The 57,671-nt window shown below is 64.1% G+C and carries 55 protein-coding genes (1 of these 55 running past the window's edge); 38 read left to right on the forward strand and 17 right to left on the reverse strand.

The features are described from left to right. The 4 genes from BUA41_RS04835 to BUA41_RS04850 all read left to right on the forward strand — a co-directional run. Positions 1–446 carry the 3' portion of a hypothetical protein gene (locus BUA41_RS04835; RefSeq protein ID WP_072820292.1) on the forward strand. The gene continues 7 nt to the left of window position 1, outside the view, so the window shows 446 of its 453 coding nt (coding positions 8–453); its start codon lies beyond the left edge, outside the window; its stop codon occupies positions 444–446. A 101-nt stretch (positions 447–547) separates the two neighbouring features. Continuing rightward, a complete protein-coding gene (locus tag BUA41_RS04840; RefSeq protein WP_072820294.1) occupies positions 548–1,624 on the forward strand; it encodes a hypothetical protein in 1,077 nt (358 codons plus the stop codon). A gap of 452 nt (positions 1,625–2,076) precedes the next feature. After that, positions 2,077–3,462, forward strand: coding sequence for a sigma-54 dependent transcriptional regulator (locus tag BUA41_RS04845; RefSeq protein ID WP_245791845.1), 1,386 nt, complete (start codon positions 2,077–2,079; stop codon positions 3,460–3,462). A 134-nt stretch (positions 3,463–3,596) separates the two neighbouring features. Further along, on the forward strand, positions 3,597–4,676 hold the full coding sequence (locus BUA41_RS04850) for a transporter (protein ID WP_072820298.1): 1,080 nt from the start codon (positions 3,597–3,599) through the stop codon (positions 4,674–4,676). Here BUA41_RS04850 and BUA41_RS04855 read toward each other — a convergent pair. The 9 genes from BUA41_RS04855 to BUA41_RS04895 all read right to left on the reverse strand — a co-directional run bounded on the left by BUA41_RS04855 (position 4,673) and on the right by BUA41_RS04895 (position 14,022). Beyond that, complete coding sequence (locus BUA41_RS04855; RefSeq protein WP_139249053.1) at positions 4,673–5,311, reverse strand: hypothetical protein; 639 nt, start codon at positions 5,309–5,311, stop codon at positions 4,673–4,675. The two genes, BUA41_RS04850 and BUA41_RS04855, sit on opposite strands and share 4 nt — an antisense overlap. A 68-nt stretch (positions 5,312–5,379) precedes the next feature. Continuing rightward, positions 5,380–6,081 carry a C39 family peptidase gene (locus BUA41_RS04860; RefSeq protein ID WP_072820302.1) on the reverse strand — a complete coding sequence of 234 codons (702 nt, stop codon included), beginning with the start codon at positions 6,079–6,081 and terminating at the stop codon, positions 5,380–5,382. 13 nt (positions 6,082–6,094) lie between these two features. After that, positions 6,095–6,538, reverse strand: coding sequence for a hypothetical protein (locus tag BUA41_RS04865; RefSeq protein WP_072820304.1), 444 nt, complete (start codon positions 6,536–6,538; stop codon positions 6,095–6,097). Positions 6,539–6,574: 36 nt separating this feature from the next. Beyond that, a complete protein-coding gene (locus BUA41_RS19575) occupies positions 6,575–7,582 on the reverse strand; it encodes a hypothetical protein (RefSeq protein ID WP_139249054.1) in 1,008 nt (335 codons plus the stop codon). A gap of 420 nt (positions 7,583–8,002) precedes the next feature. Beyond that, on the reverse strand, positions 8,003–9,571 hold the full coding sequence (locus BUA41_RS04875) for a bifunctional aminoglycoside phosphotransferase/ATP-binding protein (RefSeq protein WP_072820308.1): 1,569 nt from the start codon (positions 9,569–9,571) through the stop codon (positions 8,003–8,005). 50 nt (positions 9,572–9,621) lie between these two features. Continuing rightward, a complete protein-coding gene (hemL, locus tag BUA41_RS04880; protein WP_072820310.1) occupies positions 9,622–10,914 on the reverse strand; it encodes a glutamate-1-semialdehyde 2,1-aminomutase in 1,293 nt (430 codons plus the stop codon). 99 nt (positions 10,915–11,013) lie between these two features. Next, a complete protein-coding gene (gene thiD, locus BUA41_RS04885) occupies positions 11,014–11,811 on the reverse strand; it encodes a bifunctional hydroxymethylpyrimidine kinase/phosphomethylpyrimidine kinase (RefSeq protein ID WP_072820312.1) in 798 nt (265 codons plus the stop codon). Next, a complete protein-coding gene (gene hemJ, locus BUA41_RS04890) occupies positions 11,811–12,242 on the reverse strand; it encodes a protoporphyrinogen oxidase HemJ (protein ID WP_072820314.1) in 432 nt (143 codons plus the stop codon). The genes thiD and hemJ overlap by 1 nt, the downstream gene beginning before the upstream one ends. A 31-nt stretch (positions 12,243–12,273) precedes the next feature. Next, positions 12,274–14,022 (reverse strand): chloride channel protein, encoded by a 1,749-nt coding sequence (locus BUA41_RS04895; protein WP_072820316.1) that lies wholly within the window; start codon positions 14,020–14,022, stop codon positions 12,274–12,276. 210 nt (positions 14,023–14,232) lie between these two features. Between BUA41_RS04895 and argC the strand changes: the two genes are divergently transcribed. The 22 genes from argC to BUA41_RS05005 all read left to right on the forward strand — a co-directional run bounded on the left by argC (position 14,233) and on the right by BUA41_RS05005 (position 36,095). After that, positions 14,233–15,267 carry an N-acetyl-gamma-glutamyl-phosphate reductase gene (gene argC / locus BUA41_RS04900; protein WP_072820318.1) on the forward strand — a complete coding sequence of 345 codons (1,035 nt, stop codon included), beginning with the start codon at positions 14,233–14,235 and terminating at the stop codon, positions 15,265–15,267. A 96-nt stretch (positions 15,268–15,363) separates the two neighbouring features. Continuing rightward, positions 15,364–15,717 carry an iron-sulfur cluster insertion protein ErpA gene (gene erpA, locus BUA41_RS04905; protein WP_072820320.1) on the forward strand — a complete coding sequence of 118 codons (354 nt, stop codon included), beginning with the start codon at positions 15,364–15,366 and terminating at the stop codon, positions 15,715–15,717. An 85-nt stretch (positions 15,718–15,802) separates the two neighbouring features. Continuing rightward, complete coding sequence (locus BUA41_RS04910) at positions 15,803–16,570, forward strand: transporter substrate-binding domain-containing protein (RefSeq protein ID WP_072820322.1); 768 nt, start codon at positions 15,803–15,805, stop codon at positions 16,568–16,570. Between the two features lie 84 nt (positions 16,571–16,654). Beyond that, positions 16,655–17,326 carry an amino acid ABC transporter permease gene (locus BUA41_RS04915; protein ID WP_072820324.1) on the forward strand — a complete coding sequence of 224 codons (672 nt, stop codon included), beginning with the start codon at positions 16,655–16,657 and terminating at the stop codon, positions 17,324–17,326. A gap of 11 nt (positions 17,327–17,337) precedes the next feature. Beyond that, positions 17,338–18,108: an amino acid ABC transporter ATP-binding protein gene (locus tag BUA41_RS04920; RefSeq protein WP_072820326.1), complete on the forward strand. Its 771-nt coding sequence runs from the start codon at positions 17,338–17,340 to the stop codon at positions 18,106–18,108. 591 nt (positions 18,109–18,699) lie between these two features. Further along, positions 18,700–20,595, forward strand: coding sequence for a tRNA uridine-5-carboxymethylaminomethyl(34) synthesis enzyme MnmG (gene mnmG, locus BUA41_RS04925; protein ID WP_072820328.1), 1,896 nt, complete (start codon positions 18,700–18,702; stop codon positions 20,593–20,595). Next, on the forward strand, positions 20,592–21,221 hold the full coding sequence (gene rsmG / locus BUA41_RS04930; RefSeq protein WP_072820329.1) for a 16S rRNA (guanine(527)-N(7))-methyltransferase RsmG: 630 nt from the start codon (positions 20,592–20,594) through the stop codon (positions 21,219–21,221). Before mnmG ends, rsmG begins: the two co-directional genes overlap by 4 nt. A 43-nt stretch (positions 21,222–21,264) precedes the next feature. After that, complete coding sequence (locus BUA41_RS04935; protein ID WP_072820331.1) at positions 21,265–22,032, forward strand: ParA family protein; 768 nt, start codon at positions 21,265–21,267, stop codon at positions 22,030–22,032. A gap of 64 nt (positions 22,033–22,096) precedes the next feature. Next, the gene (locus BUA41_RS04940) at positions 22,097–23,020 is read left to right on the forward strand and encodes a ParB/RepB/Spo0J family partition protein (protein WP_072820333.1); all 924 of its coding nucleotides are present in this window, start codon (positions 22,097–22,099) and stop codon (positions 23,018–23,020) included. 196 nt (positions 23,021–23,216) lie between these two features. Beyond that, positions 23,217–23,615: a F0F1 ATP synthase subunit I gene (locus BUA41_RS04945; RefSeq protein ID WP_072820336.1), complete on the forward strand. Its 399-nt coding sequence runs from the start codon at positions 23,217–23,219 to the stop codon at positions 23,613–23,615. A 15-nt stretch (positions 23,616–23,630) separates the two neighbouring features. Further along, positions 23,631–24,455: a F0F1 ATP synthase subunit A gene (atpB, locus tag BUA41_RS04950; protein ID WP_072820338.1), complete on the forward strand. Its 825-nt coding sequence runs from the start codon at positions 23,631–23,633 to the stop codon at positions 24,453–24,455. Between the two features lie 73 nt (positions 24,456–24,528). Further along, entirely contained in the window at positions 24,529–24,756 is a 228-nt protein-coding gene (atpE, locus tag BUA41_RS04955; RefSeq protein ID WP_072820340.1) for a F0F1 ATP synthase subunit C, read from the forward strand. 75 nt (positions 24,757–24,831) lie between these two features. Continuing rightward, positions 24,832–25,302, forward strand: coding sequence for a F0F1 ATP synthase subunit B (locus tag BUA41_RS04960; protein WP_072820342.1), 471 nt, complete (start codon positions 24,832–24,834; stop codon positions 25,300–25,302). A gap of 11 nt (positions 25,303–25,313) precedes the next feature. Beyond that, positions 25,314–25,853, forward strand: coding sequence for a F0F1 ATP synthase subunit delta (locus tag BUA41_RS04965; protein ID WP_072820345.1), 540 nt, complete (start codon positions 25,314–25,316; stop codon positions 25,851–25,853). Between the two features lie 16 nt (positions 25,854–25,869). Beyond that, the gene (atpA, locus tag BUA41_RS04970) at positions 25,870–27,414 is read left to right on the forward strand and encodes a F0F1 ATP synthase subunit alpha (RefSeq protein ID WP_072820347.1); all 1,545 of its coding nucleotides are present in this window, start codon (positions 25,870–25,872) and stop codon (positions 27,412–27,414) included. A gap of 63 nt (positions 27,415–27,477) precedes the next feature. Next, positions 27,478–28,356: a F0F1 ATP synthase subunit gamma gene (gene atpG, locus BUA41_RS04975; protein WP_072820349.1), complete on the forward strand. Its 879-nt coding sequence runs from the start codon at positions 27,478–27,480 to the stop codon at positions 28,354–28,356. Positions 28,357–28,404: 48 nt separating this feature from the next. Continuing rightward, complete coding sequence (gene atpD, locus BUA41_RS04980; protein WP_072820351.1) at positions 28,405–29,781, forward strand: F0F1 ATP synthase subunit beta; 1,377 nt, start codon at positions 28,405–28,407, stop codon at positions 29,779–29,781. Between the two features lie 26 nt (positions 29,782–29,807). Continuing rightward, positions 29,808–30,236, forward strand: coding sequence for a F0F1 ATP synthase subunit epsilon (locus tag BUA41_RS04985; protein ID WP_072820353.1), 429 nt, complete (start codon positions 29,808–29,810; stop codon positions 30,234–30,236). 261 nt (positions 30,237–30,497) lie between these two features. Continuing rightward, positions 30,498–31,871, forward strand: coding sequence for a bifunctional UDP-N-acetylglucosamine diphosphorylase/glucosamine-1-phosphate N-acetyltransferase GlmU (gene glmU / locus BUA41_RS04990; RefSeq protein WP_072820355.1), 1,374 nt, complete (start codon positions 30,498–30,500; stop codon positions 31,869–31,871). 13 nt (positions 31,872–31,884) lie between these two features. Next, positions 31,885–33,720: a glutamine--fructose-6-phosphate transaminase (isomerizing) gene (glmS, locus tag BUA41_RS04995; RefSeq protein ID WP_072820357.1), complete on the forward strand. Its 1,836-nt coding sequence runs from the start codon at positions 31,885–31,887 to the stop codon at positions 33,718–33,720. A gap of 18 nt (positions 33,721–33,738) precedes the next feature. After that, positions 33,739–34,596 carry a DUF72 domain-containing protein gene (locus BUA41_RS05000; protein WP_072820359.1) on the forward strand — a complete coding sequence of 286 codons (858 nt, stop codon included), beginning with the start codon at positions 33,739–33,741 and terminating at the stop codon, positions 34,594–34,596. Between the two features lie 158 nt (positions 34,597–34,754). After that, positions 34,755–36,095 carry a sodium-dependent transporter gene (locus BUA41_RS05005; RefSeq protein WP_072820797.1) on the forward strand — a complete coding sequence of 447 codons (1,341 nt, stop codon included), beginning with the start codon at positions 34,755–34,757 and terminating at the stop codon, positions 36,093–36,095. Between the two features lie 97 nt (positions 36,096–36,192). On the opposite strand, the gene BUA41_RS05010 is transcribed toward BUA41_RS05005, so the two are convergent. After that, positions 36,193–36,390, reverse strand: coding sequence for a PA3496 family putative envelope integrity protein (locus BUA41_RS05010; RefSeq protein WP_072820361.1), 198 nt, complete (start codon positions 36,388–36,390; stop codon positions 36,193–36,195). A 181-nt stretch (positions 36,391–36,571) separates the two neighbouring features. Between BUA41_RS05010 and hexR the strand changes: the two genes are divergently transcribed. The 3 genes from hexR (at position 36,572) to BUA41_RS05025 (ending at position 41,076) form a co-directional block, all read left to right on the forward strand. After that, positions 36,572–37,426, forward strand: coding sequence for a transcriptional regulator HexR (gene hexR, locus BUA41_RS05015; protein WP_072820363.1), 855 nt, complete (start codon positions 36,572–36,574; stop codon positions 37,424–37,426). A gap of 209 nt (positions 37,427–37,635) precedes the next feature. After that, positions 37,636–39,858, forward strand: a complete 2,223-nt coding sequence (gene uvrD / locus BUA41_RS05020) for a DNA helicase II (protein WP_072820365.1) — start codon at positions 37,636–37,638, stop codon at positions 39,856–39,858. 126 nt (positions 39,859–39,984) lie between these two features. Further along, complete coding sequence (locus tag BUA41_RS05025; RefSeq protein WP_072820367.1) at positions 39,985–41,076, forward strand: TRAP transporter substrate-binding protein; 1,092 nt, start codon at positions 39,985–39,987, stop codon at positions 41,074–41,076. Between the two features lie 2 nt (positions 41,077–41,078). On the opposite strand, the gene BUA41_RS05030 is transcribed toward BUA41_RS05025, so the two are convergent. Further along, a complete protein-coding gene (locus BUA41_RS05030) occupies positions 41,079–41,483 on the reverse strand; it encodes an acyl-CoA thioesterase (RefSeq protein WP_072820369.1) in 405 nt (134 codons plus the stop codon). 146 nt (positions 41,484–41,629) lie between these two features. Here BUA41_RS05030 and BUA41_RS05035 point away from each other — a divergent pair, with 146 nt between their 5' ends. The 6 genes from BUA41_RS05035 (at position 41,630) to cysZ (ending at position 48,740) form a co-directional block, all read left to right on the forward strand. After that, positions 41,630–42,586 carry a PstS family phosphate ABC transporter substrate-binding protein gene (locus tag BUA41_RS05035; RefSeq protein WP_072820371.1) on the forward strand — a complete coding sequence of 319 codons (957 nt, stop codon included), beginning with the start codon at positions 41,630–41,632 and terminating at the stop codon, positions 42,584–42,586. Positions 42,587–42,659: 73 nt separating this feature from the next. Continuing rightward, entirely contained in the window at positions 42,660–44,825 is a 2,166-nt protein-coding gene (locus BUA41_RS05040; RefSeq protein ID WP_084671169.1) for an ABC transporter permease subunit, read from the forward strand. Beyond that, positions 44,825–46,381, forward strand: a complete 1,557-nt coding sequence (gene pstA, locus BUA41_RS05045) for a phosphate ABC transporter permease PstA (RefSeq protein WP_245791846.1) — start codon at positions 44,825–44,827, stop codon at positions 46,379–46,381. Before BUA41_RS05040 ends, pstA begins: the two co-directional genes overlap by 1 nt. A 65-nt stretch (positions 46,382–46,446) precedes the next feature. After that, a complete protein-coding gene (gene pstB / locus BUA41_RS05050; protein WP_175546938.1) occupies positions 46,447–47,220 on the forward strand; it encodes a phosphate ABC transporter ATP-binding protein PstB in 774 nt (257 codons plus the stop codon). Positions 47,221–47,258: 38 nt separating this feature from the next. Next, on the forward strand, positions 47,259–47,990 hold the full coding sequence (phoU, locus tag BUA41_RS05055) for a phosphate signaling complex protein PhoU (protein ID WP_072820375.1): 732 nt from the start codon (positions 47,259–47,261) through the stop codon (positions 47,988–47,990). 24 nt (positions 47,991–48,014) lie between these two features. Further along, positions 48,015–48,740, forward strand: a complete 726-nt coding sequence (gene cysZ / locus BUA41_RS05060) for a sulfate transporter CysZ (protein WP_072820377.1) — start codon at positions 48,015–48,017, stop codon at positions 48,738–48,740. Positions 48,741–48,765: 25 nt separating this feature from the next. Here the strand turns inward: cysZ and phoR are convergent, their stop codons facing one another. From phoR to BUA41_RS05080, 4 genes are all read right to left on the reverse strand, one after another. After that, on the reverse strand, positions 48,766–50,118 hold the full coding sequence (phoR, locus tag BUA41_RS05065; RefSeq protein WP_072820379.1) for a phosphate regulon sensor histidine kinase PhoR: 1,353 nt from the start codon (positions 50,116–50,118) through the stop codon (positions 48,766–48,768). 9 nt (positions 50,119–50,127) lie between these two features. Continuing rightward, positions 50,128–50,817 (reverse strand): phosphate regulon transcriptional regulator PhoB, encoded by a 690-nt coding sequence (phoB, locus tag BUA41_RS05070; RefSeq protein ID WP_072820381.1) that lies wholly within the window; start codon positions 50,815–50,817, stop codon positions 50,128–50,130. A 228-nt stretch (positions 50,818–51,045) separates the two neighbouring features. Then, complete coding sequence (gene ubiA / locus BUA41_RS05075; protein ID WP_072820383.1) at positions 51,046–51,927, reverse strand: 4-hydroxybenzoate octaprenyltransferase; 882 nt, start codon at positions 51,925–51,927, stop codon at positions 51,046–51,048. A 31-nt stretch (positions 51,928–51,958) separates the two neighbouring features. Beyond that, positions 51,959–52,504: a chorismate--pyruvate lyase family protein gene (locus BUA41_RS05080; protein WP_371829237.1), complete on the reverse strand. Its 546-nt coding sequence runs from the start codon at positions 52,502–52,504 to the stop codon at positions 51,959–51,961. A 70-nt stretch (positions 52,505–52,574) separates the two neighbouring features. Here BUA41_RS05080 and BUA41_RS05085 point away from each other — a divergent pair, with 70 nt between their 5' ends. From BUA41_RS05085 to BUA41_RS05095, 3 genes are all read left to right on the forward strand, one after another. Then, a complete protein-coding gene (locus BUA41_RS05085; protein WP_072820387.1) occupies positions 52,575–53,735 on the forward strand; it encodes an FAD-dependent oxidoreductase in 1,161 nt (386 codons plus the stop codon). Positions 53,736–53,859: 124 nt separating this feature from the next. Then, on the forward strand, positions 53,860–54,135 hold the full coding sequence (locus tag BUA41_RS05090; RefSeq protein WP_072820389.1) for an HU family DNA-binding protein: 276 nt from the start codon (positions 53,860–53,862) through the stop codon (positions 54,133–54,135). A gap of 104 nt (positions 54,136–54,239) precedes the next feature. Then, positions 54,240–54,599, forward strand: coding sequence for a hypothetical protein (locus BUA41_RS05095; RefSeq protein ID WP_072820391.1), 360 nt, complete (start codon positions 54,240–54,242; stop codon positions 54,597–54,599). 8 nt (positions 54,600–54,607) lie between these two features. On the opposite strand, the gene recG is transcribed toward BUA41_RS05095, so the two are convergent. Further along, positions 54,608–56,695, reverse strand: coding sequence for an ATP-dependent DNA helicase RecG (gene recG / locus BUA41_RS05100; protein WP_072820393.1), 2,088 nt, complete (start codon positions 56,693–56,695; stop codon positions 54,608–54,610). Next, a complete protein-coding gene (locus BUA41_RS05105) occupies positions 56,692–57,618 on the reverse strand; it encodes a hydrogen peroxide-inducible genes activator (protein WP_072820395.1) in 927 nt (308 codons plus the stop codon). Before BUA41_RS05105 ends, recG begins: the two co-directional genes overlap by 4 nt. Between the last annotated feature and the right edge of the window lie 53 nt (positions 57,619–57,671).

Below are 57,671 nucleotides of genomic sequence, written 5' to 3' on the forward strand. Positions count from 1 at the left end.
CGAAAGTCATTCTTCTGTTCGTCGGCTCCTGTCTGCTATCGCCTCTGGCCCTGGCGGAAGATCTGGCCATCGGCTCGGAACTGGCAGCGGGATACTACGCCAATCATGCCGGCAGCAATACCCTGCGTGCCGCTCAGATCGGTACCCACAACGATGCCGAGCTCGTGCAGCTGGGCCAGCGGAATACGGCCAGCGTGTACCAGCAAGGGTCGGGAAATGACGCAGCCATCCTGCAGGTCGGCGGCTACCACAGCGCGGACATTGCCCAGGCGGGGCTCGGCCACGATGCCCAGATCGTCCAGCGCGGCCACGGCAAGCAGGCCAGCATCGATCAACGAGGCAGTTACGCAAGCGCCGACATCCAGCAACTGGGTTCCAGCACTACACCGGTACACGTCACGCAGCTTTCCCGGGGGGGAACGAAAGTACAGGTGATTCAGCGCTGACAGCCGTTGGGATAAGGGTGTCAGCCCATGGCAGGACAATAACGACGCTGAAAAAGCGCAGAGCAAGTAAACGCAAAAACGCGAACAGAAGGGAACCAACCATGAAATTCAAAGTAGCGCTACTCGCAGCCGCCGTTGCATTCTCCGCCCAGGCCGTCGCTGGCGAAAACGAGGCACGGATCAACCAGAGCGGTCTCGGCAACACCGCCGACGCCTTCCAGACCGGCACCGGCAACGAACTGACAGCCCAGCAGTCGCACCTGCTCAACGATGCCAAGTCCGTCCAGAAAGGCCAGTACAACAAGGCCAAGGTGATGCAAAGCGGTATCCATGCCTCGGCGGACATCTACCAGGCCGGGTACAAGAATGAATCCCGCATGGACCAGAGCGGCTTCGACGATCGGGCCAAGTCCGTACAGAAGGGCCAGTACAACACGTCCGACATCGAGCAGGACGGCATGCTGGATGATGGTGTCAGGGCAGACGTCTACCAGGCCGGCTATGCCAACACCTCGCGCATCGAGCAGTCCGGTAGCGGCAACGACGCCGTCTCGGTGCAGAAGGGCCAGTACAACGAGTCCGACGTGACCCAGAGCGGCTATCGCAACACCGCGGACATCTACCAGGCCGGCTACGCCAACCTGTCCAAGGTGAAGCAGGGCGGCGGCTATGGCAACGACGTGGTTTCCGTGCAGAAGGGTCAGTACAACGAGTCCCGGGTCACCCAGAGCGGCATCAAGGCCTCCGCCGATGTCTACCAGGCCGGCTATGCCAACAAGTCACGCATCGAGCAGGCGAGCTACAAGAACAACGCCGACATCGTGCAGAAGGGTGAGTTCAACGAGTCCCGGCTCTCTCAGACCGGCAAGATGAACATGGCCGATATCTACCAGGCCGGCCACGGCAACGATTCGCTCATCGAGCAGTATCGCGAGAACAGCGCCACGGTCGTCCAGAAGGGGACCTACAACGAGTCCGACATCCTCCAGGATGGCCTGCACGATGTCGCCGATGTCTTCCAGGCCGGCTATGGCAACGAGGCCCGCATCGCCCAGAGCGCCAGCGGCCTGGGCAGTCTGATGACAAATACCGCCAGCATTGCCCAACATGGCTACAACAACAACGCCAGCATCCATCAGTCTGGCGGCGCCAACGGTGCTACCGTCTATCAATACTGATACGCGCGAGGCACCTGCCTTGGAAATCGAACCCCGCTCCGGCGGGGTTTTTTTCTTGGATGGCAGGGCGCCACCGGAAAGGTAACGAAACACAAGGAGGAAGACGTTGTTTCATGCCCTGCGCGGGCTCTGGTCGATAGGCACTTATTCTATAAGGGAAAAATAAACTTAATATAGGTTATGATTTGTTTATTCCCAAAGCATCTAAGTATCTTGGCTACTGTTGCTTTACATACATGAAAAAAAGAACAACTTTTAATATGTCGATGCGAGCTAGAGAGATGTCGACCCGATGTCACGATCGCTTTCCTCGGCATGAAGCGACTCGTGCAATACCCATTAGCAACCATGAAGAGATCCTGCCGTCAGGCTAAACGGGTTTTTTTTCGTCTAAAATCCGAGTTCAAGAATAAACAAATATAACTATCAACCTCGGTAAAAAAGCAATGGACATGTCAAAGGATGTGTTGATCGTCGGAAAGCCGCCGCCAGGCTCGTGCCAGCTGTCCCAGGCCATGAGGGCCTACGGCTGGTCGCCACTGCACGCCGATGACCTGGAACAGGCGGCGGCACTGATAGAGGATCATTCCCTGGCCGTGGGTCTGATCTATCTCGTGTCGGGAAACCTTCCCAAGCTGTCCAGCCTTGAAAACACCGTGGTCGACGATACCACGCAATGGATCGCGCTGGTCGATCAGGAGCCACGAGACGATACTGCTCTGAGTCGTCTCGTCAGCCATCTGTTCTTTGCCTACCATGTCCTGCCCATCGAGAACCGCCAGCTCGACTGCCTGCTCAACCACGCGCTCACCATGGCTCGCCTGTGCAGAAGGCAGGCGGATGACGCCCTCGTCGAAACCCAGCACCACGACGATGAGATCATTGGCGCCACGCCGAAGATCCGCGAGCTGTTCCGGATCATCGACAAGGTGGCCAATGTCGATGCCCCGATCTACATCAATGGCGAATCCGGGACCGGCAAGGAACTGACCGCGCGCGCCATCCACAAGCGTTCCACGCGCTCGAGGGGGCCTTTCATCGCCGTCAATTGTGGGGCGATCCCGAACAGCCTGATCCAGTCCGAGCTCTTCGGACACGAGAAGGGGGCATTCACCGGCGCCTGTCAGCGCCGGGCAGGACGCATCGAGGCCGCGGCGGGGGGCACCCTCTTCCTGGACGAAATCGGCGATCTCCCCTTCGAGATGCAGGTCAACCTGCTGCGCTTTCTCGAGAACAGGAAGGTGCAGCGTATCGGCAGCCTCGATGAAATCGACGTCGACGTCCGCATCCTCTCCGCCACACACAACGATCTCGAAGAGGCCGTGAGAGTAGGGGATTTCCGCGAGGATCTCTTCCATCGACTCAATGTCATCCAGATCGACATGCCTCCGCTTCGGGAACGCCAGGAAGACATCGAGCTGCTGGCAAGGCATTACTTCGAGAAGTTCCTGGACAAGACGTCGATGACGGTGAGGGGCTTCAGCAATGATGCGCTCATCCTGCTGAGAAAGCATGACTGGCCGGGCAACGTGCGCGAACTCGTCAATCGGATTCGACGCGCCATGATCCTGTGCGAGCATCGTCTGATCCGTCCCATCGATCTTGGCCTGGAACGACGACGCAATCACCGCCATGCAGTAACCCTGGAACAGGCGCGCCACATCGCCGAGCACGACGTGATCTGTGCCGCCCTGGCGCGCAACAGGAACAATATCCAGAACGCCGCCAGGGATCTCGATATTTCTCGCGTGACGCTCTATCGCCTGATCGAAAAGCATGCCATTCGACGTCATTGCCGTCACGACGAGCTGGTTCAATCGATGAAAATCGTTCCCTAGATGCTGGTTCGGTTTGCCAAGAAAGGAAACTACAGGAAGAGCACTTCGAAACACGACTCGACACTCGGAAGTACGCTGGAATCGGTTGACCACCGCGACACTCGACAGGCCTGGAATGCAAGAGGATCGGGATCATGACAACAAGAATCGGGACTATCGCTGCCTGCTTCATCTCGTCGGTGCTGGTGACGAACGTGGCACTGGCGCAACAGGACACCGGGCGCCAAGGCCCGGTCGGCCAGGCGCCGCCCGCGACCCCCACCACGCCACCGGAGGTGCGCGGGGTGCCGTCGGATATCGGGGGCGTGTTGACGCCCAAGGGCCGGTTGATCATCGAGCCCGAACTGCAGTACTCCCACTCCAGCGTGAACCGGGTCACGTTCCGCGGGATCGAGATTCTCAGCACGTTGCTGATCGGTGTCTTCGACATCGAGGATGCGGACCGGGACACCTGGACCGCCTCGGTCACGACACGGCTGGGCGTCACGAACCGCCTGGAGCTGGAGCTGAAGGTGCCCTATGTCTATCGGGACGATACGCTCAACGCTGTCGTGGATGTGGAGGGTAGTAACATCACTCGTGTTACCCGCGATTACTCCGACAACGGCCTGGGAGATATCGAGCTGGCGGCCCACTACCAGTTCAACGACGGCCGCGACGGCTGGCCCTACTTCATCGGCAACCTGCGCTACAAGACGACCACCGGAGAGGGGCCCTTCGACGTGAAGCGGGATGCCGACGGCATCGAGCAGGAGCTGGCCACGGGCTCGGGCTTTCACGCCGTCGAGCCGAGCGTGACCCTGCTCTTTCCCTCGGACCCGGCGGTGTTCTTCGCCAACGTCGGTTACCTGTTCAACCTGGAGGACGACGTCGATAAACGCGTCGGCTCGGTCTTCATCGGCGAGGTCGATCCGGGGGATGCGCTGCGCCTGAGTTTCGGCATGGCCTATTCGATCAACGAGAAGGCCGCCTTCACCCTGGGCTTCAAGAACGACTTCATCGACGAGACGGAAACCGAACTCTTCGATGTCAACGAAGGGGGCCCCATAAAAGGGGATTCCAGCACATTGAACGTCGGCTCCCTGCTGCTGGGCTGGTCCTATCAGCTCAACCGCGACACCGCCCTCAATCTCGCCCTGGAGCTGGGGGTCACGGAAGACGCGCCGGATACCGTATTGACGTTGAGAATGCCCTTCGGGATGAACGCGTTCTAGCGGTTCAGGGAGTTGATGATTCTGGAACGCGTCTGGGCCGCGCGCAGGGCCTCGAGGTTGTGGATATCCAGGCGGATATCGAGCTGCTGGCGGATATCCCGGCCCGAGGCATTGCTGACGACGGTGCTCAGGATCGACTCCTGGGTGAGCCGGTGCAGGGCCGCGGAGAACCCCTTGGCATCCTGCACCGCCACGCCCGAGAGATTCTCCAGCCCCGCCAGATCGACGCGCTCGGGAGTCGTCTCGGTGACGGGCCTGCCGGTACCGGGGCCCACCAGGTCGACCCGGGGTCGGTCCGCCATGTCCCGAAGGTGACTGGTATTCTCGAGGGTCTGCGAGACGATGTTCTGCCCGGTCCGGGTGATGTTCATCACGGTTTCCAGGCGAATGTCGTCGATCATGGTGCGCAGGGTCGCACCGAAGCTCATGTCGATTCCCCCCGCTGTGAAGCCACCGCGCAGTTCGGCCATTTCCGCTGCCTCGATCACCCGAGCCTGGGCGAAGAGGCCCGGCGGAGTCGGCGCAACGAGGGAAGGGCCGGTCGTGGCTTCATGAAGCAGGCGGTCACCCGGATAGTCTGCCGGGACCGCATCGGCCACGGCGGTCAACGAACAGGCCATCACGAGCCCCGCCACCACGACCCCGCCTGTCCACGACTCATGCCATCTTCTTGTTGTGTTCACGACCCTGCTCCACAAGTGGATTATTTGCTCAGTTCATTGGCGGCGGGCAGCGTCAGCAGCATCGTGCCCAGCCCCGCCCGACGAACGCCCTGGTTCAGCGGGGAATCGGGACGGACCCGCCAATCCCGCTCGTGATTGAAATTCTGCCTGGCGAGTTCGACTTCCGCCCGGGCGCCCAGCACCACCCCGTTCCACATGGAGCGAAACCGGGATTTCGGCACGACCACGGTGCCCGCCGCGGGGTCGCCCACCAGGATCGCGTCGCCATCGGTGCCTTTCACGACCACGAAATGCTTGTAGCCCTGGGTATCGATCAAGGTGATGGCAGGCACCCCTATCTTGACGAAATCCTCCAGGGAGAGCCTGAACCCGTCGGCATCCAATCCCCGGTAATCCAGGTAGCGTTTCATGTCCAGCATGGAAAACCCCTGGGCCTGGATCTTTTCCCTGTCACCCTCCTGGAACATGGTCTTGAACACCTCGGCTTCCGTGGTCTTTTGACCGTAGTGATAGCTCAGGAGGGTCGCGACCGCCGCCGAGCCGCAGCTGAAATCGTATTGCTGCCTGACCACGCCGTCCCAGCGCATCTCCTGGAGACTCCTGGCCTGCAGGTTGAAACTGCCGAAGGGGCCGACCACCGAGACCGGGCCGGCCTGGGTGGTGCTTCCCCACCCGGCAAGGGCCACGACCATCGCCAGGTACTGGATCGTTCGTTGTCCCATGAGTGTCTTCCCGTCATTCGGCGAAATAGATACTGATGCCCACCGCGCTGGTGACGGCGTTGTTGTGCCCAGTCATGATGTTGAACAGGCCGACACCATCGAAGCTGTCGATGGCGTGCGACTCGATGGTGATGGGGCCCGAGATCACGTTTCCGGCATTGACCGAGTTGCCACTGGCGGTCGCCTCCAGGTTCTGCAGGCTCTGCACGTTGATGAGGTTGACGTTTTCGCGTCCACGGAACTGCTCCAGCTCATCGAAACTGAGGCTTTCCAGGGAACTCAGGCTATTGCGGGTATTGCCGTGCTGCGGGGAATCGTCCGTTTCGAAGGCGGCGACACCTTCCACTGCGATGAACGACAGCAGGACGAGGGGCCATCGTCTCGCGTGGCGTTGTAACCTGACAGGGGTAACCATGGTGATCTGCTCCCAGACATGGCCGAAAGTGCCGGCGAACACGGGGTTCGCCGGCCTGGCCCAACTATGGCCAATCGTTCAGTTACCGATGCTCACACCGCTGTGAGCCGCGATGTTGGTCGCTGCCTGCTGAGCATTGTAGAGCCCGGTGGACAGGTTCATGTTGGCAACGCCACCGAAGGCGCCCACCGACATGCTGGCCCGGCCGGTGTAGAGCATGCCGCCGGCACCATCACCACCGTCGGCGCCGTCGCCACCGTTCCCGGCATAGGCGTTGGTGTTGCCGCCGGCCGCGTTGGCCGTGCCGCCACGACCGCCTTCACCGTAGGAGTCGCCGCCGTTGCCGGAGTCGGCATAGCCGCCATCCCCTCCGTTGCCGCCGTCTCCGCCGTTTCCATTGCCGCCATTGCCGCCGTCGCCGTCACCTCCGTCGCCATTACCGGCGCGCCGGGAGTTGCCGCCGTCGCCGTAGCCACCGTCGCCACCGTTTCCATGGCCACCGTAGCCACCGTAGCCACCGTCACCCCCGTAGGCATAGGAACTGCCACCGTTGCCGCCCTTGCCCTTGCCACCATCACCGCCATTGGCATAGGTGGAAGAGTTGGCAGCAGCGTCGCCGCCCCGAGCACCATCACCGCCCCGAGCACCATCACCGCCGTACACATAGATGCTCGAACCGGAGACCGAGGCATTCAGATCCTGGTAAGCGACCACGTCGACCTTGGTATTGTAGGAATCACTCATGGCCCAGGCATCACCCCCATTGCCCGTGCTGCCGCCGGCACCACCCCTGCCGCCGTTGCCGCCCATGCCGGTGCCGGTGCCGCGGCCGTCGGCATCGCCGGAAGTCGCTCTGCTGTAGAAGTCGTTGTCGTCGTTATGGTCATCGAGATTCGAGTAGGTATTGGCATAGGCGTCGCTGTACCCGTCGCCATACCCATTACCGTAACCACTCCCGCCATTACCACCATTGCCGCCATTGGAATAGCCTCCATCACCCCCGACAGCGGTGGCATCGGCATTGGCGGTGGATACGGCTAGCGCCAATGCCAACATGGAGCAGCCACTTATTACGTACTTATTCATGATGTTTCTCCACGGATTGTCATGCACGACTGTTGTTTTCCGTTGACCCGAGCCGACGCCGAGGCGTCGTGTCCCTTGAGGTATGGCCCGCGATCATTGGTTAATTAGCATCATCCGTGCCAACATTTCGTTACAATTAGCAACATACTGGTGGGCAAGGCATTTTTTATCCTGGCTCGAGGAAGACACGGCACGGGGGCGGAGCACCGGAGAAAAGCAGGCGAAAAAAGGGGAGAGAGTGTTTCGTGAAACTTACATCATTCGGGACGGAGCAGAGCCCTGGCGCCTTTTCCATTTGGAAATCAACGCCAAGGCCGATTCCTGCGAGTGCTCCATGGCTGTGACACACGAAGCGGCCAACCCGGGGAAGCTCGGGGTGGCCGACGGGCATACCCGTGGCCGACCAAGGTCTTGCCGCCTTCAGCCCAGCCTGAGATGGTCCTGAATCAGCCTGACCAAGGTCAGGTTGGCGTCCTGGGCAGTAGTGTCCAGATGGATCAGATGACGACGCTCATCGTCGGCAAACGGCTCGAATTCGGCGAGTTGTCGCTCGAGCACGGCCAGCCCCGCCTCGGAGGGATCGCCTCCGCGTCGGGCCCGTTTCTCGATGCGCGCACGCAGTGTCGGCTCGTCGGCCTCGAAGCTGATCAGCAGCACCGGCAGGCCACGCCCTTCGGCTTGTTGACGCAGCAGGTCGCGCTGCTCGCGCTTGAGGCAGGTGGCATCGATGCATACCGGCAACCCGGCTTCGAGCAGCGTTCCGGCCAGCCGGGCCAACTGGGTATAGGTGCGTGCGGTGGCGTCCTCGGTGTAGATGTCCACGGCCTGTTGCGTGGTGTCGGTCGCCGGCTCGAAGCCGAACAGTCGCTTGCGCTCCACGTCGGAACGCAAGCGTACACTGCCCAGACGACAGACCATTTCCCCCATGAAGCGACTCTTGCCGCTTCCCGAGACGCCGACTCCGATCATCAGGTAGGGGAAATTGAACTCCGCGTAGCGCAGGGCCAGTTCGATGTGCTGGCGATACATGGCCAGCACCGCTGGCCGGTCGGCGCGGTGCAACGCCGGCTGGTGGTAGCGGAGGATGGCCACCTTGGCACGTACCAGGGCACGGTAGAGCTTGTAGAAGGGCAACAGCCGCACCAGAGAGTGATCGCCGGAGAGCTCGAGATAGCGATTCAGGGCATGATGCGCGAAGGCTTCCTCGCCCCGGGCCTCGAGATCCATGAGCAGGAAGGCCAGATCGCCGCCCACGTCGTTCCAGCGCAGTTCGTCGTTGAACTCGAGGCCATCGAACATCAGGGCGCGTCCCTCGTGCTGCACCGCGTTGCCCAGATGCACGTCGCCGTGGGTCTCGCGCACGTAGCCTTCCTGCCGGCGCCGCGCGAACTCTGCATCGAAGCGTTCGAGTGCCTCCTCGGTCCAGGTCTGCAGGAACGCCAGCTGCTGGCGATCCTGGTCCTCCTCGAGCCTCGGCGCGATCAGGGCGAATTCGCGCTCGACGATGCGCTGCATGCACTCGCGCGTGCCGAAGTCGCTCTCCCGGGGCACTCGCTCGGCCTGTTCGTGGAAGACCACCAGCTGGTCGATCAGGTCGTCGAGCAGTTCCAGGGAGAGCTGGCCGCTCGCCTGGAGATTGCTGAACAGGTGTCGATTGCTGAACTGGCGCATCTTGACCGCGTGTTCGAAGGGCGCCGAGCCATCGTTGACCCGGGGCGACTCGGGGCTTCCCGAGATCGGTACCGTCTCGAGGTAGAGCGAGGGCGCCAGACGACGATTGAGACGTACTTCCAGTTCGCACAGTCGCCGCCGCTTTTCCGGGGTCGAAAAGTCCAGGAAGCTGCCGAATTCCAGCGGCTTCTTGAGCTTGTAGGCGTAATCGCCGGTCAGCACGATCCAGGAGATGTGCGTCTCGACGACCTCGATGGTCGTCACCGGATGATCGTAACAGCCTGCATCTTGCAGTGCCTGTATCAGGGCCTGGCTCACGAGGTTCTCCCAGCTGTGGTGTCCGTGCAGGCGTTCATGCCATGCTCTGGTCAGGCGCTCTCGGCCAGGCCGGCGAAGACCCGTCCCGCCGCTTCCAGGGTATGCTGGATATCTTCGGGGGTATGTGCGCTGGACATGAAGCCCGCTTCGTAGGCGGAAGGCGCGAGATAGACCCCTTCGTCGAGCATCGACGAGAAGAAGCGGCGGAAGTGGCCGGCATCGCAGGCGGTGGCCTGGGCGAAGTTGTCGACCCGGGACTGACCGGTGAAGAACATGCCGAACATGCCGCCGGCCCGTTGGGTGAGCAGTTCCACACCGGCAGCGTGGGCGCGCTCCTCGAGACCGTCACACAGGGTCGTGACGCGCTGGCTCAGCGTCTCGTGGAAACCCGGTTCACGAATCTTCTTCAACAGCGCGATGCCCGCCGCCATGGCCAGGGGGTTACCGGCCAGGGTACCGGCCTGGTAGACCGCTCCCAGGGGCGAGATGTGCTCCATGATCTCGCGCTTGCCCCCGAAGGCGCCCACCGGCATGCCGCCACCCACGATCTTGCCCAGGCAGGTCAGATCCGGCGTCACCCCGTAGTGGGCTTGCGCGCCACCTAGAGCGACACGAAAACCGGTCATCACCTCGTCGAAGATCAGCACGCTGCCGTAGCGGTCGCAGGTCTCGCGCAATGTCTCGAGAAACTTGGGCCGGGAAGGGATGCAGTTCATGTTGCCGGCCACCGGCTCGACGATGATGCAGGCGATCTGATCGCCGATCTCGGCGAAACATTCGTGTACCGCGTCGATGTCGTTGAAGGAGAGCGTCACCGTGTGTTCGGCCAGGGCGGCGGGCACCCCGGGAGAACTCGGCTCGCCGTGAGTCAGCGCCCCGGAACCGGCCTTGACCAGCAGCGAATCGGAGTGACCATGATAGTTGCCCTCGAACTTGACGATCTTGTCGCGGCCGGTGAAGCCCCGGGCCAGGCGGATGGCCGACATGGTCGCCTCGGTGCCGGAATTGACCATGCGTACCATCTCGATCGACGGGATGATCTCGCAGATCAGATCGGCCATGGTGGTTTCGATGGCGGTCGGCGTGCCGAAGGAGAGGCCGGCGTCGAGGCGTTCACGCACCGCGCCCAACACGTCGGGGTCGGCATGACCGGTGATCATCGGACCCCAGGACCCCACGTAATCGACGTAGCGCTTGCCTTCCACATCGAAGAGATAGGCGCCCTGGGCTCGCTCCATGAATACCGGCGGACGATCCAGGCCCTTGAAGGCACGCACCGGCGAGTTCACCCCGCCGGGAATATGACGGCAAGCCTGTTCGAAAAGCTGAGCGGATGTTGACATAAAGCGCCTCTCGAGTCGCAATGGTTGTGGATAACTAACTGCACAGGTCGAACAACGTCTTGACGGCCTGTGGACAAACTAGGAATGAGGGCAAGCCCCTCAGCGTGGCAAGCGGCCCGGCAGCGTCTGGCCGTTGCCTGGCTGCCAACCGCGCCGCAGGCTTTCCCAGGTGAAGCGCTGGGCCTGTTCGCAGGCGCTCACCAGGCGTTCCCCGGCGGCCAGCCTGGCCCCCAGGGCCGCGGCAAGGGTACAGCCCGAACCATGATAATTGCCTGCCAGCCGGGGCCAGCGCCACTGGCGACTGGTCTCCGGCGTGTGCAGGGTATGTACCACGTCGTCCGCCGAAGCCCCCGGCGGGGGGTCGTCGGTACCCGTGACCAAGATGGACTGACACCCCAGGGACATCAAGGCGACCACGCGCTCGACATCGTCCTGCTGCGGTTCGCCAGCCAGCCTCGCCAGTTCCTGGCGATTGGGCGTCAGGACGTCCACCAGCGGCAACAGGCGATGGCGAAATTCATCGATCAGGGCGCTGGTGGCAAGCGTCGCGCCCCCGCCCGCCTTGAAGACCGGATCCACGACCAGCGGCACGCCGGGGCAAGCGCGTACCACGTCCTCGATGGCATCCAGGGTCACGACATCCGCGATCAGCCCGACCTTGATCGCCGCCACCTCGAACTCGTCGAGCAGGGTCCAGGCCATGTCGCGGATGCCGTCGGCACCGCACGGCATGACCTGCAGCACGTCGTGGGTCGTCTGCACGGTAAGGGCCGTGGGCACCGTCACCGCCCACCCGCCGCAGGCGGCGATCGCTTCAACATCGGCCGCCAGGCCTGCGCCACCGGTGGGATCATGGCCGGCCATCACCAGCACGACAGGAAGTTTGGCATCGGTCATCAGAAGGGCTTCACCATGGCGAGAACGACGATCAGGATCAGCGCGATCACGGGAGCTTCATTGAACCAGCGAAAGAAGACCTCCGAGTGGCGGGCACTGCCCGCGGCCAGGCGTTTCATATAGATCAGGCACAGATGGTGGTAGACCACCAGCAATACCACCAGCAGGAGCTTGACGTGCATCCAGCCGGCACTCAGGTGCGCCGGTACCAGCCACAGCAGCCAGCCCCCCAGGAGGATCACCACGACCATCGAGGGCGTCATGATGCCACGATACAACTTGCGTTCCATGACCTTGAAGTAGTCGATGGCCTGGGTGTCACCCTTGTCCCGCGCCATGGCGTGATAGACGAACAACCGCGGCAGGTAGAACATGGCCGCGAACCAGGTCACCACCGCTATCAAGTGAAACGCTTTTATCCATAGATACATCATGGCTCCTTGCTACTGCCTGCCGCTGCGATCAGCGTTTATAACGGTAATAACTCTCGATGGCATCGCGGGTAATGATACCTGAAATCTTCTGGATCTTCGGGGCCGTGGTGTGTTCGACATAGAGCGCATCCACCCCGTACTCGTGAAGACGATCGAAGGCTTCATTGAGGGTCGCCTGCAGATGGATGGGGGCCAGTTCCAGACGCTGGCCAGGCACCTCGAGCAGGTCGAAGGTCTGCTGGTCGGCCAGTTCCTCGTCGAGCAGCGCCCGGGCCAGGTCGGCGGCCTTCAGGGCGATCGGCGTCTTTTCCTCGCGGGAGCGAATGATCACCAGCCAGGTGGGCTTGTCCTCGAGCAGGGCTTGCGCCTGTTCACGACTGATCTTGCGCTGGGTGCGCGCCAGGCTGCGCTCCATCACCGCGGGCACCGCCACCCGGGAGAGCGCCTGCATCAGTGGCTGCTGCAGCAGATGCAGCCCGTGCTGGGTCTGGGTGATGAAGAACCCCTGACAGCGGCAGACCTGGCGCACGGTGAGTCCGGCCACCACCACGCTGAGCATGCCGGGCAGGATGATGTTGGGGTTATGGGTCAGTTCGAGCAACGCCATCAGGGCCGCCAGGGGCGCCTGCAGCACGGCGCCCATCATTGCCGCCATGCCCAGCATGGCATACACCTCGGGTCCCGACGCCAGGGTCGGCATCAGGACGGTGCCGGCTAGACCGCACAAGGCGCCGATGGCGGCTCCCACCACCAGTACCGGCCCGATGATGCTGACGGGAATGCCGCAGGCCACGGTCAGCGCGGTCAGCAGCAGCTTGCCGATGGCCACCGCCAGCAGCACGTCGATCGGTGGCGTCGAGGTCAGGGTCTGCCCCAGGGTGTCGTAGCCCATGCCCTGCACCTGCGGATACCACCAGGCGACGCCCCCCACGAGCAGGCCTGCCAGCAGAAAGCGCAGCCACCTGGGAATATGCCGAAGGCGCTCCCCGCCCTGGGCCACGCGCACGAACACGCCCGCCAGCAAGCCGATCAGCAGGGCACTGACGACGATCCAGGGCAGATCCATCAGCGACTGGAGGTGCAGGCTGGGGATGTCGAAGGCCGGTTCCGTGCCGTACACCAACTGCGCGACCACCGCGCCCATGCTCGATGCGAGGATCACCGGAATGAAACCGACGATGGTGTACTCCATCACCACCACCTCCATGGCGAAGATGACCCCGGCGATCGGCGTGTTGAAGGAAGCGGCGATGCCCGCCGCGGTACCACAGGCAACCAGCACCCGCATGCTGTTGTGAGGCAGGCGCAGTCGCTGGCCGATGCCGCAGGAGGCCGCCGCCCCCAGATGGATGGCCGGCCCTTCGCGGCCGGCCGAGAGCCCGCCAAGCACCGAGACCAGGCCGACCCACCACTGGGTCAGCCAGTTGCGCAGTGGAAACTTGCCCTGATGGTAGGCCAGACGTTCGATGACATGTGCCACACCGATCTTGCGCGCGGCCGGAGGCTGGCGCCATAGCCAGAAGCCGATCAGCGCCACGGCGAGCAGCGGCAGGGTGCTGCGCGCCAGGGCGGGCAGCGCCTCGAAGTCCTCGTAGTCACCGCCGGGCATGAAGACCAGTCCGCCCAGGCTCAGCAACAGGCGGAACAGCACCATCAGCACACCGGTGGTCAGCCCCGAGATCACCCCCAGCACGCAGAGCTGGGGAAGCGCATCGACACTCGCCAGGCGGCGTCGGAAGCGTTCGAGACTCAGGTCGGGGAAGGAGAGCCGAGGCAAGTCAGTATCCTTGTGCCGGAAGATCGTCTTTCCCTGCACCGTACCCCGGGGCAAGGAGGAAACACCGTCTGGTGGCGTTCCGTCAGGCCGAGGCCACGACCCGACACCGGGTGTTGGGAACGCCTATGCTCACTTGTGTATCATATTTGCCGGGTAAGGTCTTAATTTCGGGATCGCTGCCCCGCTACAGTCCCCAAGCAGGAGAACATCGTGATCAAGATCGGCATCGTTGGTGGCACCGGTTACACCGGCGTGGAATTGCTTCGCCTGTTGGCCCAGCACCCCGAGGTGGAGGTCGACGTCATCACCTCGCGCTCGGAAGCGGGGATCGCCGTCTGCGACCTCTACCCCAACCTGCGCGGCCACTACGATCGGCTGGTGTTCAGTGCCCCGGACGCGGGGCGACTGGCGGCCTGCGATGCGGTGTTCTTCGCCACTCCTCATGGTGTCGCTCATGCCCTGGCTGGCGAACTGCTCGAGCAGGGTACGCGCCTCATCGACCTGTCGGCGGATTTCCGCCTGTCCGACGCCGAGGAGTGGTCACACTGGTACGGCCAGCCTCACGGGGCCCCGCAGTTGCTCGAGGATGCGGTCTATGGGCTTCCCGAGGTCAATCGCGAGGCGATCCGCCAGGCGCGCCTGGTCGCCGTGCCCGGCTGCTACCCCACCGCCGTGCAGCTGGGCCTGCTACCGCTGCTGGAGAGTCGTCTGATCGATCTCGACCGGGTGATCGCCGATTGCAAGTCCGGTGTCACCGGCGCGGGCCGAGGGGCCAAGGTGCCGTCCCTGCTGGCCGAGGCCAGCGAATCGATGAAGGCCTACGGCGCCTCGGGCCATCGGCATCTTCCGGAGATTCGCCAGGGGCTGGTGCGCGCCGCCGGCGCGCCGGTGGCGCTGACCTTCGTGCCTCATCTGACCCCGATGATCCGCGGCATCCACGCCACCCTCTACGGGCGCCTGACCGACGAGCCGGGCGATCTGCAGGCACTGTTCGAGAAGCGCTTCGCGGGCGAGCCGGCAGTGGACGTGATGCCTGCCGGCAGCCACCCGGAAACCCGAAGCGTCAAGGGGGCCAACCTCTGCCGCCTGGCGGTGCACCGCCCGGGGGGCGGCGATACCGTGGTGGTGCTGTCGGTGATCGACAATCTGGTCAAGGGCGCCTCGGGTCAGGCGATACAGAACCTCAATCTGATGTTCGGGTTCGACGAGATGGCCGGCATGCAGGCGCCCGCCCTGTTGCCCTGAGGGAGGGGGCCCGCCCCCCGGCCTGAAAAGTTGACCCTTTTGCTGGGATTTAGGGATAATGGCCGGGTTTGCCATTTCAGTCACGGAGGCTCCCCTATGAGTGGTGTCGCATCCTTTGCTCCCACGCCACTACTGCTCACCGACGCCGCGGTACGTCGCCTGCGGGCCCTGGCCGGCGAGGAGGGCAATCCGCAACTCAAGCTGCGCGTCTTCGTCACCGGGGGCGGCTGCTCGGGGTTCCAGTATGGCTTCGATTTTGCCGAGCAGACCGCTGCCGACGACACCCTGATCGAGATCGACGACGTCGGCATGGTCGTCGACCCGCTCTCCTACCAGTACCTGGTCGGCTCCACCGTGGATTTCGAGGAAGGCCTGGCCGGCGCACGCTTCGTGATCAAGAATCCCAACGCCACCTCCACCTGCGGCTGCGGTTCGTCGTTCATGGTGTGATGAGCGGCTCCATCTTGACGGCCTCCCCGTAACTCGCCAAGGTAAAAGGCGCGTTACACGAATAACATTTCCAATGGGGAACGCCATGAAAAACCACACACTGAAAGGAATTTCCCTGGGCTCGGCCCTGGTCCTGGGTCTCGGCCTGGGAGGCACGGCCAGTGCCGAAACGCTGCAAGCCGCCACCGATCCCAGTTTCGTCCCCTTCGAGATGATGGATCAGGAAACCGGCGAGATGGTCGGTTTCGACATGGACATCCTGGACGAGGTCGCCAAGCGCGCCGGCTTCGAGGTCGATCTGCGCACCATGGACTTCAATGGCATCATTCCCGCCGTGCAGACCGGCAACGTCGACCTGGCCATCGCCGGCATCACGATCACCGAGGAACGCGAGGAGATCGTCGACTTCTCCGACCCCTACTACGACTCGGGGCTGCGTATCCTGGTTTCTGCCAACAACGACGAGGTCCAGGAGTTCTCCGATCTCGAGGGCATGCGCATCGGCACCAAGATCGGTTCCACCAGCTACGACTACCTGCAGAAGAACCTCGGTGACAGCGCCGAGATCACCCCCTATCCCGGCAGCTCCGACATGTACATGGCGCTCATGGGCGGCAGCGTCGATGCCGTCTTCTACGATGCCCCCAATGTCGGCTACTTCTCCCAGACCAAGGGCGACGGACGCGTGAAGACGGTCGGACCGCTCTACGAGGGCCAGCAGTACGGCATCGCCTTCGCCGACGGCAGCTCCTGGGTCGAACCCGCCAACAAGGCGCTGGCCGAGATGCGCGAGGACGGCACCTACGACGAGATTCACAAGAAGTGGTTCGGCGAAGCACCCGATAGCCAGTAACCACTGCTGATGGAAGGGGCCGGGTGGCCAACCCCCGGCCTCTTTTCTTGTCTGTACGCTTCTTATCGCTAGGGGGACACCCACGTGGATGTGACCTTCCAATTCGACTGGCAGGCGGCCATCGATTCCATTCCCTATCTGCTCGAGGGTATTCCCTGGACGCTGCTGATCTCCTTCGGTGGCCTGGCCATCGGCTTCGTCATCGGCATCGTCTTCGGCCTCGCCCGCATCAGCCCCGTCGCGCTGCTGCGCTGGCCGGCGATCACCTACATCGAGATCTTTCGCGGCACCCCGGTGCTGGTTCAGGTGCTCTTCATCTTCTACGGCCTGCCGCAGCTCCTCGGCGGTCCGATCGACGCCCTGACCGCAGGCATCGCCGCCATCGCCCTCAATGCCGGGGCCTACATCTCCGAGATCGTGCGCGGCGGCGTGCAGTCGATCGAGAAGGGCCAGCGCGAGGCCGGTCTCTCCCTGGGCCTGTCCCGCACCCAGGCGTTTCGCTACATCATCTGGCCCCAGGCCTTGCGGCGCATGATCCCGGCGCTGGGCAACCAGGGCATCGTCAGCATCAAGGATACCTCGCTGTTCTCGGTGATCGGCGTGGGCGAGCTGGTTCGCCAGGGCCAGGTCTACATCGCCACCACCTTCACCGCCCTCGAGGTCTATTTCATGGTCGCCCTGATGTATCTGGCCATCACCTTGAGCCTCTCCCTCGCCCTGCGTCAGCTCGAACGCCGCGGCCTGGTCGGACAATGAGGAAGCAGACGATGAACGACACGACGCAAGCGACGACGCAGCCCATGGTACGGCTGGAAAAGATCAACAAGTATTTCGGCAAGCTGCACGTGATGCAGGACATCGATCTCGAAGTCGCCCCGGGCGAGGTGGTGGTGATCGTCGGGGCCAGTGGCTCGGGGAAGTCGACGCTGATCCGTTGCGTCAACGGCCTGGAGGAGTTCCAGAGCGGGCGCATCGAGGTCGATGGCAACGAGCTGCTGCCCGACGGCAAGAGCGGCAAGTCGCTTCAGGCGGTGCGCACCGAGGTCGGCATGGTGTTCCAGCAGTTCAACCTCTTTCCCCATCTGTCGGTCCTCGACAACGTGACCCTGGCGCCCAGGAAGGTGCGCGGCTGGTCCCGGGACAAGGCCCTGGAGACGGCGCATCGCTTGCTGGAACGGGTCGGCATCGAGGATCAGGCCGACAAGTACCCCAGTCAGCTCTCGGGCGGTCAGCAGCAGCGTGTGGCTCTGGCGCGGGCCCTGGCCATGGAACCGCGCCTGATGCTGTTCGACGAGCCCACCTCGGCCCTCGACCCCGAGATGATCGGCGAGGTGCTCGATGCCATGCGCGAACTGGCCAAGGACGGCATGACCATGATGATCGTCACCCACGAGATGGGCTTCGCCCGGGAAGTCGCCGACCGGGTGATCTTCGTGCACGACGGCCAGATCGTCGAGGAAGGCCCTCCCCAGGAGGTGCTGGACAATCCTCGTCAGGAGCGCACTCAAGCCTTCCTGTCCCGGGTGCTCAAGCACTGACAGCAAGGGCCTGGCACACCTCCGAGTTCGTTCGTCCAGCGGCCGAACTCGCTTTTCGCCCACCGCTTTTGCCCGTCTCTTTTTCCCCTCGAAACCGCCCACAGGACGCCTTCGGCCCCTGTGGGCAACTTTTTCCTACACTTGGCGGAATCTGCGCTGCAGGCCCCGCTACCAGCAGGCTGATGCCTTCCCGGCGCGATTGTTGACGACCCTGCCCACAGCCTCGGTAGACGTCGGTGGATAAGGCGGGGAGGAAACCCGCTGTGCATAACCGCAGATTCCATCCACAGCCTCCGGACCGCTTGTCCGCAGTTGCCTTACCGCTTCTCCAGCCATCGGTTAACATTGCATGCCATTGTTATTAAACGTATTAAACGGCTTTTCCACAAAAAATGTCCACACCAATAGATACAACAACAACAGAACTTCTTTATTTCTATTCTGTTTTTATTTTATAGGGTCGTGGTGACAAGAGCGGTTGGAACAGGTGTGGAAAACCCCTGACGGTTACCCACAAGGACGTTATACTGTGCGGCTCGATTTTCCTCACAGACCAACCAAGCGCTCCCTGGCGCAAGTCGAGGTACAACCTTGGATTATCCCAACCGCTTTGACGTCATCGTCATCGGCGGTGGTCATGCGGGAACGGAAGCCGCACTGGCCGCTGCCCGCATGAATTGTCAGACCCTGCTGCTAACACACAACATCGAGACCCTGGGGCAGATGTCCTGCAATCCCGCCATCGGCGGCATCGGCAAGAGTCACCTGGTCAAGGAGATCGACGCCCTGGGGGGCGCCATGGCCCTGGCCACGGATCGGGCAGGCATCCAGTTTCGCGTGCTGAACGCCCGCAAGGGGCCGGCGGTGCGGGCGACCCGGGCCCAGGCGGATCGCGTGCGCTACAAGGCGGCGATTCGTGGCATGCTCGAGAACCAGCCCAACCTGACCCTCTTCCAGCAGGGCGTCGACGACCTGATCGTCGACGGTGACACGGCGCGCGGTGCGGTGACCCAGACCGGCATCCGCTTCTTCGCCGAGACCGTGGTGCTGTGCACCGGGACCTTCCTCGGCGGGGTCATCCACATCGGGCTCGATCACCACAACGGCGGGCGCGCCGGGGACCCGCCCGCCAACGCCCTGGCAAGCCGCCTGCGTGCCCTGCCGTTCAGGGTCGATCGCCTCAAGACCGGCACCCCGCCCCGCCTGGATGCCAGGAGCCTCGACTTCTCGGGCCTGGAGGAGCAGCCCGGCGATACGCCGACACCGGTGATGTCCTATCGCGGCAACCGGGGGATGCATCCGGATCAGGTGAACTGCCACATCGCGCACACCAACGCCCGGACACACGAGATCATCCTCGCCAACCTCGATCGCTCGCCCATGTACTCCGGGGTGATCGGCGGCGTGGGACCGCGCTATTGCCCCTCCATCGAGGACAAGGTGCACCGGTTTGCCGACAAGCAGAGCCATCAGATCTTCATCGAGCCGGAGGGGCTCGACACCCACGAGCTCTATCCCAATGGCATTTCCACCTCGCTGCCCTTCGACGTGCAGCTCGAGGTGGTGCGCTCGATTCGCGGCATGGAGAACGCGCACATCACCCGCCCCGGCTACGCCATCGAGTACGACTTCTTCGATCCCCGGGATCTCAAGCACTCCCTGGAGACCAAGTTTGTCCACAACCTGTTCTTCGCCGGACAGATCAACGGCACCACCGGCTACGAGGAGGCCGGTGCCCAGGGGCTGCTGGCGGGGCTCAACGCCGCGCGGCGGGCAAAGGGCGAAGAGAGCTGGTGCCCGCGCCGGGACGAGGCCTACCTGGGGGTGCTGGTCGACGACCTGATCACCCTGGGCACCCAGGAGCCCTACCGCATGTTCACCTCCCGGGCGGAGTATCGTCTGCTGCTGAGGGAGGACAACGCCGACCTGCGTCTCACCGAGACCGGCCGCCGCCTCGGGCTGGTCGATGATGATCGCTGGCGCGATTTCGAGACCAGGCGCGAGGCGATCGAGCGCGAGAGCGCCCGTCTTCGCGAGACCTGGATCCAGCCCGGCTCCGTCGAGGCCGAACGACTGGCGTCCCGGCTCGACAAGCCGCTCGCTCGGGAATACACCCTGGCCGAGTTGCTCAAGCGCCCGGAACTCGTCTACGCCGACGTCGCCTCCCTCAAGGGCGAGCCGGTGGAAGACGCGACCGTCGCCGAACAGGTGCAGATCCAGGTCAAGTACCAGGGGTACATCGATCGCCAGCAGGACGAGATCGACAAGCTCAAGCGTCACGAGGCGACCGTACTGCCCGCCGACCTGGACTACGACCGGGTCGAGGGGCTCTCCAACGAGATCCGCCAGAAGCTCAGGGAGGCGCGCCCCGAGACCCTGGCCCAGGCGGGTCGCATCTCCGGCGTGACCCCGGCGGCGGTCTCGATCCTGCTGATCCATCTCAAGAAACGCCGCCTGCTCGATTCCCGTCAGGCCCGGAGCGCATGACCGCTTCCTGGGAGCGACATCTCGAGTCCGGCCTCGCCCGACTCGGCATCGCCGCCGACGATCGCACCCGGCAACGGCTCTGCGCGTTGCTTGCGTTGTTGCACAAGTGGAACCGCGCCTATAACCTCACCGCGGTACGCTCGCTCGACGAGATGGTGACCAAGCACCTGCTGGACAGCGCCGCGGTACTGCCCTTCGTCACCGGGCCCAGGCTGCTGGACGTGGGGTCGGGGCCCGGCTTGCCGGGGCTGGTGCTGGCCATCTTGAAACCCGAGATCGACGTCACGCTGCTCGACAGCAACGGCAAGAAGGTACGCTTCCAGCGTCAGGCCCTGCTCGAGCTGGAGCTGGCCAACGTGACACCGGTCCAGCAACGGGTCGAGCAGCTCGCTGCCCCCGGGTTCGATCAGGTGATCTCCCGGGCCTTCGCCAGCCTGGCGGATTTCGTCGCCCTGACGGATCACCTGCTGGCCCCCGGTGGGGAATGGCTGGCCATGAAGGGGCGGATCAGCGACGACGAACTGGCCGGTCTGCCGCCGGGAGTCGCGGTGCGGGAAAGGCATGTTCTGAACGTGCCCGGTGACGAGGCGAGCCGTCACCTGTTGAGGCTCGAGCGCACCGGCTAGGGTGCAGGACGAGCCGGGATCATTGTCGGTAAGGGAGTCATTCGTGGCCAAAATCATTGCCTTGACCAATCAGAAAGGTGGCGTCGGCAAGACCACCACGACGGTCAATCTGGCGGCTTGCCTGGCGTCGCTGGACCGCCGCGTATTGCTCGTCGACCTCGACCCCCAGGGTCACGCCACCATGGGCAGCGGCATCGACAAGCACGAACTCGACGGCAGCGTGCTCGATGTACTGCTCGGCGAGAAACGGGCCGCCGAAGTGATCCTCGATTGCCCCGACGCGGGGTATGCACTGCTGCCGGGCAATGCGGACCTCACCGCCGCCGAGGTCGACCTGCTCGATCGTGACGGCCGCGAGCGCTGCCTGCACGACGCCATCAAGGATGTTGCCAGCGAATACGATGTGGTGCTGATCGACTGCCCCCCCTCGCTCAACATGCTCACCGTCAACGGCCTGACTGCCGCCGATGGCGTGCTGATCCCCCTGCAGTGTGAATTCTATGCCCTGGAGGGGCTCTCCGCGCTGCTCGACACCGTCGAGCAGATTCAGGCCAGCGTGAACCCGGCGCTGCAGGTGTTCGGCATCGTGCGCACCATGTTCGACAACCGCAACAGCCTGACTCGGGACGTCAGCAAGCAGCTGCGCGACTACTTCGGCGACACCCTGCTCAAGACCACCATTCCACGCAACGTGCGGGTGGCCGAAGCGCCCAGCCACGGCTTGCCGGTGACCAAGTACGCGCGCTTCTCCCGCGGCAGCCAGGCGCACCGGGTGCTGGCCAAGGAACTGATTCGCCGTTTATCGCTATGATGCCGATAACCCAACGCCCCATCGTCGAGGGCAGTCGATCGTGCATAGTTTCTGAGGAACGCCCATGACCCGTAAACGTGCCCTGGGCCGCGGCCTGGATGCCCTGATTGGTGCCAATGCCCGTCGCCGCGAACTGCTGGAGGTCGACGGCCAGATCGATACGCCGCTGAGCGTCGAGGAAGCCCTCGATGCCCCCGACTCGACCGAACCGAGCGAACGCCTGATGCGTCTGCCCCTGGGGCAGCTTTCCCGGGGCAAGTACCAGCCCCGTCGCGAGATCCAGCCCGAGGCGCTCGAGGAACTGACCGATTCGATCCGCGCCCAGGGGGTCATGCAGCCCATCGTGGTGCGCCCGATCGGTGAGGAGCGTTACGAGATCGTGGCCGGGGAGCGGCGCTGGCGGGCGGCCCAGCTCGCCGAACTCGACGTCATTCCCGCCGTGGTGCGGGATGTCAGCGATCAGACCGCCCTGGCGCTGGCACTGATCGAGAACATCCAGCGGGAAAACCTCAACCCGGTCGAGGAGGCGATGGCGCTCAAGCGTCTGCTCGACGAGTTCGAGCTGACCCAGCAGCAGGTTGCCGACGCGGTGGGCAAGTCACGCACCCAGGTCACCAACCTGTTGCGGTTGCTGGCCCTCGACCCGGAGGTGCAGACCCTGCTCGAACGCGGCGACCTGGACATGGGGCATGCTCGCGCCCTACTCGTGCTGACGGCCGCCAAGCAGCGCAAGGCAGCCCACGAGGTGGTCAACAAGGAGCTCACGGTGCGCCAGACCGAGGCGCTGGTCAAGCAGCTCCAGGAAGGCAGGCCGGCGACAAAGCCGGAGCCCCAGCCTTCCTCCGATGTGGCGCGTCTGGAAAATCAGCTCGGCGAGTTGCTGGGTGCGCCGGTACGTATCCAGCATGGGCGGAGCGGCAAGGGGCGGGTGACCATCCGCTATGGCAGTCTCGACGAACTCGACGGTATCCTGGCCCACATCCGCTAGACGGCGGCCCCGGGTTTTGTTTAGCAGCGTAATGTTTTTCCTGAAGATCGTTGCTCTTTGGTCGTAAGCTCTCAAGAGATCGCGCAATTTCGCGCCTGGTTCGGTTGAAGGCTTGGCGGGGCTTCCCTATAATCCGCCGAGGCTTGGTGCTGGAGGCCTTCCGGGCGAACATCACCCGGGGGCAAGAGACGAGAAAATGCGCAATCCAGAACCGGCTCAGCTCAAGCGACCTCGATTCACGCACCTGCTCATGGTTCAGTCGGGCATCGTGCTGGTCGTCGCGCTGGTGAGCGCACTCATGGGTGGGGAGTCGGCGGCACTCTCGGCGCTGCTTGGTGGCCTGGTGTGCCTGTTGCCCAACGCCTACTTTGCCTGGCGCGTCTTCCGTTTTCAGGGAGCGCGATTCGCCAGGGACATCGTCAAGAGTTTCTATCGTGCCGAGGCCGGCAAGTTCGGTTTGACGGCTGCACTGTTCACGCTGGTGTTCGTGGCAGTGCCCCCTTCAAACCCCGCTTTCTTCTTTGGCGCTTACGTGGCGACGCTGTCTGCCCAATGGCTGGGGCCTTGGCTACTGCGCAGACCGTCGCACACCTGATATCGAGGCAGTGCAATGGCAGGCAACAATCCGACTTCCACGGAGTACATCCAGCACCACCTGCAGAACCTCACCTTCGGTCACCATCCCGAAAATGGCTGGTCGATTGCCCATTCTGCTACCGAAGCCGCCGAGATGGGATTCTGGGCCATTCATCTCGATACCATGGGCTGGTCCTTGGCCATGGGGGTTCTATTCATCTGGCTTTTCCGCAAGGTCGGCAAGATGGCTACCACCGGGGTACCGGGCAAGCTACAGAATGCCATCGAGATGGTCTTCGAATTCGTCGAAGGTACCGTGCGGGATGCTTTCCATGCCAAGAATCGTTTGATCGCACCGATTGCCCTGACCCTGTTCGTCTGGATCTTCCTGATGAACACGCTCAAACTGCTCCCGGTGGATCTGTTACCCGGTCTATTTGCCCAGCTGGGCGTCGACTACATGAAGATAGTGCCCACCACCGATCCCAATGCCACTCTGGGAATGGCGCTCGGTGTGTTCTTCCTGATCATCTTCTACAGCCTCAAGGTCAAGGGGGTCGGGGGCTTCGCCAAGGAGTTGTCTCTGACGCCGTTCAACCACTGGTTGCTGATTCCCTTCAATCTGGTGATGGAAATCATCAGTCTGCTGGTCAAGCCGCTCAGCCTTGGGCTGCGTCTTTTTGGCAACATGTTCGCCGGCGAGGTGATCTTCATTTTGATCGCACTGCTGCCGTTCTGGATATCCTGGACCCTGAACGTACCCTGGGCCATCTTCCATATTCTTGTCATTACTCTCCAGGCGTTCATCTTCACCGTCCTGACGGTGGTCTATCTGAATGCCGCGCATGAGCATCACTGAATCACGCAGTATCCAATGACGTCATACCTACTAACCCCTTGCACGTTAATATCAACTCGATAGGAGCCTCACCATGGAACTCGTCTACATTGCTGCTTCCCTCATGATCGGCCTCGGCGCTCTGGGTACCGGCATCGGCTTTGCCCTGCTAGGCGGCAAGCTGCTCGAAACCACTGCGCGTCAGCCGGAGTTGAGCTCTCAACTGCAGACCAAGACCTTCCTGATGGCAGGTCTGCTGGACGCTGTGCCGATGATCGGCGTCGGTATTGCAATGTACCTGATCTTCGTCGTCGCCGGTTAACAATTGGCATACCGAGCGTACCGCGCTCGGTTTGCTTGTTTCCGGTCGCCACGAATCTGTCAGAGGTACGTCCCTGTGAATATCAACTTGACGCTAATCGGGCAAATGATCGCTTTCGCGATATTTGTCTGGTTCTGCACCAAATATGTGTGGCCGCCGATCAGCAATGCGCTCCACGTGCGTCAGAAGAAGATCGCCGACGGCCTGGATGCCGCCAGTCGTGCCAACCGTGACCTCGAACTGGCCCAGGAAAAGGCCAACGAGACGTTGCGTGAAAGCAAGGAACAGGCAGCGGAAATTCTTGAGCAAGCCCACAAGCGGTCGAACCAGATGGTCGAGGAGGCGCGCGACAACGCCCGCCAGGAGGGCGAACGCATGATTGCCAACGCCCGTTCCGAGATCGATCAGGAAATCAACCGCGCGAAGGAAGAGTTGCGTGCGCAAGTGGCACGACTCGCCATCGAAGGGGCCGAACGCATCCTGGAATCCTCCATCGACGAGAAAAAACATCGCGAGCTCGTCGACAAGCTCGCCACCGAGCTCTGAGGAGGTGACCCATGGCTGAAACGTCTACCGTTGCCCGACCTTATGCCAAGGCGACATTCGAACTGGCCCTGGCCAAGAAGAAGCTCGCGACCTGGTCCGACATGCTGAAACTGGCGGCACAAGTAGCTGCCAACGAGGACATGCAGTCCAGCATCCTGGGGAATCCTCGACTTTCCGACAAGGAAAAGGCCGATGCGATCATTGATGTCTGCGGCAAGGCACTGGACGAAGAGGGGCGCAATCTCGTGCGTACCCTCGCGCAAAGAAATCGTCTGATGGCGCTACCGGACATCGCCGAGCAATTCGAGCTGCTCAAGGCCCAGCAGGAGAAGCGCATGGACGTGACCATCGTTTCTGCCTTTCCGCTGGACGACAAGCAGGAAGACAAGCTCGCGAGTGCTCTGGCCAAGCGCCTGAACCAAGAAATCTCCATTACCACTCAGGTGGACAGCGCCCTGCTGGGCGGCGTCATCCTGCGTGCCGGCGACACCGTCATCGACGGTTCGGTACGCGGTCGACTGGCCCGTCTGCGCGATGCGCTCTCCGTCTGAGCCTGAGGGACACGGCATGCAGCAACTGAATCCTTCCGAGATCAGCGACATCATCAAGCAGCGTATCGAGAAGCTGGATGTCGCTTCCGAAGCCCGCAATCAGGGCACCATCGTCAGCGTATCCGACGGCATCGTGCAGGTTCACGGTCTGGCGGATGCGATGTTCGGTGAAATGATCGAGTTTCCCAACAGCATCTTCGGCATGGTGCTCAACCTGGAGCGCGACAGTGTAGGTGCCGTGGTGCTCGGCGACTACCAGCTGCTCGAGGAGGGCATGACGGCCCAGTGTACCGGGCGCATCCTCGAGGTGCCGGTGGGTCCCGAGCTGGTCGGTCGCGTGGTCGACGCCCTGGGCAACCCCATCGACGGCAAGGGCGAGATCAACGCCAAGATGACCGACGCGGTGGAAAAGGTCGCGCCAGGCGTCATCACCCGCCAGTCCGTCGACCAGCCGATCCAGACCGGTCTCAAGTCCATCGACTCCATGGTGCCGATCGGTCGCGGCCAGCGCGAGCTGATCATCGGCGACCGCCAGATCGGCAAGTCGGCCATCGCTATCGATGCGATCATCAACCAGAAGGGCAAGGGCGTCACCTGCATCTACGTGGCGGTGGGTCAGAAGCAGTCGACCATTGCCAGCGTGGTGCGCAAGCTCGAAGAGCACGGCGCCATGGAACATACCATCGTCGTCGCCGCCGGTGCCGCCGACCCGGCTGCCATGCAGTTCCTGGCCCCTTATGCCGGCTGCACCATGGGCGAGTACTATCGCGATCGCGGCGAAGATGCCCTGATCGTCTACGACGACCTGACCAAGCAAGCCTGGGCCTATCGCCAGATATCCCTGCTGCTCAAGCGTCCCCCGGGCCGTGAAGCCTACCCCGGCGACGTCTTCTATCTGCACTCGCGTCTGCTCGAGCGCTCCGCCCGAGTCAATGCCGACTATGTGGAGAAGTTCACCGAGGGCAAGGTCAAAGGCCAGACCGGTTCGCTGACCGCGCTGCCGATGATCGAGACCCAGGGTGGCGATGTCTCGGCGTTCGTGCCGACCAACGTGATCTCGATCACCGACGGACAGATCTTCCTCGAGACCAGCATGTTCAACTCGGGGATTCGTCCGGCCATCAATGCCGGCCTGTCGGTATCTCGCGTCGGGGGTTCGGCCCAGACCAAGATCATCAAGAAGCTGGGGGGCGGCGTGCGTCTGGCCCTGGCCCAGTATCGCGAGCTGGCGGCCTTCTCCCAGTTCGCCTCTGACCTGGACGAAGCGACCCGCAAGCAGCTCGAGCACGGCCAGCGGGTCACCGAGCTGATGAAGCAGAAGCAGTATTCGCCGATGTCGGTGGCGGAGATGTCGCTGTCGCTGTTCGCGGCCAACGAAGGCTTCCTGGATGACATCGACGTCAACAAGGTCCTCGATTTCGAGGCGGCGCTGCATGACTACATGAAGGCCGAGCATGGTGAGCTGCTCGACAAGATCAACCAGTCCGGCGACTACAACGACGAGATCAAGGATGGTCTCAAGTCTGGCGTCGAGAAATTCAAGGCTACTCAGACCTGGTAATCCTCCTGGCCCGGATACCCGGGCCAGCGATTTCTCTGAGAGTCACGAATGAGGTAGATCGCGATGGCAGCGGCAAAAGAGATTCGCACCCAGATCGGGAGCATCAAGAATACCCAGAAGATCACCAGCGCCATGGAAATGGTCGCGGCATCGAAGATGCGCAAGGCCCAGGAGCGGATGGCGGCAAGCCAGCCCTACGCCAAGCAGATTCGTCACGTCGTGGGGCATATCGCCAAGGCGAACCCGGAGTATCGCCACGACTACATGATCGATCGCGAGGTCAAGCGGGTCGGGTACATCGTCGTATCGAGCGATCGCGGCCTGGCCGGCGGCTTGAACGTCAACCTGTTCAAGACGGTGATCAGGGAAGCGCGCCAGTGGCGTGACAAGGGCGTCGAGGTCAACTTCGTGGCCATCGGCAGCAAGGCCGGCACCTTCTTCCGCAACTACGGCGGCAACCTCATGGCGGCCAAGAGCGGCATAGGCGAGGCACCGGAGACCAAGGATCTGATCGGCAGCGTCAAGGTGATGCTGGATGCCTATGACGAAGGCGAGCTGGATCGCCTGTACGTGGTGTACAACGAATTCGTCAACACCATGACCCAGAAGCCGATCGCCCGCCAACTGGTCCCCCTGGTTGCTGTGAATGACGACGCCGACGACGAGGAACAGACCCGTTCCACCAGCTGGGACTACCTGTATGAGCCGGATGCCAAGGAGCTGCTGGACAAGCTGCTGGTGCGTTATATCGAGTCCCAGGTCTACCAGGCGGTAGTGGAGAATGCGGCCTGCGAGCAGGCGGCGCGGATGATCGCGATGAAGAACGCGACGGACAACGCCGGCAATCTGATCGACGATCTGCAACTGGTGTACAACAAGGCTCGTCAGGCAGCCATTACCCAGGAAATCTCCGAGATCGTGAGCGGGGCCGCCGCGGTATAGCGCGCCGGTGAACCAGGCTTCATTTGCAGGTATTTAAGAGGAACCAAGATGAGCGGACGTATCGTACAAATCATCGGCGCGGTGATTGACGTAGAGTTTCCGCGGGACGAAGTGCCCAAGGTCTACGACGCGCTGAAGGTCTCGGAAGCCGGGACCATTCTCGAAGTCCAGCAGCAGCTGGGCGACGGCGTGGTGCGGGCCATCGCCATGGGCTCCACCGAAGGCCTGAAGCGAGACTTCGAGGTGGAGAACAGCGGTGCCGCGATTTCCGTGCCGGTGGGCAAGGAAACCCTGGGCCGGATCATGAACGTGCTCGGCGAGCCCATCGACGAGGCGGGCGAGATCGGCGAGCAGGAGCGCATGCCGATCCACCGCAAGGCGCCGAGCTACGCCGATCAGGCGGCCTCCAACGAGCTGCTGGAAACCGGCATCAAGGTCATCGATCTGGTCTGCCCGTTCGCCAAGGGCGGCAAGGTCGGGCTGTTCGGCGGGGCGGGTGTCGGCAAGACCGTCAACATGATGGAGCTGATTCGCAACATCGCCACGGAGCACAGCGGTTATTCGGTGTTCGCCGGGGTCGGTGAACGGACCCGCGAGGGCAATGACTTCTACTATGAAATGCAGGAGTCCAACGTTCTCGACAAGGTGTCGCTGGTCTATGGCCAGATGAACGAGCCGCCGGGCAACCGCCTGCGCGTGGCATTGACCGGCCTGACCGTGGCGGAGAAGTTCCGTGACGATGGACGTGACGTACTGCTGTTCATCGACAACATCTACCGTTACACCCTGGCGGGCACCGAGGTCTCGGCACTGCTTGGCCGCATGCCCTCGGCGGTGGGTTATCAGCCGACCCTGGCCGAGGAGATGGGGGTGCTTCAGGAACGCATCACCTCGACCAAGACCGGCTCGATCACTTCCGTCCAGGCGGTCTACGTGCCGGCGGACGACTTGACCGACCCGTCGCCGGCGACCACCTTCGCCCACCTGGACGCCACCGTGGTACTGGCACGCTCCATCGCCGAACTGGGGATCTATCCGGCCATCGACCCGCTGGATTCCACCTCGCGTCAGCTCGATCCGCTGATCGTCGGCGATGATCATTACAATACCGCCCGCGGCGTGCAGAATGTGCTGCAGCGCTACAAGGAACTCAAGGACATCATCGCGATCCTGGGGATGGACGAACTGTCCGACGAGGACAAGATGTCCGTGAACCGGGCGCGCAAGATCCAGCGCTTCCTGTCCCAGCCGTTCTTCGTCGCCGAGGTGTTCACCGGCTCCCCGGGCAAGTACGTATCGCTCAAGGATACCATCCGCGGTTTCCAGGGGATTCTCGACGGCGAATACGATGAATTGCCGGAACAGGCCTTCTACATGGTTGGCACCATCGACGAAGCCGTCGAGAAAGCCAAGAACATGAAGTGAAGCCCTCCACGTTAGAGGACTAAGGTATGGCGAACAGCTTCCAATGCGAGATCGTCAGTGCTGAACAATCCATCTTCTCCGGCGAGATCAACCAGCTCGTCGCAGCGGGCAAGATGGGGGACCTGGGGATCCTCCCGGGTCACGCACCGCTGATGACCGAGTTGCAACCGGGTCCGTTGCGGGTGATGCGCGAGGGCGGCGAGGAAGAACTCTACTACGTCACCGGCGGGTTTCTCGAGGTACAGCCGAGGTTGGTGTCGGTACTGGCCGATACCGCCACGCGGGCCCACGATCTCGATGAAGTCGCGGCGGAAGAGGCGCGCAAGGAAGCCCTGCGCTCGATCAACGAGCAGCACTCGGAGATGGATTATTCCCGAGCGGCGGCGGAGTTGGCCGAGGCGGTCGCCCAGTTGCGTACCCTCGAGCAATTGCGAAAGAAAAGCGGCCGCGGCTAGCTCGAGGCCGCTTTTCAACGCTATCGCGAATACCCCGGAGAGCTTGGGTTCTCCGGGGTACTTTTTTGTAATGCCTCACCATTCAGGCTGTTAAGCACGAGCCCCGAGTCGAGGCATACCCCCGAATCGGCATGGCTGAGCGAAGAGTGGTGCAAGCAGACGACCTGGGACAGGCATTGGTCTATCTGGTATAGATACGTTGGTACCCCGCTTCGTTGGGCTTTAGAATGATTCGATTTTCAGCACGAACAAGGGACAGGGATGACACTTGATGTAGTGATCCTGGCGGCGGGGCAGGGAACCCGCATGCGCTCGGAAAGACCCAAGGTATTGCATGGCCTGGCCGGCAAGCCGATGGTGCGTCACGTGATCGACACCGCCACGGGGCTCGGCGCGGATCGTCTCCATGTGGTGATCGGCCACGGGGGGGAACAGGTACGCGAGAGTCTTGCCGATTGCACGGTGCAGTTCGCGGTGCAGAGCGAACAGAAGGGCACCGGTCATGCCGTCGTCCAGGCCCTCGAGGGGTTGGGCGAGGGCAAGGTGCTGGTACTCTATGGCGACGTGCCGCTGATTCGGCGTGACACCCTGGCCTCTCTGCTCGAACAGGTCGACGAGCGGCGCATGGGGCTCCTGACCGTCACGCTGGCCGATCCCACGGGGTATGGACGCATCAAGCGCGACCCCGAAGGGCGCGCCGTGGCGATCGTCGAGCACAAGGATGCCTCCGAGGACGAACGCGCGATCACCGAGTGCAATACGGGCATCATGGCGATGACCGCCGATCAACTGCGGCGCTGGCTGCCCCGGCTCTCCGCCGACAATGCCCAGGGCGAATACTACCTCACCGACGTGATCGCCATGGCGGCCGCCGAGGGCACCGTTATTGCCACTGCCCAGCCAGCGACGCCCGTGGAGGTGGAGGGCGTCAACAACCGGCTGCAACTGGCGCGTCTCGAACGCGCCTACCAGCTCGCCCAGGCCGAGCAGCTGATGAACGATGGCGTGGCGCTGGCGGATCCGGCGCGGCTGGACGTGCGTGGTCGCCTTCGCTGCGGGCGAGACGTCGAGATCGATGTCGGCTGCATGTTCGAGGGCGATGTCGAATTGAACGATGGCGTTCGGGTCGGTCCTTACTGCGTGATTCGCGACAGCCGGATCGGCCCCGGCAGCGTGATCGAGGCGCACAGCGTGATCGATGGGGCGACCCTCGAGGGCGAGAGCCAGATCGGCCCCTTTGCGCGTCTGCGCCCCGGCACCCGCCTGGCGCGACGGGCCAAGGTCGGCAATTTTGTCGAGACCAAGAATGCCAGCCTCGGCGAGGGTGCCAAGATCAACCATCTCAGCTACGTGGGCGACGCCCGCCTGGGCCGGGAGGTCAATGTCGGGGCCGGGACCATCACCTGCAACTACGACGGCGCCAACAAGCATCTCACCGAGATTGGCGATCGTGCCTTCATCGGTTCCAACACGGCCCTGGTGGCGCCGGTCAAGGTGGGAGAGGGCGCCACCGTCGGCGCCGGTTCCACCATCAACAAGGATGTCGATGCGGGGGCACTGGCGGTGGCTCGTGGACGCCAGATCAGCCGGCAGGGCTGGCCGCGCCCCGTGAAAACCCCCGGAAAGGAACAGTGAGGAGTCAAGCACCATGTGTGGAATCGTCGGCGCGGTAGCCAAGCGCAATGTGCAGGGCATACTGCTGGAAGGGTTGAAGCGACTGGAATATCGCGGCTACGACTCTGCCGGCATGGCGATACTGTCCGATGAGGGACGGCTCAATCGCCAGCGCGCCGCCGGCAAGGTGGCGATGCTCGAGGAGCGCCTGGAGGCGTCACCTCTTGCCGGCCACGTCGGGATTGCGCATACCCGCTGGGCGACCCATGGAAGGCCCAGCGAGCACAACGCCCACCCGCACCAGTCCGGGGAAAGCCTGGCAGTGGTGCACAACGGCATCATCGAGAATCACGAGACGCTCAGAGACGAGCTGGAAGGCCAGGGTTACGTGTTCACCTCGGAGACCGACACCGAGGTGGTCGCGCACCTGCTGGCCCGGGAGTTCACCCTTTCCCAGGATCTGCCGACGGCGGTTCGCAACGCCGTGGCGCTGCTGGAAGGCGCCTATGCCCTGGCCGTGGTTCACAAGGCCCAGCCCGACATGATCGTCGGTGCCCGCAAGGGTAGCCCGCTGGTGGTCGGCGTGGGTGTCGAGGAAGCCTTCCTCGCCTCGGACCCCTTGGCGCTGCTGCAGGTCACCGATCGCTTCATGTACCTGCAGGAGGGTGACGTGGTGTGCCTGGCCCCGGGGGGCGACATCGTCGTGCATGACACCGCCGGCGAGCACCAGAAACGCCCGGTCCAGACCTTCGAGCATGGCGACGGTGCCGCCTCCAAGGAGGGTTATCGCCATTTCATGCTCAAGGAGATCTACGAACAGCCCCAGGTGATCGCCGCCACCCTGGAAGGCCGTCTCTCCGATCGCCATGTCCTGGTCAACAGCTTCGGTACCGAGGCAGAGCCCCTGTTCGGCCAGGTCAGGCAGATCCATGTCATCGCCTGCGGGACCAGCTACCATGCCGGCATGGTGGCGCGCTACTGGCTCGAGAAGTACGCCGGCGTCCCGACCCAGGTCGAAGTTGCCTCGGAGTACCGCTATCGCGAGGTGGTGGTGCCCGACGGCACCCTGTTCGTCACCCTGTCCCAGTCCGGCGAGACCGCCGATACCCTGGCGGCCCTGCGTTTCGCCAAGGAGCGCGGCTACGTCGGCAGCCTGGCGATCTGCAACGTGCCGGGCAGTTCGCTGGTGCGGGAATCCGACCTGACCCTGATGACCCAGGCCGGCCCCGAGATCGGCGTGGCGTCGACCAAGGCCTTCACCACCCAGCTGGTCGCCCTGATGCTGCTGACCCTGAGCCTGGGGCGGGTGCGCGGCATGGACGAGGCCGACGAGACGCGGATCGTCCAGTCCCTGCGCGCGTTGCCGCGGCTGATCGGTCAGGTGCTGGCCCTGGACGGGGATATCGAGAGGCTCTCCACCGAGTTTGCCGAGAAGCACCACGCGCTGTTCCTGGGACGTGGCGCGCATTTTCCCATCGCCCTCGAAGGGGCGCTCAAGCTCAAGGAGATTTCCTACATCCACGCCGAGGCCTATCCGGCCGGCGAACTCAAGCATGGTCCCCTGGCGCTGGTCGACAGCGAGATGCCGGTGATCTCCGTAGCCCCCAACGACGAATTGCTCGACAAGCTCAAGTCCAATCTCCAGGAAGTCCGGGCGCGGGGCGGCGAGCTGTTCGTCTTCGCCGACGAGCAGGCCAACCTCAAGGAGAGCGAGGGCGTTCGGGTCCTGCGCCTGCCCCATGTCGACGATGCCCTGGCGCCGATCCTGTACACCCTGCCGCTGCAGCTACTCTCCTACCACGTGGCGGTGCTCAAGGGCACGGATGTCGACCAGCCGCGCAACCTGGCCAAGTCGGTCACCGTCGAGTGATCGTCGAGTAAGCCCACGATGGGGACTTTTCACCTTGGCCTGCCGATGTGGGCCAACGGCGACTGGCGTGGCGGGCTCTATGCCCGCCACACGCCATCCGAGGCCTTTCTCGGAGAGTATGCCCGGGTGTTTTCCGCCGTCGAGGGCAACACCACCTTCTATAGCGGCGCCCCGCGGGAAGAGATCGTGCTGGCCTGGGCCCGGCAGGTACCGAGCGACTTACGCTTCTGCTTCAAGCTGCCCGCCCGCTTGACTCACGACAAGCGGTTGATCGGCATCGCCGATGAATTCGACGATTTCATCGCTCGCCTCGCTCCGTTGCAAAATCGCCTGGGGCCGCTGATGGTCCAGTTACCCCGGGATTTCGGTCACGACGAGTTGGCCGGTCTGGCTGCGCTTCTCGAACGCTGGCCCAGCAAGATCCCCTGCGCGGTCGAGGGGCGCGCCAGTGAATTTTTCCACAAGGGGGACGCCGAACGACAACTCAACCGCTTGTTGATAACTCACGGCGTGGCTCGCGTCATGCTCGATGTCAGGCCGCTCTTCTCCACACCGGCAGGGGGTGACCCCAGGCTGCTCAAGGCCCAGGCCGAAAAACCCAAACGCCCGCTACACGTGCTCTCCACGGCAGATACCCCGATCGTTCGGTTTATCGGACATCTTGACAAGACGATAAATGAACGCTACTTCGCTGCCTGGTGTGAACGGCTTTCCCTGTGGATAAATCAGGGGAAAACCCCTTTCCTGTTTGTGCACACACCGGACAATCGCCAGGCACCGCAATTGGCAAGGCGCTTCCATTCAAGGCTCTCGAGTGTGCAAGCACTTCCTCCGCTTGCCGACTTCCCCGGCGAGCGTCAGGCATCACTTTTCTGAGGGACAAAAGCAGGGGGGCCAGGCTTCCAGGCTGGTCATCGGCCTCGTCATCGGATAGTTTTGTCGTGAACTCATGTCCGCGTGGTGGCTCCGCGCGGCAACAACAAGACAAGCGTCGCCTCCACGAGTCGATGGCGACCAGCTATAACAGGTACAACATGGCAAAAATATCCCACGCGCAATGGTCTTCGAAGCTGACCTTCATCCTGGCCGCGACCGGGTCCGCGGTCGGACTGGGCAACATCTGGAAATTCCCCTACATGGTGGGCGAGAGCGGTGGCGCCGCCTTCGTCCTCGTCTATCTGATCTGCATCGCCCTGGTGGGGCTGCCCATCCTGGTGGCGGAGTGGCTGCTGGGGCGTCGCGGTCAGAAGAACCCCATCAACACCATGGCCGACCTGGCCAAGCAGGAAGGGCGCAGCAAGGGCTGGGTGCTGCTGGGCATCAGTGGCGTGCTCGGAGCGTTCGTCATCCTGTCGTTCTACAGCGTGATCGGCGGCTGGTCGCTCTCCTATACGCTGGGTTCCGTCACCGGTGATTTCTCGGGTCAGGATGCGGACGGCATCGGGGCGCTGTTCAACGGACTGCTGGCCAGCCCGGGCACGCTGCTGCTGTGGCATTCGCTATTCATGATACTGGTCATCGGCATCGTCGCCCGGGGGGTGACCGCGGGGCTCGAGGGAGCGGTGCGTACCCTGATGCCCGCCCTGGGCATCATACTGGTGGTGCTGGTGGGCTACGGCCTCTTCTCTGGCTACTTCGGAGAAGCGATAAGCTTCATGTTCAACCCGGATTGGAGCAAGCTGGGTGGTGACGTGGTGCTGGCCGCCATGGGGCAGGCATTCTTCACCCTGTCGCTGGGGATGGGCATCATGATGGCTTACGGTTCCTACCTCGGGGAGGATGTCGACCTGCTCGGTACCGCGCGCACGGTGATCATCCTGGACACGCTGTTTGCCCTGATCGCGGGCCTGGCGATCTTCCCCATCGTGTTTGCCAACGGTCTCGATCCGAGTTCCGGCCCGGGCCTGATCTTCGTCACCCTGCCCCTGGCCTTCGGCAACATGACCGGAGGCGTGGTCATCGGACTGCTGTTCTTCCTGCTGCTGACCTTCGCCGCCCTGACGTCGGCGATTTCGCTGCTCGAGCCGGTCGTCGAAACCGTCGAGGAACGCACGCCGTTGTCCCGGGTGGGAGCGACCCTGGTGGCCGGGGCGGCAACCTGGGCCCTGGGCATCGCGGCACTGCTCTCCTTCAATGCCTGGTCCGAGGTCAGCCTCCTGGGGCTGAGCATCTTCGACTTCCTGGATACCCTGACCAGCAAGTACCTGCTGCCCCTGACCGGCTTGCTGGCGGTGGTCTTCGTCGGCTGGTTCCTGGATGGCGACAAGGTACGCCGAGAGCTGGGCCTGGGGGATACCGGCAGCAAGCTGTGGAATCTGACCACCCGCTTCATCGCACCCATCGGTGTGGTGGTGGTGTTCGTCAGCAGCCTTTGACATAGTAGCCAAAGGCCAGAGAAAGCGTTGCCATGGGCCCCGGCTGGTCGGGGCCCATCGATGAAAGGTGCCGCGTGGTCAGCGCAGCGGCGTACGACTACTGCAGGGTATCGTCGTAGTCGCCGATATCGCGCTCCAGGCGTTTTTCCTCGTTGTGGATCTCGATACCGCGACGGGCTCGCAGGTAGCGAACCGCGGCATGCTTCTTGCGCGCTTCGTGCTCGGCGACTTCCATGGACATGAAGATGTCGAGAAGTTCACGCTGAATCGAGGACAGTTGTTCGGTATTACGCATTAGCGACGCTCCTTGCCATCAAAAGTCAATAGTTGTCGACGCGTCGTATCTGACTATAACTCAGGTATCATGGCAGTGGCGTTAAATACGATTTCTCAAGTAATGCCCATTTCAAGTGAGTTTTCTTCATACAAGAGTCGCCTGAGTCGTGCTAGGGCGACGAGGGTCCGGGAGTGAATGCGTGAGCCATGCCCTGTTCGATGAAATGCGACGCCGCATGGAGCATTTTCGGCGCTCCGAGCAGAAGGTGGCGCGCTTCGTGCTGCGCAACCCTGACGAAGTCATCCACATGCGCATCGTCGATCTGGCCACCGAGGCCAAGGTCAGTGAACCCACCGTAGTCCGCTTCTGTCGAGCGCTCGGCTGCAACGGCTTCCAGGACTTCAAGCTCCGGCTCGCCCAGATGCTGGCGACCGGCAGCCAGTTCGCGCAGTTCTCGATGAACGACAGCGACAGCGTGGCCGAGTTCTCCCACAGCATCTTCGACTCGACCATCGGCACGCTGCTCTCGGTGCGTGATCGGCTCGACAACGATGCCCTGGGCCGTGCGATCAACGCGCTGGCCATGGCCAATCGTGTCGAGTTCTACGGTTTTGGTGCCTCCGGCGCGGTGGCCTTCGATGCCCAGCACAAGTTCTTCCGACTGCAGATCTCCACATCGGCCTATTCCGATCCGCACATGCAGAACATGTCGGCGGCGACCCTCAAGGAAGGCGACGTGGTGGTGGCCATCTCCCAGACCGGGCGTACCCGCGCCCTGGTGGCCAGCGTGCGCATGGCCCGGGAATCCGGCGCCACGGTGATCGGCCTGTGCCCCGGGGGATCGCCCCTGGCCGACGAGGTGACGCTGCCGCTGCACATCGACGTGCACGAGGATACCGAGATCTACACCCCGATGAGTTCGCGGGTCGCCCACCTGGTGCTGATCGACGTGCTGGCGGTGGGTGTGGCCAAGACCCGTGGGCCCAAGCTGGCCGAGCAGTTGAAGGCGGTGAAGCGGAGCCTGAATCCGCTGCGCTTCCCCGAGTCCGAGTAGAACTGGCTGCACTCGGCAAGGCAGTGTTAAAAACCGACGAGATTTGCTCATTTACTATAGTAAACTCCGCTCTCTCGTCGGTTTTTGCCTCGCCTTGCCTTCGTTCGCTCAGTTCTTAAAGTTTATCTTCCGAAAAGCGGCATCATCTCTGCCGGCAATGGGAGATATGCTAAGCTGAGCCTCCATTTTCGACGCCGACAGCCGCTTCCATGGACGACGTTTCGCCGGGCGACGTTTCGCCGCTTCTCGATGATCTCAATCCGGCCCAGCGCGAGGCCGTCAGCGCCCCCCAGGGCAACATGCTGGTGCTGGCCGGCGCCGGCTCGGGCAAGACCCGGGTACTGGTGCACCGCATCGCCTGGTTGATGCAGGTCGAGCGTCTCTCTCCCTACGCCATCCTCGCGGTAACCTTCACCAACAAGGCGGCCCGGGAGATGCGTACCCGCCTAGAGGCGCTGCTGGGACTGTCGCTGCGCAACATCTGGGTCGGCACCTTTCACTCCATCGCCCATCGCCTGCTGCGCACCCACTGGCAGGATGCGCGCCTGCCCCAGCATTTCCAGATCATCGACTCGGACGACCAGTTGCGACTGGTCAAGCGCCTGTTGAAGGATCACGGTATCGACGACGAGCGCTATCCGCCGCGCCAGGTGCAGTACTTCATCTCCGGCTGCAAGGAGGAGGGGCTGCGCCCCCATCAGGTGCAGACCCATGGCGATGCCTACCTGGGGCAGATGGTCGAGCTCTACGAGCGTTATCAATTGACCTGCGAGCGCGGTGGACTGGTGGACTTCGGTGAGTTGCTGCTGAGAAGCCTTGAGCTCTTGCGCGACAACCCGCGCCTGCTTGCCCATTACCGTGAGCGTTTCGCCCATCTGCTGGTCGATGAGTTCCAGGACACCAACACCCTGCAATACGCCTGGCTCAAGCTGCTTGCCGGCGAGCAGGCCGGGGTGACCGTGGTCGGCGACGACGATCAGTCTATCTATGGCTGGCGTGGCGCCCGGGTCGAGAACATCCGCCGCTTCGAGCAGGAATTCAAGAACACCCACACCGTACGGCTGGAACAGAACTATCGCTCCACCAGCGCCATTCTCGATGCCGCCAATGCGCTGATCAGCCACAATGCCGGACGCATGGGCAAGGAACTCTGGACCGCCGGCGTCAAGGGCGAGCCGATCTCGGTCTATGCCGGCTTCAACGATCTCGACGAGGCGCGCTTCATCGTCGATACCATCAGGGAGAAGGTCGACGAGGGCTTTCATCGCCGCGAGATCGCCATCCTCTATCGCTCCAATGCCCAGTCCCGGGTGCTCGAGGAGACGCTGATTCGCCAGGGAATGCCCTATCGCATCTACGGCGGCCAGCGCTTCTACGAACGCCTGGAGATCAAGAACGCCCTGGCCTATCTGCGCCTGCTGCTCAACCGGGATGACGATGCCTCCCTGGAACGGGTGATCAACGTGCCCGCGCGAGGCATCGGTACCCGCACCGTGGAGATCCTGCGCGAGCGGGCCCGCAGCCAGGGGGTGTCGCTGTGGCAGGCATTGCACGACAGCGTCGGCGACGGCACCTGCAAGGGCCGCGCCGGCAATGCCCTGTCGGCCTTCGCCAATCTGATCGAGCGGCTCGATAACGATACCGCGGGCCTGAGGCTTCACGAGATCATCACCCACGTGAACGAGATCTCGGGGCTCATCGATCACCACCGCAACGAGAAGGGCGAGAAGGGCCAGGCCCGGGTCGAGAACCTGGAGGAACTGGTCAACGCCGCTCGGGCGTTCACCCAGGGCGAAACGCCGTTGATGCAGGAGGCCGGGGAGGGTGCCGCGGCCCTGGAGCCGTTTCTGGCCGAGGCGGCGCTCAATGCCGGCGATCACGAGGCGGATGAATTCGAGGATTGCGTGCAATTGATGACCCTGCACTCCGCCAAGGGCCTCGAGTTCCCCGTGGTATTCATCGCCGGTGTCGAGGAAGGACTGTTCCCGCACAAGATGTCCATGGAAGAGCCCGGCCGTCTCGAGGAGGAGCGGCGTCTATGCTATGTCGGCGTGACCCGGGCGATGCACAAGCTTTACCTGACCTACGCCGAGTTGCGCCGCCTGCACGGCAAGGAGACCTTCCAGCGAGCGTCGCGCTTCTTGCGCGAGCTGCCGGAAGAATTGCTCGAAGAGGTGCGCCTGCGCGGTCAGATATCGCGGCCCGTCACCGCCGCCCGCTCCTCCCGTGGCCTGGCGCAACAGGAGTCGGTGACTGCCGGCGACGGCCTGCCCACACTCTCCCTGGGCCAGCGGGTCAGCCATCCCCTGTTCGGCGAAGGGGTGATTCTCAACGCCGAGGGCCAGGGCGAGCGCGCCCGGGTGCAGGTCAGCTTCGAGGGCGAGGGCGACAAGTGGCTGGTGCTGGGGTTTGCCAAGCTGACACCGCTGTAACCCCCAGGAACGCCAGGCTCCCGCGTTGCCTTGCCGCTCAATTCGGCTATCGCGCATACTGTTGGCGTCCATGCATCCTCGACCGTCTTCAGGGACAGAAGAATAGCCAACAGGAGTCACGCCATCATGCAACGCCGCAAGTTTCTCGCTGCCCTCGGTGCCGGTGCCGTCGCGGCACCCTTTATCTCGACGGCTCGGGCCGAAGAGCAGGAAACCATTCGCTGGAAGATGGTCACCTCCTGGCCCAAGAACTTCCCGGCCCTCGGCACCGGCGCGAGTGATTTCGCCGAGCGCATCAGCGAACTCTCGGGGGGGCGCATGCAGGTCGACGTGTACGGTGCCGGCGAGCTGGTGCCGGCGCTGGAGGTGTTCGATGCGGTTTCCAGCGGCACGGCGCAGATGGGCCACTCCGCCTCCTACTACTGGCGGGGCAAGGTGCCGGCGGCACAGTTCTTCACCGCGGTACCCTTCGGCATGACCGTCACCGAGACCAACGCCTGGCTCTATCAGGGCGAAGGCATGAAACTCTGGGACGCCCTCTACGAGAAGCACAATCTCAAGCCGTTCGCGGTGGGCAACACCGGTACCCAGATGGCCGGCTGGTTCAAGAAGGAGATCAATTCCCTGGAGGACATGAAGGGGCTGAAGATCCGTCTGCCGGGGCTGGCCGGTGAGGTCATGAACCGCATCGGCGCCGCGGCGGTGAACATGCCCGGTTCGGAGATATTCACGTCGATGCAGACCGGCGTGCTGGATGCCGCCGATTGGGTCGGCCCCTACAACGATCTGGCCTTCGGCCTGCATCAGGTCGCCGATTACTACTACACGTCGGCCTGGAACGAGCCCAGTGCGGCGCTCGAGGGCACCGTCAACCTGGATGCCTGGAAGGAACTGCCCGACGATCTCAAGGTGGTGGTCGAGGAAGCCGCACGTTCCGCCAACCTGGCCATGATCAATGAGTTCACCTACCGCAATGCGGAGTCATTGAAGGCGCTGGTCGACAAGCACGGCGTCAAGCTGCGCTCCCTGCCCGACGATGTCATCAAGGCACTCGGCAAGGCCTCGGAAGAGGTGTTGCAGGAGCAGGTCGACAAGGACGAGGATTCGAAGAAGGTCTACGACTCCTACAGGTCGTTCCAGCAACTCGTCTCGTCCTATACCGATGTCGGTGAGTTTGCCTATCTGCAGAACCGTCAACTGGTGGCCGGTGCCTCGTAGCGTCACTCGTCGGGCACGGCGCGGATCCGGCCGTTGTCATCCAGGGCGACCATCACGAAGCGGGCCTCGGTGACCTTGTAGAGTTCATCGGGGTTGCGCTCCTGGGGCGGGCGTATCCAGACCTCGACATCGATCTTGACCGAACTGCGCCCGATGTCCTGGGCCTCGGTGAAGATGTGCACGACGGAGCCCACCCGCACCGGGCACAGGAAATCCATGGCCTCGATGGCGACCGTCGCGGTGCGACCGTGAGCCAGGCGCCCGGCACACAATTCGGCGGCCTGGTCCATGTGATTGACCAGCCAGCCACCGGCGATATCGCCATAGAAGTTGGTGTCGTGGCGCGAGGTGAGCAGCTTGAGGGTCAAGTCGCCCCGTGGTGCGGGAGCATCGTCGAGATCGGTCATAATCGTCTGGCATCCGTCGGGTTGTTGTTGTGCGATGGTGAGCGGGTATCTTAAACGCCCCCGCGGGAGATCGGCCATAGATGGCAATTCTTGAACCTTTCGCGATGCCAGCGAGGCGATGCGCGAGACTTGTCGAAATATCGAACGTGGCCACCCACCGGCTGGCCCCGGTGCTGGCTTCACTGCTGGCCTGGGCGCTGCTGGTGACCCTCCCTGCGGCGCGAGCCGAAGCGCCACGGGTGGTCGGCGCTCTCGAGGTGGTGGGTTCCGACACCCTGGCCCCCCTGATGATGGCCTGGGGCGAGCAGCTCGAGCGGCGTTACCCGGGGCTGCGCCTGCAGCTTCAGGCGACGGGGTCGGCGACGGTACCGCCGGCCCTGGTCGAGGGTACCTCCCGCGTCGGCGCCATGTCCCGACGCATGACCGCGGATGAGCGAGCGGCCTTCGTGAATCGCTACGCTTATCCGCCGCTGGCGGTGCCCGTGGCTCTCGACAGCCTGACCGTATTCGTGCACCGCAACAACCCCCTCGAAGCGATCAGCCTGGCAGAACTCGATGCCGTCTTCTCCGAGACGCGACGCTGCGCCGGTGGCGGCCCCATCCGCGCGTGGGGCGAGCTGGGCCTGAAGGGGCGCTGGCAGGAAAGGCGCATTGCCCTGCACGGGCGGAATTCCGCCTCGGGTACCTACGGCGTGTTCAAGGGGGAGGTGTTGTGCCACGGCGATTTTCGCCCCGCCACCAACGAGTATCCGGGGTCTTCCGCGGTGGTCGCGGCGGTCGCCGACAACGTCACGGGCATCGGTTACGTCGGCATGGGCTATCTCAACGCGATGGTGAAACCGCTGGCCCTCGTCGACAATGCGGGGCGACGTGTGCCGCCTACGCCTCGATCGGTCGTTCGTGGCACCTATCCGCTGACCCGAACGCTCTACCTCTACGTCAATCTGCCCCCGGAGGAGCGCCTGCCCGCCCTGGAGCAGGTCTTCTTCGACTGGGTGCTGTCGGCAAGCGGCCAGGCAAGTGTCGCCGAGGCGGGATTCGTGCCGCTGGCCGAGGCGACTTTACGCCAGGCGCGGCGTAAGCTGAGACTCGACGACCTTTAGCCTGGCGGTCATCTCGCTGTCATGCAATCGTCGTTACGGATCCCCTTTACCCCGAGAGCCAAGTCCGCCTTTCATGACTGACCCTTCGCCTGCCACTCCCCGCCTCCGCGGCCGTCTGCGCCAGACTCGAGATCGCCTGGCGACCCTGGCGATCAGCGCCGGCGGTATCGGGGTGGTGATGACGGTGCTGGCGATCGGCGTGTTCCTGGCCATCGAGGTGCTGCCGCTCTTCGTGCCGTCTCAGGTGACGACCGAAACCCATGCGGCGCCGGCAGAGTCGATTCGCGAGCGTGCCGTGTGGATGCATCTCGACGATCGGCGACGCATGACGCTGCTCGGCCAGAACGGTCGACTGTGGCAGGTTCCGCCCGATGGCGATCCGGTCATGACCGGATCGGCCGAGTGGATGGCACGGCTCCAGGGCCAGCGCATCGTCACTGTCGCCGAGTCGGTGGAGGCCGGCTTGCTCGTGCTGGGCCTCGCGGGGGGCGATGCCCTGCTCGTTCCAAGGCTGCCGGGGCAGCCGCCCGCCTGGCCCGAGGCAAGGCGCTATACGCTGTTTGCCGATGCCTCGGCAGACGAGCTCGCGCTGGGCAAGAGCGGTGACCGCTGGTGGCTCGCCGGTCGCGACCCGACGGGGCGCGTCGCCGTGCTGCGTGGTGAGACCGGCGGGGCCTCGCAACGCCTTCTCCTGCCCGATAGGGCGACGCATCTGGCCTTTGGCAACGATGGCCGTCTGGTATTGGCCGAAGGTCGGCGACTGATGGTCTGGTCGCTGAAGGACGGGCCACCACGGCGCCTGGGAGAGAGGCGAGTACTCGAAACGCCTCGGCGAATCACCGCGCTGAGCTATCTGGCGGGTGGTGAGACCCTGCTGGTCGGTGACAGTGGCGGTGGTCTGCGTCGCTGGCTCAATGCCCGGGGAGACGCCGCGCCGCTGGTCGCGGCCCAGCCCTATGCCACACCGGGCCAGGCCGCCATCACGCGACTTCTGCCGTTGCCCGACGAGCGTCTTGCACTGGCCCTGGACGGGGCAGGAAGCATGGCGCTCTACCAGGCCGTGGCCGGATTGCGCTGGACCGGGGCGGCGCCGCCCGACTCGCCGCGAGCCCTGACCTTCGGCCCGCCGGGACACACGCTGTGGTGGCTCGGCGCGCGTGGCCTGCAAGCACTGACCGTCGATGCCGAGCATGCCGAGGTGAGCTGGGCGACGCTCTGGACACCGACCCTCTACGAAGGCCACGAGGTGCCCCGCCAGCGCTGGCAGGCAAGCGCCCCGGGCATCGAGGACGAGGCACGGTTCGGGCTTGCCCCCCTGGCCTGGGGCACGCTCAAGGCGGCGGCCTGGGCGCTGCTGTTCGCCGTGCCGATCGCCCTGGGAGCAGCCATCTACAGTGCCGTCTACATGTCGGCACGCCTGCGTACCCGGATCAAGCCCACCATCGAGCTGATGGAGGCGTTGCCCGGGGTGGTGATCGGCTTCGTGGCCGGGCTGGTATTGGCGCCCTTCGTCGAGCGCCACCTCGCCGGGGCCTTGGCCGTGATCGTCTTGCTGCCGTTCTGCCTATGGCTTGCCGGGGTGCTGTGGGCACGCCTGCCGCGTGACCTGCGCCGGTATCTACCCTTTCACTGGGCGGGTCTCTGGCTGATCCCCTGGCTGGCGCTCTGGGTGTGGCTGGCCCTGGCGTCGTCTCCTTTCATCGAAAGCCTGTTCTTCGCCGGCGACCTGGGTCTCTGGCTGCAGCGGCATTACGGCCTCGACTATGCCCAGCGCAACACGCTGATCGTCGGCCTGGCCATGGGCTTCGCGGTCATTCCCACGATCTATGCCCTGGCCGAGGATGCCCTGGCGGGGGTGCCGAAGAGTCTCGACGCGGGAGCCCAGGCCCTGGGGGCGACCCGCTGGCAGGCCCTCTGGCGGGTCGTCCTGCCCGCCGCCAGTCCGGGGCTCTTCTCGGCGGTCATGATCGGCGCCGGGCGCGCCGTGGGCGAGACCATGATCGTGCTGATGGCCACGGGCAACACCGCCCTGATGGCCTGGAGCCCCTTCGAGGGACTGCGCTCGACGGCGGCGACCATCGCCATCGAGCTGCCCGAAGCGGCGGCCGGCACGACCCACTACCGCCTGCTGTTCCTGAGTGCCCTGCTGCTGTTCGTCTTCACCTTCTGCGTCAATACCCTGGCGGAACTGGTGCGACAGCGTCTCAGGCGAAACTATCGCCGGCTGGGGGCCTCCTGATGGGCTCGATGCGCCGCGACGAGGGTGGCTGGCCGTGGCTGACGGCGGGCAGCGTGGCGCTGTCGCTGCTGATGGTGCTGGCGCTACTGGCGTTGTTGGCAACCCGTGGGCTGGCGCACTTCTGGCCAGCCGAGGTGGAACGGGTCACGCTGATCGACGGCGACCAGCTGGCCGGTCAGCGTGTTCGTACCCTGGCGCCGCCGGGCGGGGAGGCGTCGGCGCCGGAGGTGCTCTATCGCACCGGCAACCGCGATCTCGATGGTCAGGCCTGGCGCTGGGTGTCGGCCGCGGAGATCGCCTCGCGCAGCACCCCGCAGGAACTGCTGATGCTGCAGCGCCAGCGCTGGGGAGAGTTCTTCGGGCGGCTGGTGGCGCTGCGCGAAGCGGGCGATACCCTGGGAATCAGGGACGAGGCACTGTGGCAGGAACTCCAGACGCGCCTGGCCCGTGTCGACGACCTCCGTCAGCGTCGCGATCGGGTGCAGAGCGAGGAGATCGAACCCCTGCTGCGTCGGCTGGCGAACGAGAGTTCGGTCGGCCCCGACACCCGAGAGGCGTTGATCGCCCGACTGGGGGAAGCCCGCCGGCGACTGGAGGGCATTCGCGCTGCGCTGGAGCGCGACACGCTGATAGTGGAGAGTGTCGACGGGCGGCGCCTGGAACAGCCACTGGGAGAGGTGCTGGCCGCCTGGCGGCCCAATGCGCTGTCGCCGGTGGCCAAGCTCGAACATTGGGGGCATCGGGTGTGGGCCTTTCTCAGCGAGGGGCCGCGGGCGGCGAATGCCGGCGGCGGCGTGTGGCCGGCGATCTTCGGCACCGTGCTGATGGTGCTGCTGATGTCCCTGCTGGTCACCCCCTTCGGGGTGCTGGCGGCGGTCTATCTCAACGAGGTTGCCCGCCAGGGCCCCTTGACCCGCCTGGTACGCATCGCCGTGCGCAACCTGGCGGGCGTGCCCTCGATCGTCTATGGCGTGTTCGGCCTGGGGGTCTTCGTCTACGGCATCGGTGGCAGCCTCGATCAGTGGTTCTTCAGCGAGCGGTTGCCGTCGCCCACTTTCGGCACCGGCGGCTTGCTGTGGGCATCCTTGACCCTGGCGCTGCTGACGCTGCCGGTGGTGATCGTCGCCACCGAGGAGGGCCTGGCCCGCATCCCGGACCATCAGCGCGAGGCTGCCCTGGCGCTGGGGGCGACCCGCTACGAGATGCTGCGTCGCGTGGTGCTGCCCATGGCGACACCGGCGATGCTGACCGGGGTGATCCTGGCCGTGGCCCGGGCGGCGGGCGAGGTGGCGCCATTGATGCTGGTCGGTGTCGCCAAGCTGGCCACCCAGGTGCCGGTGGACGGCGAGTTCCCCTTCGTGCATCTTGAAAGCAAGTTCATGCACCTGGGTTACCATCTTTACAATATCGGGTTTCAGAGCAGCGACATGGAACGCGCGCTGCCCCTGGTCTATGCCACGGCGCTCTTGCTGGTGGTGGTGATCGTGGTGCTTAATCTAACTGCAATCTTTCTGCGTCATCATCTGCGGGTGCGCCACCGCGCCCTGGTTCCCTAGGAGATTTCCCGACGTTGCCTGCTACGTTGTCTCATGTTCCGGCATCGGCCGCTCCCGCCCCGACGGTGGCCGAGTTCACCGAGGCGGAGAGCTGTTTCGACATTCGGGACTTGTCGCTTGCCTATGACGGCAAGCCGGCACTCGAGGCGTTGACGCTGCGTATCCCGCGCCAACGGGTCACGGCATTCATCGGCCCTTCGGGCTGCGGCAAGTCGACCCTGCTGCGTGCACTGAACCGCCTGCACGATCTCAACGACGAGGTTCGCCGCGAAGGGAGCATCCTCCTGGAAGGACAGGACATTCACGGGCCCGGCGTCGAGGTGGCGGAACTGCGCCGCCGGGTGGGGATGGTCTTCCAGACCCCCAACCCCTTTCCGATGTCGATCTACGACAACGTCGCCTTCGGGGTGCGGCTGCAGGGCGTCAAGCGCAAGCGGCAGCTGGATGAGATCGTCGAGTGGGCGCTCGATTCGGCGGCCCTGTGGGGGGAGGTCAAGGATCGGCTGCACAGTTCGGCCTGGTCGCTGTCGGGCGGCCAGCAGCAGCGCCTGGTCATCGCCCGGACCCTGGCGGTACGCCCGGAGGTGTTGCTGCTCGACGAACCGGCTTCGGCACTGGACCCGATCTCGACCTTGAAGATCGAGGAGCTGATTCGGACCCTGAAGTCGCGGCTGACCCTGATACTGGTCACCCACAACATGCAGCAAGCGGCGCGGGTGTCCGATGTCACCGCCTTTCTACAGGCCGGTGAGCTGATCGAGTACGCGGCCACCGACACCCTGTTCACCAACCCGCGCCTGAGGCGTACCGAAGACTACATCACCGGCCGCATGCACTGAGGCTTTTTCGAAACCCCCTTGCGACCCAGGAGGACGACATGGAAATTACCAGCGAGACTCATAGCCAGCACATCTCCAAGCAGTTCAACCACGAACTCGAGGAACTCAAGACCCACCTGATGGCGATGGGCGGGCAGGTCGAAAAGCAGGTCCAGGACGCCATTCATGCCCTGCTCGAGGGCGACACCCGGCTGGCCGAGGAGGTCTGCGACAACGACCAGGCCGTCAACGACATGCAGATCAAGATCGACGAGGAGTGTACCCGCGTGCTGGCCCGGCGTCAGCCGGCGGCCTCGGATCTGCGGCTGGTGCTGGCGGTGATCCGCGCCACCTCGGATCTCGAGCGGATCGGCGACGAAGCCAGCAAGATCGCGCGCAATGCCCTAGCGCTGGCCGAGGCAGGCCGTGGCACCCCGAAGGGGGTCATCGAGGTTCGTCACATCAGCGAGCACGTGCGCAAGATGGTCCGCGATGCCCTGACCGCCTTCGCCCGTTTCGATACCCAGCTGGCGCTGAGCGTCGCCCGGGAAGACGAGCTGGTCGACAACGAATACACCACCGCCATGCGCTCGCTGATGACCTTCATGATGGAGGATCCGCGTTCGATCAGCTCGATCCTGAGCGTGATGTGGATCCTGCGTGCCCTGGAGCGCATCGGCGACCATGCCGACAACCTGGCCGAATACGTCGTCTACCTGGTCAAGGGCCTGGACATTCGTCACATCGATGCCGACAAGCTTGACGAGGCGGCGCTCAAGGGTAAGGGTTAGGCCTTTTCCACGGAAATAGCCTCTATGCTCGATGCCTTTGGCGCCCTGACCCAGGGCACACGGCTGGTACTGTCGAAGGGCCTGCGCCGTTATGTCTTCCTGCCGATACTGGTCAACCTGGTGCTCTACACGGGCACCATCGTCTACCTGCTCGACAACTTCGGCGGCTGGCTCGATTACTGGATGCTCAAGGTGCCCGGCTGGCTCGAATGGCTGGAGTGGCTGATCTGGCCCCTGCTGGTGCTCAGCCTCGTCGTCGTGGTGTTCTTCACCTTCACCCTGGTGTCGAACCTGATCGCCGCGCCGTTCTATGGGTTTCTCGCCGAGAAGGTGGAACTCCGGGTCACCGGTACTCCCCCCCTGGACGAACGCAGCTTCCTGCGCGGCGCCCTCGACGCCCTGGGCCGGGAACTGGTCAAGCTGAAATACATCCTGCCGCGCATGGCGCTGCTGTTCCTCCTGGGGTTCGTGCCCGGGCTCAATCTGATCATGCCCTTCCTGTGGGCGGCCTTCTCGGCCTGGATGATGGCCATCACCTATCTCGACTACCCGATGGACAACAACCGGGTCAGCTTCGACGACATGAAGCGGCGCCTGCGGTCGCGCTGGTGGCCGACACTGACCTTCGGTGGCTGGGTGCTGCTGGCGACCTGGATACCCCTGGCCAACCTCATCCTGCTGCCTGGGGCGGTGGCGGCCTCGGTACTGATGTGGCGGCAGCACTACAAGGCATTGCCGGCACGCCTCTGATCGACACCGGCGTGGACCGCTCGCCTCACCGTCGCCGCAGGCTGGCGGCGGTGATGGGCGTGACGTTCGTCTCCCGGGGGGGCTCGGCAGCAGCCTGTACCAGCCGCGAGGCCGGGAACGCGCAGCGGAACAGGGCGCCCTGGCCGGGGCTCGATTCGATCTCGAGCCGGGCGTCATGGCGAAGCAGCACGTGCTTGACGATGGCCAGGCCGAGCCCGGTGCCCCCGGTCGCGGCGCTGCGCCCCTTGTCGACCCGGTAGAAGCGCTCGGTGAGTCGCGGGATGTGTACCGGGTCGATGCCCTCCCCATCGTCGACCACTTCCAGGGCAGCGCCACCCTGCCAGGGGCGCCAGCCCAGCGTGATGGTGCTCCCCGGTGCGGTGTAACGCACCGCATTGAAGACCAGATTGGAGACGGCGCTGCGGATCTCCTGCTCGATGCCCGAGAGCCGCCGTTCTTCCTCGATCTCGAGACGCAGGACGTGGCTGCCCCCCGAGAGCGTCTCGGCATCCCGGCGAATGCTCTCCAGCAGCGGCTCGATCGTCACGGGCTCCGCCTGTTCGGCCTGGTGATCGGTTTCCAGCCGCGACAGCAGCAGCAGGTCGGTGACCAGGTTCTGCATGCGCGTGGTCTGCTCCTGCATCCGGGTGATGCCACGCTGCCAGCGCGGTGGCAACTGCCCGGCGTGCTCGCCGTAGGTCTCCAGATAGCCCGCCAGCACCGTCAGCGGTGTCCTGAGCTCGTGGGACACGTTGGCGACGAAGTCCCGGCGCATCTGTTCCAGGCGGTGCAGGCGGGTGATATCCCGAGCCATCAGCAGCCGTTCGTTGTCGCCGTAGAGGGTGATCTGGAACTGCAGGATGAGGTCGTCGCGAATCGGCGAGGGTAGCGTCAGGGGTTCTCGATAGTCCCGGGCATTGAAGTAGTCGATGAAGCGGGGGCTGCGCAACAGGTTGGTGATGTGCTGGCCACGGTCATGGGCGGCCTGCAGGCCCAGCATCTGCTCGGCGGCACTGTTCCACCACTCCAGGTCGCCACGCCGATCGAGCATCACCACGCTGTCGCGCATGGCTTCCGAGGAGTCCTGCACCCGGCGGATGATGTCGCGCAGGCGCTGCTGGGTGTTGCGCTGGCTCTTCTGGTAGCGATAGAGCCGATCGAACAGGTCGCCCCATACGCCGCTGGCGGTGGGCGGCTCCTGATGGGGGTGCCGGGTCAGCCACACGTACAGCCGGCGCAGTTGGCGCAGATGAAGGAAGACGAACAGGCTCAGCCCCAGGGCCAGGCCCCAGCCCGCTTCGCCCGCTACCCAGCCCAACAGCCCGGCACCGCCGACCAGCCAGGTCAGGCGCCAGAGTTCGTTGGTCCAGTAGTGCATGGGGCGTGATCAGACCCTGGCCGAGAAGCGGTAGCCGGTGCCGCGCACGGTCTGGATCAGATGCTGGTGGGGTTCGCCAAGCGCCTTGCGCAGGCGGCGGATATGCACATCCACGGTACGCTCCTCCACATAGACGTTGCCTCCCCATACCTGGTCGAGCAGCTGGCCGCGGGTATAGGCACGCTCCTGATGGGTCATGAAGAACTGTAGCAGGCGATATTCGGTAGGGCCTATCTCCAGCGCCTGGCCGTTCGAGGATACCCGATGACTGGCGGGGTCGAGCAACAGTCCCTCGACCTCCACCGCCTCCTCGATGCCGCGTGGCGTGGTGCGCCGCAGTACGGCCTTGAGCCGCGCGACCAGTTCCCGGGGCGAGAAGGGCTTGGTGATGTAGTCGTCGGCCCCGGCTTCCAGACCCTGGATCTTGTTGTCCTCCTCGCCCTTGGCGGTGAGCAGGATGATCGGCAGTTCGGCGGTGCTCTCCTCGCGCTTGAGCCGGCGGGCGAGCTCGATGCCGCTGGTGCCCGGCATCATCCAGTCGAGCAGCAGCAGATCGGGCTTCTCGTCGACGACCATGGCATGGGCGCTCTGGGCGTTGTCCGCCTCGAGCACGCGATAATCGGCCATCTCCAGCGCCACGGCGATCATCTCGCGGATGGCGGCTTCGTCATCGACGATGAGAACGGTCTTGGAAGTCATACCCTGGCCTCGTTGGAAGACGAACATGCACGGGTGGCACATTCGCAATGACAGGACGATGACGATTACACCGTGCAGTCATGACAATCTTGTTACAAAAAGAGCTGTTTGAAAAATAGCCGAGCGATGGTCAGACAAGGCAAAAATCGGGGAAAGAGCGGAGTTTGCGCGTTGCAAATGAGTATCTTGGGCCGATTTTAACGCAGTATGGACGAGCACAGGCACTTTTCAGTTGGGCCAGAGGTCCAGCACCAGCCCCGCGCAGACCACCAGTCCCGCCCAGTGATTGTTGAGAAAGGCCTGGAAGCAGCGCTCCCGGGAGCGATGGCGAATCAGCCCGTGCTGATAGATGAAGATCAGCGCCATCGCCGCGAGCCCCAGCCAGAAGAAGCCCCCCAATCCGAGGCGGGTGCCGACAACGGCCAGCAGCGTCAGGGTGATCAGCTGCAACAGGCCGATCATCAGCCGGTCGTGATGGCCGAACAGCACCGCGGTGGACTTGATGCCCACCTTCAGGTCGTCGTCGCGGTCGACCATGGCGTACTCGGTGTCGTAGGCCACCGTCCAGGCCAGGTTGGCGAGGAACAAAAGCCAGGCTTCCGGGGGTACCGCCCCCAGCACCGCGCCGAAGGCCATGGGGATCGCCCAGGAGAAGGCGGCGCCCAGGAACAGTTGCGGTAGATGGGTATAGCGTTTCATGAACGGGTAGATGAACGCCAGCACCACGCCGCCGAAGGAAAGCATCACGGTGAAGCGATTGGTGAAGCACACCAGCACGAAGGCCGCGATCACCAGGGCCGCGAACAGCCCCTTGGCCTCGTTTTCGCTGATGCGTCCGGTGGCCAGGGGGCGCGCCTTGGTGCGCTTGACGTGGCCGTCCCAGTGGCGATCGGCGTAGTCGTTGATCACGCAGCCGGCGGCACGCATCAGGTAGACCCCGGCGACGAAGATCAGCAGCGTGTCCCGCGGCGGGGTACCGTCGGCGGCGATCCACAGGGCCCACAGGGTCGGCCACATCAACAGCCAGGTGCCGATCGGCCGATCCAGTCGGGTCAGGTGCAGGAAGTCGGGCAGGCGTGCAAGGCCGCGAGGGCGAATGGCAGGGTCCATTGAGGCCTCCGAAACAGGGTCGCGACGTAGTCTAGCGCCTCGGCAGCCCCAGATCATCCGCCATGCGATCGAGAAAGAACTCCTGCACCAGCACCCGGAAGCGGCCATGGCGCAACAGCGAACGCCGGCCCCAGGGCCCGGGGTCGGCATGAAAGGGTGCCGGTCGGTGAGTCACCTCGATCGGGCCCCGCTCCAGGCCCGGCTGGCGGAACAGCCAGCTGCCCAGGGAGCGTTCTCCGAGCTGGCTCAGGCGCTGTCCGTGCAGGGAACCCAGTGGCGCCACCGAACGGGCCACGACCCAGGGGCGTCCACCGGCCTGCAGGGCCACCTCGCGCCGCCAGACCCACTGGCGGAAGGGGATATTCAACGCCAGGGCCTCGTCGCGGCGCGGTCGGTCCAGGCGTTGCACGAGCAGACGCACATTGAAGCCGTTCCCGCTCGCGTCGATCAGGCGTTGCGTCAGCGAGTCGGTGGAGGCGACCCACCGCCACCAGGATGCGCTCATGGCCGGCCGCCAGGCCGCCGCAGGCCGCCAGGAGATGATCATGCCTGGACAGGGGAGACGATCGACGCTCACGCGGACTCCGGGTCAAAAAAGGGGGCGGTAGTGTACCATGCGGATTTCACGAATCACTTGGCAGGAACCCATGAGCGCACCCTTGACCATTCTAGGCACCGGCATGGCCGGACTGGGGCTCGCGCGCCAGTTGCGCGCCCGGGGTTCGACGCGCCCGATCACCCTGATCACCGCCGACAGTGGCGACGACTACTCCAAGCCGCTGCTCTCCACCGGCTTTGCCAAGGGAGTCTCCCCGCAGGGGCTGGTCAGTCGCACGGCCCTGGAGGTCGCCGACGCTTTGCAGGCCGTGGTGCGTACCCATACCCGGGTCGATGCCATCGATACCCGGGCCGCCGAGCTCGTGCTGGGTGCCGAGCGCCTGGCCTACGGTGAACTGGTGATCGCCACCGGCGCCGCGCCTCGGCCACCGTTCGACATCCCCGACTCCCTTGCCGGTCGTGCCTTCACCATCAACGATCTCGACGACTACCGCGCCTTTCACGCGGCGCTCACGGCGCTGGAGCGCCCGGGGCGGGTGGCCATCATCGGCGCCGGGCTGGTGGGCTGCGAATATGCCAATGACCTGCGGGCCGGAGGCCATGAGGTAACGATGATCGCCCCGGAGCACACCCCGCTGGCGCGGTTGCTTCCCGAGCCGCTGGGGCGGGCGCTGGGCGAGGCGTTCGCGGCCATCGGCATCGAACTCGAGCTGGGTCGAGGTCTCGAGGCCCTGCAGGGCGAGGGGGCCAACGTGGCACTGTCTCTCGACGATGGCCAATCCCTGGAGGCCGATCTGATCCTGATCGCCACCGGGCTGGTGCCCCGACACGAACTGGCGCGCCAGGCCGGGCTCGAGGCGGGCAGCGAGGGCATCCATACCGACCGCTTCCTGCGCACCTCGATGCCCGGCATCCATGCCCTGGGCGACGTCGCCTGCGTCGATGGCATCAACGCCATGTACGTCCAGCCCCTTCAGGCGAGCGCCAAGGCCTTGGCGGCGACCCTCGACGGCTCGCCGACGGCAGTCAGCTATGGCCCCTGGCCGGTACTGGTCAAGACGCCGGCCTGCCCGGTGGTGGCGTTGCCTCCTCGGCGATCCCCCGCGCGCTGGCGGGTCGAGGGAGAGGGCGCCGATCTTGCGGCGCTGGCCGAAGACGCCGAGGGACAGTTGATGGGCTTTGCGTTGACAGGCCGCTGCGTGCGGAGGAAAGTCGAACTGGCGCGAGCCGCGCCAGCATTGCTAGTCTAGGTGGCGCCGCAACCTTTCGTTGGCGTTCGTCATGCCACCGGGACGGATGTTCATCATTATCGGCAGAACAAGAATTCGGTGGTGAATGCACCACCGTGCCACAGCTCAAACTCAGGAGGGCTATATGCGCAAGCCAGAACTCGCCGCGGCAATTGCCGAGCGTGCCGATCTTTCCAAGGACAAGGCCAGTCAGGTGCTGAACGTGATTCTCGACGAGATCACCGGTTCCGTGGCCAAGGGGCAGGATGTATCGTTGATCGGCTTCGGGTCGTTCACCGTCCGCGAACGGGCCGCCCGAACCGGCAAGAACCCCCAGACCGGCGAGTCGCTGAAGATTCCCGCCAGCAAGACCGTCGCCTTCAAGGCCGGCAAATCCCTCAAGGATGCCGTTTCCAAATAGGCAGGAAGCTCCTCGTATGAGCGCGACGCTTCTGGGTGAGCGCTCCTAGCGTGCCGGCTGTCCTGCAGCCGGTAATTTCCATTCGACTTCCCCTCGGTAACCTCATGAAGCTGCGACTGGTGTTATGGCTGCTCGGACTGATGTTGAAGCGCGCCCGGCGTGGCAATCGGCGCTTTCGCGAGACGCTCGATGAGCTGCGGCATCTGGATTGGGGCATCGCCACCGAGGACCTGAGCATTGCTCGCCACTATCGCATGACTCCCGACGCCATCGAGAGTGCCCCCGGACTACCGGTGGATCTCGATTTGGAGCTACGCTTTCGCGACGCCGATGCCGCACTGTCCATCCTCCGGAAACCTACCCAGCGTGCCTTCCTCGACGGCATGATGGATGGTCGCGTGCGTCTGGTCGGCGATTCCAGGGACCTGACAAAATTGCAGAAGCTGCTGCGCCATCTGCGTTAGTTTTAAACTCATACCTGGCCGTAACGCCCCGCCTCTTCTCCCAGCCAGCGGCGAATCAGCGTCTCGCTGGCGTCCGGTGCTTCCTCCAGCAATGCCCTGGCCAGCGGGCTGACCCGTTCCAGCAGGTCCTTGTCGCGTTCCAGATCGGCGATCTTCATCTGCGCCAGGCCGGTCTGGCGGGTGCCGAGCACCTCGCCGGGGCCACGCAGTTCGAGATCCTTCTCGGCGATGCGAAAGCCGTCCGAGGTCTCGCGCATCACCCCCAGGCGCTCCCGGGAGTGGGCCGAGAGTGGCGGATGGTAGAGCAGCACGCAGAAGCTCTCGGTGCCGCCGCGACCGACCCGGCCGCGCAACTGGTGCAACTGCGAGAGCCCCAGGCGCTCGGGGTTCTCGATGATCATCAGGCTGGCGTTGGGTACGTCGACCCCCACCTCGATCACCGTGGTGGCCACCAGCAGGTCCAGCTCGCCGGCCTTGAAGGCGTCCATCACCGCAGCCTTCTCGGCGGCCTTCATGCGTCCGTGCACCAGACCGATGGCCAGTTCCGGCAGCGCCTCGGTCAGGGCGTCCCGGGTCGCCTCGGCGGCCTGGCACTGCAAGGCCTCGGATTCCTCGATCAGGGTGCAGACCCAGTAGGCCTGTCGCCCCTCGGTGCAGGCGCGGCGGATGCGTGTGACCACCTCCGGCCGGCGTTCGTCGGCCACGGCCACGGTCTGCACCGGGGTGCGCCCCGGGGGCAGCTCGTCGATCACCGACAGGTCGAGATCGGCATAGGCGCTCATCGCCAGGGTGCGCGGGATGGGGGTGGCGGTCATGATCAGCTGGTGCGGGGTCAGACCGCCGGCCTCGCCCTTCTGGCGCAGCGCCAGACGCTGGTGCACCCCGAAGCGATGCTGTTCATCGATGATCGCCAGGCCAAGGCGCTGGAAATGCACGTCGTCCTGGAACAGCGCATGGGTGCCGACGGCCATCTGGACACGGCCATCGGCGATGGCCGCCTTGGTATCGAGTCGCGCCTTGCCCTTGAGCTTGCCGGACAGCCAGGCCACCTCGATGCCCAGCGGGGCAAGCCAGTCGCGGAAGTTGCGGAAATGCTGTTCGGCGAGGATCTCCGTGGGTGCCATCAAGGCGGCCTGGCAGTCGCCGGCGATGGCCTGCAAGGCCGCCATCGCCGCCACCACGGTCTTGCCCGAGCCGACATCGCCCTGTACCAGGCGCAGCATGGGCGTGGCGGTTTCCAGGTCGCGGGCAATCTCGTCGAGCACCCGGCGCTGGGCTCCGGTGAGGGCGAAGGGCAGCTGGGTCACGAAGCGGGCCTGCAGGCCGCGCCCGGACGGCAGTGACGGGGCGCCGTCGGTCTGGATGCGCAGACGCACCTGGCGCAGGCTGAGCTGGTGGGCGAGCAGTTCCTCCAGGGCCAGGCGTCGCTGGGTGGGGTGAGTGCCGCTGGCCAGATGTTCGAGATCGGCCTCCGGGGGCGGCTCGTGCAGATAGCGCAGGCAGGCCTGCAGCTCGGGTAGCCGGAAGCGTTCGTGCAAGCCCTCGGGGATGGCGTCCGGCAGCGACTGCGGGACCTCGTCGAGAATCTTGAATGCCTGGCTGATCAGACCGCGCAGGCGCGGCTGGGCGAGGCCCTCGGTGGCCGGATAGATGGGAGTCAGATGCTCGTCGACAGGCACATCGCCCTGGCGTAGCAGGCGGTATTCGGGGTGATAGAGCTCGAGTCCCGTGGCCCCGGCCCGCGCCTCGCCGAAACAGCGCAGATGCACGCCTCGGGCGAACTGCTGCTGCTGGGCCGGCGAGAAGTGGAAGAAGCGCAGGCTGAGAATGCCCGAACCATCCTTGAGCCGCACCAGCAGGCTGCGCCGGCGGCCCTTGACCACTTCCGCGGCACACACCTCGCCGTCGACCACCGCCTCCTGGCCGGCGCGCAGGGTAGCGATCGGCGTGATGCGCGTGCGGTCCTGATAGCGCAGCGGCAGGTGGAACAGCAGATCGACGACCCGTTCGAGTCGCAACCGCGCCAGCCTGGCGGCCAAGGCGTCGCCCACACCGGCCAGAGCGGTGACCGGCTGCTCGAGTCCGGGCCCTGTCATGCCGGCACGGCGTCCGGCTGTTCCTGGTGGCACTGCTCGATGGCCCCGATCAATGCATCGATGGCCTTGGGGCGCGGGAAGCTGGCACGCCAGGCGACCGCGACGGTACGGCTGGGTGCCTCGGGGCTGAAGGGGCGACTCTCCAGCATGCCGCTCTCGTAGTGCCCCGTGCCGATGGCCGACTGGGGCAGCACCGTGATGCCCAGCTTGGAAGCCACCATGTGACGGATGGTTTCCAGGGAGCCCCCTTCCGCGGTCAGGGTATTGGACGGGCTGTTGAGCTGAGCACTGATCGCCGGGCAGGCTTCGAGGATCTGATCCCGGAAGCAGTGGCCCTCGCCGAGCAGCAGCAGGCGCTCGGAGAGCAGGTCTTCCTTGTCGATGCTGGTCTTGCGGGTCCAGGGATGATCGCTGGGAATCAGCACCTCGAAGGGCTCGTCGTAAAGCGCCCGGGTGACCACGTCGGCCTCGGTGAAGGGGAGCGCGACGATGATCGCATCGAGCTCACCACTGCGAAGCTTGCGGCGCAACTCCGCGGTGAAGTTCTCCTCGATGTACAGCGGCATGCGTGGCGCCATGCGCGCCAGCTGCGGGATCAGGTGCGGAAACAGATAGGGGCCGATGGTGTAGATGGCACCGATGCGCAGCGGGCTGACCAGCTGGTCCTTGCCCTCGTTGGCCAGTTCGCGAATGATGCTGGCCTGTTCGAGTACCCGCTGGGCCTGTTCGACGACCTTCGCTCCCAGGGGCGTCACTTGCACGGTGGACTTGGAGCGCTCGAAGAGTGCGACCTCGAGTTCGTCCTCGAGCTTCTTCACGGCCACGGACAAGGTGGGTTGGGATACGAAGCAGCGTTCCGCGGCACGCCCGAAATGACGCTCCTGAGCCAGTGTCACGATGTAGCGAAGTTCTGTTAGAGTCATTGGTTGAGGGCCCGTCAGGGGCATCCTGTCGAATCGGTGGTTATGTCCGTTTT

It is taken from the genome of Modicisalibacter ilicicola DSM 19980, from assembly GCF_900128925.1.
GTDB lineage: Bacteria > Pseudomonadota > Gammaproteobacteria > Pseudomonadales > Halomonadaceae > Modicisalibacter > Modicisalibacter ilicicola.

Bases quoted from the DNA above. Each gene is read 5' to 3' on its own strand.
- BUA41_RS04910 (WP_072820322.1), top strand. From the start codon at position 15,803: ATGAAAAACCACACACTGAAAGGAATTTCCCTGGGCTCGGCCCTGGTC.
- BUA41_RS04945 (WP_072820336.1), top strand. From the start codon at position 23,217: ATGCGCAATCCAGAACCGGCTCAGCTCAAGCGACCTCGATTCACGCAC.
- uvrD (WP_072820365.1), top strand. From the start codon at position 37,636: ATGGACGACGTTTCGCCGGGCGACGTTTCGCCGCTTCTCGATGATCTC.
- glmS (WP_072820357.1), top strand. From the start codon at position 31,885: ATGTGTGGAATCGTCGGCGCGGTAGCCAAGCGCAATGTGCAGGGCATA.
- BUA41_RS05090 (WP_072820389.1), top strand. From the start codon at position 53,860: ATGCGCAAGCCAGAACTCGCCGCGGCAATTGCCGAGCGTGCCGATCTT.
- atpD (WP_072820351.1), top strand. From the start codon at position 28,405: ATGAGCGGACGTATCGTACAAATCATCGGCGCGGTGATTGACGTAGAG.
- phoR (WP_072820379.1), bottom strand. From the start codon at position 50,118: ATGCACTACTGGACCAACGAACTCTGGCGCCTGACCTGGCTGGTCGGC.
- BUA41_RS05030 (WP_072820369.1), bottom strand. From the start codon at position 41,483: ATGACCGATCTCGACGATGCTCCCGCACCACGGGGCGACTTGACCCTC.
- BUA41_RS04940 (WP_072820333.1), top strand. From the start codon at position 22,097: ATGACCCGTAAACGTGCCCTGGGCCGCGGCCTGGATGCCCTGATTGGT.
- BUA41_RS04845 (WP_245791845.1), top strand. From the start codon at position 2,077: ATGTCAAAGGATGTGTTGATCGTCGGAAAGCCGCCGCCAGGCTCGTGC.
- recG (WP_072820393.1), bottom strand. From the start codon at position 56,695: ATGACAGGGCCCGGACTCGAGCAGCCGGTCACCGCTCTGGCCGGTGTG.
- BUA41_RS04985 (WP_072820353.1), top strand. From the start codon at position 29,808: ATGGCGAACAGCTTCCAATGCGAGATCGTCAGTGCTGAACAATCCATC.
- pstA (WP_245791846.1), top strand. From the start codon at position 44,825: ATGGGCTCGATGCGCCGCGACGAGGGTGGCTGGCCGTGGCTGACGGCG.
- cysZ (WP_072820377.1), top strand. From the start codon at position 48,015: ATGCTCGATGCCTTTGGCGCCCTGACCCAGGGCACACGGCTGGTACTG.
- BUA41_RS05010 (WP_072820361.1), bottom strand. From the start codon at position 36,390: ATGCGTAATACCGAACAACTGTCCTCGATTCAGCGTGAACTTCTCGAC.
- phoB (WP_072820381.1), bottom strand. From the start codon at position 50,817: ATGACTTCCAAGACCGTTCTCATCGTCGATGACGAAGCCGCCATCCGC.
- phoU (WP_072820375.1), top strand. From the start codon at position 47,259: ATGGAAATTACCAGCGAGACTCATAGCCAGCACATCTCCAAGCAGTTC.
- hemJ (WP_072820314.1), bottom strand. From the start codon at position 12,242: ATGTATCTATGGATAAAAGCGTTTCACTTGATAGCGGTGGTGACCTGG.
- BUA41_RS04850 (WP_072820298.1), top strand. From the start codon at position 3,597: ATGACAACAAGAATCGGGACTATCGCTGCCTGCTTCATCTCGTCGGTG.
- rsmG (WP_072820329.1), top strand. From the start codon at position 20,592: ATGACCGCTTCCTGGGAGCGACATCTCGAGTCCGGCCTCGCCCGACTC.
- atpA (WP_072820347.1), top strand. From the start codon at position 25,870: ATGCAGCAACTGAATCCTTCCGAGATCAGCGACATCATCAAGCAGCGT.
- BUA41_RS05025 (WP_072820367.1), top strand. From the start codon at position 39,985: ATGCAACGCCGCAAGTTTCTCGCTGCCCTCGGTGCCGGTGCCGTCGCG.
- hemL (WP_072820310.1), bottom strand. From the start codon at position 10,914: ATGTCAACATCCGCTCAGCTTTTCGAACAGGCTTGCCGTCATATTCCC.
- thiD (WP_072820312.1), bottom strand. From the start codon at position 11,811: ATGACCGATGCCAAACTTCCTGTCGTGCTGGTGATGGCCGGCCATGAT.
- BUA41_RS05005 (WP_072820797.1), top strand. From the start codon at position 34,755: ATGGCAAAAATATCCCACGCGCAATGGTCTTCGAAGCTGACCTTCATC.
- atpG (WP_072820349.1), top strand. From the start codon at position 27,478: ATGGCAGCGGCAAAAGAGATTCGCACCCAGATCGGGAGCATCAAGAAT.
- BUA41_RS04920 (WP_072820326.1), top strand. From the start codon at position 17,338: ATGAACGACACGACGCAAGCGACGACGCAGCCCATGGTACGGCTGGAA.
- BUA41_RS04860 (WP_072820302.1), bottom strand. From the start codon at position 6,081: ATGGGACAACGAACGATCCAGTACCTGGCGATGGTCGTGGCCCTTGCC.
- BUA41_RS05040 (WP_084671169.1), top strand. From the start codon at position 42,660: ATGACTGACCCTTCGCCTGCCACTCCCCGCCTCCGCGGCCGTCTGCGC.
- BUA41_RS04965 (WP_072820345.1), top strand. From the start codon at position 25,314: ATGGCTGAAACGTCTACCGTTGCCCGACCTTATGCCAAGGCGACATTC.
- BUA41_RS19575 (WP_139249054.1), bottom strand. From the start codon at position 7,582: ATGAATAAGTACGTAATAAGTGGCTGCTCCATGTTGGCATTGGCGCTA.
- erpA (WP_072820320.1), top strand. From the start codon at position 15,364: ATGAGTGGTGTCGCATCCTTTGCTCCCACGCCACTACTGCTCACCGAC.
- ubiA (WP_072820383.1), bottom strand. From the start codon at position 51,927: ATGGACCCTGCCATTCGCCCTCGCGGCCTTGCACGCCTGCCCGACTTC.
- BUA41_RS05000 (WP_072820359.1), top strand. From the start codon at position 33,739: ATGGGGACTTTTCACCTTGGCCTGCCGATGTGGGCCAACGGCGACTGG.
- BUA41_RS05105 (WP_072820395.1), bottom strand. From the start codon at position 57,618: ATGACTCTAACAGAACTTCGCTACATCGTGACACTGGCTCAGGAGCGT.
- atpE (WP_072820340.1), top strand. From the start codon at position 24,529: ATGGAACTCGTCTACATTGCTGCTTCCCTCATGATCGGCCTCGGCGCT.
- BUA41_RS05095 (WP_072820391.1), top strand. From the start codon at position 54,240: ATGAAGCTGCGACTGGTGTTATGGCTGCTCGGACTGATGTTGAAGCGC.
- glmU (WP_072820355.1), top strand. From the start codon at position 30,498: ATGACACTTGATGTAGTGATCCTGGCGGCGGGGCAGGGAACCCGCATG.
- BUA41_RS05085 (WP_072820387.1), top strand. From the start codon at position 52,575: ATGAGCGCACCCTTGACCATTCTAGGCACCGGCATGGCCGGACTGGGG.
- BUA41_RS04840 (WP_072820294.1), top strand. From the start codon at position 548: ATGAAATTCAAAGTAGCGCTACTCGCAGCCGCCGTTGCATTCTCCGCC.
- atpB (WP_072820338.1), top strand. From the start codon at position 23,631: ATGGCAGGCAACAATCCGACTTCCACGGAGTACATCCAGCACCACCTG.